This is a genomic window from Enterococcus sp. C74, from assembly GCF_040887125.1.
In the GTDB taxonomy this organism is placed as follows: Bacteria; Bacillota; Bacilli; order Lactobacillales; family Enterococcaceae; genus Enterococcus_B; species Enterococcus_B hirae.
On record NZ_JBFOFA010000014.1, the window covers coordinates 1 to 49,865 of the forward strand.

36 protein-coding genes and 1 pseudogene are annotated in these 49,865 nt (G+C 35.8%); 32 read left to right on the forward strand and 5 right to left on the reverse strand.

What is annotated here, in order from left to right; all coding sequences use genetic code 11:
• Positions 1-13: 13 nt before the first annotated feature.
• The gene (locus AB3H93_RS13155) at positions 14-778 is read right to left on the reverse strand and encodes a LytTR family transcriptional regulator DNA-binding domain-containing protein (RefSeq protein ID WP_368020678.1); all 765 of its coding nucleotides are present in this window, start codon (positions 776-778) and stop codon (positions 14-16) included.
• Between the two features lie 409 nt (positions 779-1,187).
• Between AB3H93_RS13155 and AB3H93_RS13160 the strand changes: the two genes are divergently transcribed.
• The 11 genes from AB3H93_RS13160 to AB3H93_RS13210 all read left to right on the forward strand — a co-directional run bounded on the left by AB3H93_RS13160 (position 1,188) and on the right by AB3H93_RS13210 (position 16,342).
• Entirely contained in the window at positions 1,188-1,871 is a 684-nt protein-coding gene (locus AB3H93_RS13160) for a hypothetical protein (protein ID WP_368020679.1), read from the forward strand.
• The gene (locus tag AB3H93_RS13165) at positions 1,864-3,585 is read left to right on the forward strand and encodes a sensor histidine kinase (protein ID WP_368020680.1); all 1,722 of its coding nucleotides are present in this window, start codon (positions 1,864-1,866) and stop codon (positions 3,583-3,585) included. The genes AB3H93_RS13160 and AB3H93_RS13165 overlap by 8 nt, the downstream gene beginning before the upstream one ends.
• Positions 3,582-5,099: a response regulator gene (locus AB3H93_RS13170; protein WP_368020681.1), complete on the forward strand. Its 1,518-nt coding sequence runs from the start codon at positions 3,582-3,584 to the stop codon at positions 5,097-5,099. Before AB3H93_RS13165 ends, AB3H93_RS13170 begins: the two co-directional genes overlap by 4 nt.
• 226 nt (positions 5,100-5,325) lie before the next feature.
• Positions 5,326-6,294, forward strand: coding sequence for a sugar ABC transporter permease (locus tag AB3H93_RS13175; RefSeq protein ID WP_010718906.1), 969 nt, complete (start codon positions 5,326-5,328; stop codon positions 6,292-6,294).
• A gap of 13 nt (positions 6,295-6,307) precedes the next feature.
• Positions 6,308-7,225, forward strand: coding sequence for a carbohydrate ABC transporter permease (locus AB3H93_RS13180; RefSeq protein ID WP_010737756.1), 918 nt, complete (start codon positions 6,308-6,310; stop codon positions 7,223-7,225).
• A 16-nt stretch (positions 7,226-7,241) separates the two neighbouring features.
• Complete coding sequence (locus tag AB3H93_RS13185) at positions 7,242-7,619, forward strand: hypothetical protein (RefSeq protein WP_368020682.1); 378 nt, start codon at positions 7,242-7,244, stop codon at positions 7,617-7,619.
• 40 nt (positions 7,620-7,659) lie between these two features.
• The gene (locus AB3H93_RS13190; RefSeq protein WP_368020693.1) at positions 7,660-8,568 is read left to right on the forward strand and encodes an ABC transporter substrate-binding protein; all 909 of its coding nucleotides are present in this window, start codon (positions 7,660-7,662) and stop codon (positions 8,566-8,568) included.
• A 72-nt stretch (positions 8,569-8,640) separates the two neighbouring features.
• Positions 8,641-11,715, forward strand: a complete 3,075-nt coding sequence (locus AB3H93_RS13195) for an alpha-mannosidase (RefSeq protein WP_368020683.1) — start codon at positions 8,641-8,643, stop codon at positions 11,713-11,715.
• Positions 11,708-13,945, forward strand: a complete 2,238-nt coding sequence (locus tag AB3H93_RS13200) for a glycoside hydrolase family 3 N-terminal domain-containing protein (RefSeq protein WP_368020684.1) — start codon at positions 11,708-11,710, stop codon at positions 13,943-13,945. The genes AB3H93_RS13195 and AB3H93_RS13200 overlap by 8 nt, the downstream gene beginning before the upstream one ends.
• Positions 13,914-15,266, forward strand: a complete 1,353-nt coding sequence (locus AB3H93_RS13205; protein ID WP_368020685.1) for an alpha-L-fucosidase — start codon at positions 13,914-13,916, stop codon at positions 15,264-15,266. Before AB3H93_RS13200 ends, AB3H93_RS13205 begins: the two co-directional genes overlap by 32 nt.
• 17 nt (positions 15,267-15,283) lie before the next feature.
• The gene (locus AB3H93_RS13210) at positions 15,284-16,342 is read left to right on the forward strand and encodes a family 20 glycosylhydrolase (protein ID WP_368020686.1); all 1,059 of its coding nucleotides are present in this window, start codon (positions 15,284-15,286) and stop codon (positions 16,340-16,342) included.
• 175 nt (positions 16,343-16,517) lie between these two features.
• On the opposite strand, the gene AB3H93_RS13215 is transcribed toward AB3H93_RS13210, so the two are convergent.
• The gene (locus AB3H93_RS13215; RefSeq protein ID WP_010718913.1) at positions 16,518-16,895 is read right to left on the reverse strand and encodes a YccF domain-containing protein; all 378 of its coding nucleotides are present in this window, start codon (positions 16,893-16,895) and stop codon (positions 16,518-16,520) included.
• A gap of 274 nt (positions 16,896-17,169) precedes the next feature.
• Between AB3H93_RS13215 and AB3H93_RS13220 the strand changes: the two genes are divergently transcribed.
• The 6 genes from AB3H93_RS13220 (at position 17,170) to AB3H93_RS13245 (ending at position 23,739) form a co-directional block, all read left to right on the forward strand.
• Complete coding sequence (locus AB3H93_RS13220; protein ID WP_207494017.1) at positions 17,170-17,700, forward strand: PadR family transcriptional regulator; 531 nt, start codon at positions 17,170-17,172, stop codon at positions 17,698-17,700.
• A gap of 162 nt (positions 17,701-17,862) precedes the next feature.
• Entirely contained in the window at positions 17,863-19,233 is a 1,371-nt protein-coding gene (locus AB3H93_RS13225) for an MFS transporter (RefSeq protein WP_368020687.1), read from the forward strand.
• Positions 19,234-19,875: 642 nt separating this feature from the next.
• Positions 19,876-20,628, forward strand: a complete 753-nt coding sequence (locus AB3H93_RS13230) for a restriction endonuclease (protein WP_053766763.1) — start codon at positions 19,876-19,878, stop codon at positions 20,626-20,628.
• A 228-nt stretch (positions 20,629-20,856) separates the two neighbouring features.
• The gene (locus AB3H93_RS13235) at positions 20,857-21,552 is read left to right on the forward strand and encodes a hypothetical protein (RefSeq protein ID WP_368020688.1); all 696 of its coding nucleotides are present in this window, start codon (positions 20,857-20,859) and stop codon (positions 21,550-21,552) included.
• 571 nt (positions 21,553-22,123) lie between these two features.
• On the forward strand, positions 22,124-22,315 hold the full coding sequence (locus AB3H93_RS13240; RefSeq protein ID WP_010718919.1) for a hypothetical protein: 192 nt from the start codon (positions 22,124-22,126) through the stop codon (positions 22,313-22,315).
• A 401-nt stretch (positions 22,316-22,716) separates the two neighbouring features.
• The gene (locus tag AB3H93_RS13245) at positions 22,717-23,739 is read left to right on the forward strand and encodes an HNH endonuclease (protein ID WP_368020689.1); all 1,023 of its coding nucleotides are present in this window, start codon (positions 22,717-22,719) and stop codon (positions 23,737-23,739) included.
• Between the two features lie 460 nt (positions 23,740-24,199).
• On the opposite strand, the gene AB3H93_RS13250 is transcribed toward AB3H93_RS13245, so the two are convergent.
• Complete coding sequence (locus AB3H93_RS13250; protein WP_081186522.1) at positions 24,200-24,346, reverse strand: putative holin-like toxin; 147 nt, start codon at positions 24,344-24,346, stop codon at positions 24,200-24,202.
• 2,129 nt (positions 24,347-26,475) lie between these two features.
• Between AB3H93_RS13250 and AB3H93_RS13255 the strand changes: the two genes are divergently transcribed.
• The 7 genes and pseudogenes from AB3H93_RS13255 to dnaJ all read left to right on the forward strand — a co-directional run bounded on the left by AB3H93_RS13255 (position 26,476) and on the right by dnaJ (position 35,354).
• Entirely contained in the window at positions 26,476-27,969 is a 1,494-nt protein-coding gene (locus AB3H93_RS13255; RefSeq protein ID WP_368020690.1) for a hypothetical protein, read from the forward strand.
• A gap of 236 nt (positions 27,970-28,205) precedes the next feature.
• Positions 28,206-28,367 (forward strand): annotated as a pseudogene (locus AB3H93_RS13260) (site-specific integrase); the annotation flags it as partial.
• 209 nt (positions 28,368-28,576) lie between these two features.
• Positions 28,577-29,743, forward strand: a complete 1,167-nt coding sequence (hemW, locus tag AB3H93_RS13265) for a radical SAM family heme chaperone HemW (protein WP_063627225.1) — start codon at positions 28,577-28,579, stop codon at positions 29,741-29,743.
• A gap of 246 nt (positions 29,744-29,989) precedes the next feature.
• Complete coding sequence (gene hrcA, locus AB3H93_RS13270; protein ID WP_010718939.1) at positions 29,990-31,033, forward strand: heat-inducible transcriptional repressor HrcA; 1,044 nt, start codon at positions 29,990-29,992, stop codon at positions 31,031-31,033.
• A 45-nt stretch (positions 31,034-31,078) separates the two neighbouring features.
• Positions 31,079-31,642: a nucleotide exchange factor GrpE gene (gene grpE / locus AB3H93_RS13275; protein ID WP_010718940.1), complete on the forward strand. Its 564-nt coding sequence runs from the start codon at positions 31,079-31,081 to the stop codon at positions 31,640-31,642.
• Positions 31,643-31,683: 41 nt separating this feature from the next.
• Entirely contained in the window at positions 31,684-33,525 is a 1,842-nt protein-coding gene (gene dnaK, locus AB3H93_RS13280; protein WP_368020691.1) for a molecular chaperone DnaK, read from the forward strand.
• A 662-nt stretch (positions 33,526-34,187) separates the two neighbouring features.
• Complete coding sequence (gene dnaJ, locus AB3H93_RS13285; protein ID WP_010718942.1) at positions 34,188-35,354, forward strand: molecular chaperone DnaJ; 1,167 nt, start codon at positions 34,188-34,190, stop codon at positions 35,352-35,354.
• Positions 35,355-35,639: 285 nt separating this feature from the next.
• Here dnaJ and AB3H93_RS13290 read toward each other — a convergent pair whose 3' ends face one another.
• Together AB3H93_RS13290 and AB3H93_RS13295 are read right to left on the reverse strand one after the other, a co-directional pair.
• Positions 35,640-36,377 carry an amino acid ABC transporter ATP-binding protein gene (locus AB3H93_RS13290; RefSeq protein WP_010718943.1) on the reverse strand — a complete coding sequence of 246 codons (738 nt, stop codon included), beginning with the start codon at positions 36,375-36,377 and terminating at the stop codon, positions 35,640-35,642.
• Position 36,378: 1 nt separating this feature from the next.
• Positions 36,379-37,875, reverse strand: coding sequence for an amino acid ABC transporter substrate-binding protein/permease (locus AB3H93_RS13295; protein WP_010737741.1), 1,497 nt, complete (start codon positions 37,873-37,875; stop codon positions 36,379-36,381).
• Positions 37,876-38,262: 387 nt separating this feature from the next.
• On the opposite strand from AB3H93_RS13295, the gene uvrB reads away from it, so the two are divergent.
• The 8 genes from uvrB to AB3H93_RS13335 form a co-directional block, all read left to right on the forward strand.
• Positions 38,263-40,257, forward strand: a complete 1,995-nt coding sequence (uvrB, locus tag AB3H93_RS13300) for an excinuclease ABC subunit UvrB (RefSeq protein WP_034698271.1) — start codon at positions 38,263-38,265, stop codon at positions 40,255-40,257.
• A 9-nt stretch (positions 40,258-40,266) separates the two neighbouring features.
• Positions 40,267-43,104: an excinuclease ABC subunit UvrA gene (gene uvrA, locus AB3H93_RS13305; protein ID WP_010737739.1), complete on the forward strand. Its 2,838-nt coding sequence runs from the start codon at positions 40,267-40,269 to the stop codon at positions 43,102-43,104.
• Positions 43,105-43,341: 237 nt separating this feature from the next.
• Positions 43,342-44,607, forward strand: coding sequence for a D-aspartate ligase (locus tag AB3H93_RS13310; RefSeq protein WP_010718947.1), 1,266 nt, complete (start codon positions 43,342-43,344; stop codon positions 44,605-44,607).
• Positions 44,608-44,610: 3 nt separating this feature from the next.
• Entirely contained in the window at positions 44,611-45,330 is a 720-nt protein-coding gene (locus AB3H93_RS13315) for an amino acid racemase (protein ID WP_010718948.1), read from the forward strand.
• A 153-nt stretch (positions 45,331-45,483) separates the two neighbouring features.
• Positions 45,484-46,368, forward strand: a complete 885-nt coding sequence (gene rapZ, locus AB3H93_RS13320) for an RNase adapter RapZ (RefSeq protein WP_010718949.1) — start codon at positions 45,484-45,486, stop codon at positions 46,366-46,368.
• Entirely contained in the window at positions 46,365-47,363 is a 999-nt protein-coding gene (gene yvcK / locus AB3H93_RS13325; protein ID WP_010718950.1) for a YvcK family protein, read from the forward strand. The genes rapZ and yvcK overlap by 4 nt, the downstream gene beginning before the upstream one ends.
• 34 nt (positions 47,364-47,397) lie before the next feature.
• The gene (gene whiA / locus AB3H93_RS13330) at positions 47,398-48,333 is read left to right on the forward strand and encodes a DNA-binding protein WhiA (protein ID WP_010718951.1); all 936 of its coding nucleotides are present in this window, start codon (positions 47,398-47,400) and stop codon (positions 48,331-48,333) included.
• A gap of 179 nt (positions 48,334-48,512) precedes the next feature.
• On the forward strand, positions 48,513-49,865 hold a 1,353-nt coding region (locus AB3H93_RS13335), incomplete at its 3' end, for a hypothetical protein (RefSeq protein ID WP_368020692.1).

Here is a 49,865-nt window from a genome sequence, read left to right on the forward strand (position 1 = left end):
TGTACGTATGGGACTAATGAACCAAATGATTTTCATTTTTCAGATGTTCCATAAAATCTACTAATTTTTTTATGCTTCGACGGCTAAGGATCAAGGTATCATCATTTTTAAACACAATTTCATTGTTTTTTTTATCTACTAATTTAATGTTAGCTGGATTGATGGAGTAACTCTTCAAATCATTGAAAAAATGAAAGTTTTGAAACGTCTGTTTTAGTTCTTCAATTTTCCCATGAATCAAAAAAAATTCTGTTTGACAGAAAAATTCAATAGTCGAACGAGAACCTGTGATCTTACTTAAGTAATTGACTTCTTTAGGGTCGATTAAATAGATTTTAGAAAGTGATTCGATTTTAATGAGTTTACTTTGTCCTTGTTGCAAATTCGAATGGTTGAACAATAATTCTTCCAAGCCATTTACAGCTTCCATGATGTCTTTTTTACTATAGTATTTATCTGTTCGAATATTTTGATTGATAATCTCCATCCCTTTAGTTGTGTCATTCGTCAAAAACAGGATGTAACAAGAATGATTTCTCTGACGAATTTTTTTGCTAAAATCAATCCCAGAATGAAAACGATTCAATTCAATATCAACAATAAAAATATCTGAGTCTTGGATAGGCATAAAATCAAGGTCAGCATAGAATTTTTCTAATTGAGAAGGCAAGGGGATGGTTAACGAAATTGCTGCTAAATTAGCACTACGATTATATTGTTTACGAAATTCTTCTTGATGGAATACATTATCTTCAATATAGTACACTTTCACACACATCACCTCCAACTTTCAATCGTTCTTAGTATAGCAAGAATCAATGTGTGGATAAAGAGAATAAAAGAATAAATTATTAGACTTTTTTTATTTAATATTTAAATAATTGAAAGAAAATATAGATGTTGAAGTAAAATTTGAACGAAAGAGTCAGAGAGAAAACGGTTATTTTGGAAGTCTAAAAATCATCTGGAAATAGTCTACAGACAAAAGCTGGGATACCTTTTTTAAAAGTTGAACCAATGCGTACGGTTTTGTTCGTAAAAAGAAAGAACATCCTATATTAGTTGGTCATATGAAGAAAAGAAAGAATGAGCAAAGAGAAAAATTAATTGAAATAGCCGTTACAAGAAAACGCTTTTATGTTAAGGTAGATACGTAAAATAGTACATTGGTTAGGGAGGGTATTCAAATGACAAGGGAAGAAAAAATATATGATGTAGCATCACAGATCATTTATGTAGTCATAAACAATCTTTTTTTTATTGTTGTAAATTTACCGCTGTTTAGTTACCTTTATTTGATGATTTATCAAGGAGTTACTTTATATCTAATCTTAATGGGTCTCTTTATGATTCTGTTTGCTATTTCATTGATCGCACTATTTGAATCGCTGTATCAGTTTATTATTAAGAAACAGGAAAGCAATCTCCGATTTTTTTGGCGGAGCATCGCTAAGGCATGTTCTTGGGATAGTTTACCTGTCTATTTGCTCATCAGTCTGATTGCTTCAATAGGATTTCTCTTTTTTATGGTTGAACTTTCTCCAATTTTTTCTATATTTGTCATTATTTATGCTATTTTAGCGGTCTACGGGATGTTGATCCTTCCTTTTGCTATCATGGAAACGATCCTTTTCCAAAACACCTTTTTAAAAACGTTGTTGAATGCGATGATTTTATCTTTTCAAAAATGGCAATTACAGCTTTTTACGATTGCCTATCTGTTATTTGTTCTTTTATTGTTTCCACGCTCGCCAGCTATCTTCTTTTTTGTCGGTTTTAGTGGCTACTGCTACTTGTTTTTAACTTTTTATGCACCATTTTTACAAACTCGGATAGCGAGTATTAAGGGATTGGATCCGAGAAATGACTAAAAGCATAACGAGGATTAAACATAACCTTTTGAAACACGCTTTTTATCGTTACATGTTGTGGATGAGCGTTAGTTTATTAGTGTTATTCTTTATTATTTATCTCATCACAGTTTCTTTCCATCAAAAAAGAGATGAAAATCTAAAGGAAATCAACTTAAATTTTTATACAGAAATTATGATGATGAAAAATGCAACAGATAATATGCTGGCGCTTTTGTATGCGGAACAACCTGATTTGGAAGATTTGAGGCAAATTACTAATTTATCACTCGCAGAATACTACGAATACAAAACGACTACTTACATGAAACATGCCGGTTCAAAGTATAATGGAACCCAAAATTTTGTTAATCAGTCCTTTAAAATGAATGATTATTTGTCAACTGTAGTTATTTATCATGCGCAGACGAAACGTAGCGTAGTCTTTCATAAAGATCAGACAACCACGATGAAAAAAGTGGATAAATTTCATCTAGCAGACCCAAACGATATCGAAAAGACAAAAAAGCAAATTTTTAAGATAAATAAGAATAGAAATCTGATTGGATTTCACAAAGAATTACATAAAGAAACAGATTTAAGTTACGCAGCAGATGTCTATTTTTATTATGATATTTCTCCATTATTTGAAAAGATTCATTATCAAGTGTTAAGAAACAACGGCAATATTCAAGTTTTCTACAAAAACAACCCTATTCCACCGGAGATAAAACCAAAATATGTTCTAGACCAACGTCAAGCAGAACATTACGTGGTTACAGCCACGACAAAGTATGCCAATGTTTTTACAGAATATTCTTTGATCTATACTGTCTACTCTTTTTTTGCCATCCTTGTGTTTTTAGGTTTTTTCCCATTTCTATTTCAGTATTTGCAAAAAATAGAGGGAAGACTCTCTCAACTAACTCAAAAAATTACCAAAGTAAAAACAGGGAATTTTGACCCTGAAAAGTTCGCTCAATCAGACGACTATAAAAGTGATGATGCGATTTCTTTGATCTCTTCTAGTATTGATGAATTAGCGTATCAGTTAAATGACCAGATTCATCAAGTTTATAAAAGTAAGATTAAACAAAAGGATTATCAGATCCAAAGTATTCGGTCTCAGATCAATCCACACTTTCTTTACAATACGTTAGAAGCAATTCGAATGAAAGCAGAACTAAATGAAGATCACGCAGTGGCAGGAATGCTCTTAAATGCTGCAACATTATACCGTAAATTGATCAAGGGGAAAGATGTCATTTGTTTAGCGGAAGAATTGGAATATTGTGATGCTTATCTTAGTCTTTTTGAAATACGTTTTGAAGATGCACTATTTTATGATATCGTTTGTGATCCAAGTCTTGAATCTTTGCTGATTGAGAAATTTACGATCCAACCAATCATCGAAAATTTTATTCATCACGGGATTGATTCGCAACGCCAGGATAACTTCATCGAGATCCATTGTTTTGAAAAGGATGATCGGTTGTACATTGAAGTAGTAAATAACGGAAAGCCAATTCCAAAAGTAGAAAAACAAAGAATCCAAAAACAACTTGCTCAAAACAGCCATGATCTGGAGATGACTGCCCCTACTGGCTTATTTGGGGTAGATTATCGAATCAAACAACGCTTTGGTCATCAGTATGGCGTAACATTTACTACGCAAGAAGATTATGTGAAATTTCAAATCACCATGCCTAAAAAAAGAGGAGGGGAGATCGTGTGAATGTTTTACTAGTTGATGATGAACCGTTAATCACAGAAGGAATTGAGAAACTGCTAAAAAAAACAACCGGTAACATAAAAAATTTCACGACATTTAAAACAACTTCCGGTATTGAAGCATTGAAAATCCTAAATGAGGTAGCTATTGATATTTTATTAACAGATATCAGAATGCCTGATATTGATGGATTGGCACTTGCTAAAAAGGCACGTTGTGTACAAAAACAAATAAAAATCATCTTTATCAGTAGTTATGATGATTTTAGTTATCTGAAACAAGCCATTCTCATTGGAAGCAGTGATTATCTTTTAAAACCAGTTGATCCTATTGAGTTAGCCACTACTTTTGGGAAGTTGACAAGAGAAATAAAAGAAGAAAAACTCTTTCAGCATTTGAAGAACAATCAACAGATTGATGTGTTTCGTGTCAATTTGTTGCGGAAATTGCTGCATCAAGAAATTTCGTCAACGGAATTAGCAAAATGGCAGGACATCCTTGAACCAATCACGGATTGGCAAAATTATACCATCACTTACCTAGAAGGTGCTTTTTATAATGATAAACTTTTTGAACGTGTTTCTGAGCAGTTATCGGTATTATTCGTCCAACCTTATAGCCTTTTATTGGAACCGAATAAACTTCTTTTGTTTTTTTCTCCTAAAGAAGAACAACATTATCGGTTAAGTATTCAATATTTATGTGAGACATTTGATTTATTCGCGGTCATCGGTAGTGGCTGCCATTCATTAATTGAGATCACGCATTCTTATCGAAGTATTGAACCATTTATGGAAAGTAAAAATATCTTGGAAAACCCATTAGTCATTGATCTATTTCCTAAAACTACATTGATCAACGAATACCAACTAACGCAGAAAATTTATTTTAAAAGTTTAGCTTATCTTGAAAACCAATCGATTGAAGCATTCCAACAATTAGCTATTGCCAATATTGATCAATGGAAAGACCATCCGATTCAGTCGTTAGTATGTCATTACTTGCTGATCGCACTTCACAAAGGGATTGCTACTCTGGAAAAACAAGAACAAGCTTATCAAGAGTTACAACCATTGATCTACGCATTAAAGACAGCAGACAAATCAGTTTTTAAGAAAAAGATAGGTACGATCTGTTCAAAACTGACTGAAATAAGTTGTACCACAAAAAGTCATTCTCCAGTGATTGACCAAATCTTATATCTAGTCAATCAGGATTTCACGAAACGCTACTCTTTAAAATCATTAGCTGAGCGATTTCATATGAATCCAGCCTATCTTGGACAGCTTTTTTTAAAAGAATTGAATATGAGTTTTAGTGAATATGATAAAAAAATTCGTATGAGAGAAGCCAATCAGCGAATCAAAGAGAGTACGGAAAGAATTACTGTGATCGCAAAAGCCTTAGGATATGATGATATCAGTTTATTTTATCGTCATTATAAAAAAGAATACGGAATAACCCCCAATAAAGCACGCAAGTTCGATAATGAAAGAGAGCCGTTGAATCTAAAATGAAAAATCATTCTTTTATCATTTTTTATGACTAAGAAAGGCGTAGCAAAACCAATAATGAAATCATGAATCATTTTTCGAGAAGAGTGATATTCCAGACTCTTCTTTTTTGTGTCTTTATTACATACAAAAAATATTGTCTATAATTTTGCCAATAAATCTATAAAATCGCAAATTGAGAAAGCGCTTTATTTGCTTTATGATAAACATAGATAAGGAGTTGAACAGGATGGAAGAAAAATTAGCAGCAACATTTGTCAAAAAGAAGCAGGAAAATCGTGTGTTAAAAACATTTAAAAAAAACCGACCTTTATTTTTCCTTTCTTTACCAGGAATCATTTGGTTTGCGATATTTTCCTATTTTCCACTTTTTGCGATTTTAGTGGCGTTTAAAGATTTTCGATTAAGTGGTAATTTTTTTGAAAGTTTTATGAAGAGTGATTGGGTCGCTTTTAAAAACTTTGAATTTATTTTTAAAAGTGGGAATGCTAGCCTGATTATTCGCAACACGGTTGGTTATAATGTGCTGTTCATTGTTATGGGAATCATCGTGCCATTGATCCTTGCATTATTGTTAAATGAAATTTTCAGTAAGCGACTATCAAAATTGTATCAAAGTGTCATGTTTATTCCTTACTTTCTTTCGATGGTCGTTGTCAGTTATATCGTATTTGCATTTTTGGACCCGACAAATGGGTTTATCAATCAGTTTTTGATAAGTATTGGGAAAGAGCCGATCCAATTTTATATGCAAGCAAAGTATTGGCCTTATATTTTAGTCGTTGTACAAATGTGGAAAACGATGGGCTACAATATGATTATTTTTTTAGCCGCAATATGCGGGTTTGATAAATCTTATTACGAAGCAGCTAATCTTGATGGAGCAACAAAATTCCAACAAATCTGGTATGTCACGATTCCTATGTTGAAACCGGTGATCATTATGTTGACGATTTTAGCAGTAGGGGGGATCTTTCGGACAGACTTCGGATTGTTTTATCAAGTGCCAAAAGATTCAGGGGCGCTTATTAATGTGACACAAACCATTGACACTTATATCTATCGCGGATTGTCGTCTATGGGAGATATCGGTTTATCGGCTGCTGGTGGACTGTTGCAGTCAGTAGTTGGCTTCTTTTTAGTGTTAGGAACCAACATGATCGTCAAAAAAATCGATAAAACACAAGGAATCTTTTAAGGGAGGAAAAAGAGTGGAAGCAAAAAAAACACTAGGTGAATCTTTGAACCGATTTGGACGAATCAGTAAAAAAAATAACCTTTTGATTAGTCTGGGTTTAGGGATATTGACCTTTTTAACTGCTGTTCCTTTTATTTTAGTTTGTATTATCGCCTTTACTGATTCAGAATCGATCCAACGAAACGGGTACCGGCTGCTACCTGAAAAATGGAGCCTAGCAGCGTTTCAAGCAATTTTTGAAGAAGGAGCGATTTTTTCCGCTTTCGGTACAACGATTTTCATTACGATCATTGGGACCGTCATCGGTGTGTTTTTAATGTCGACCTTTGCGTATACCCTTTCTCGAAAGACTTACGCTTATCGAGGGTTTTTATCAAGGTATTCTTTGATACCCATGTTGTTTAGCGGTGGGATGATTGGTAATTACATTGTGGTTGTGAATGTTTTAGGGTTGAGGAACTCTATCTGGGCATTGATTTTACCTTTGTGTATGTCCACATTTTCAATCATGGTTTTGAAAACGTTTTATCAAATGTCTGTCCCAGAAGCATTGATTGAATCAGCATATATCGATGGTGCCAGTGAGTGGTTGATTTATTTTAAAATCGTACTTCCGTTATCGTTACCAGGTATCGCAACCATTGCCTTATTTTTAACCTTAGGCTATTGGAATGATTGGTTTTCAGCATTACTTTATACCGATAATAATCAATTGGTACCGTTACAGTATTTGTTGATGAAGATGGAGAATAATATTGAATTTATTGCAAACAATGCTGGAAAAATGGGGATGACCCAAACCGGTGCTTTACCCACTGAAACGATCAAAATGGCGGTGGTAGTAGTAGCTACTTTACCGATCTTGATTGCATATCCTTTTTTTCAAAAATATTTTATTGGTGGTTTAACTGTTGGCGCAGTGAAAGAATAGTATAGGAGGAAAAATAATGAAAAAATTTGTATTGCTAGGAGCTGCATTATTAGCAGGAGGTCTTTTAACAGGATGTTCAAGTAACAAAACCAGTAATGCGAGTGAGTCTGGTACGGTGGATCTTACTTGGTACATAACGGGTATTCCACAAAAAGATGTGGCAAAAGTGAATGAGGCGGTCAATAAGTATACAAAGGACAAATATAATGTCACAGTGTCTCTTAATCAAATTGACTGGGGTGAATATGACCAAAAGATGAGCGCACTGGTCAATGCCGGAGAAAGCTTTGATCTCGCATTTACTGCTTCTTGGCTAGGAGGATTTAATTATTTAACCAATATATGGGGTACCAGCGCAAAAAGAAATCGCTGCTACGGAATATTTTGTCTTTAATAAAGAACTAGTTGATAAATATGATGTTCCGTACGAATCAATCAAAACCTATGATGAACTTGAACCATGGCTCAAAACGATCAAGGAAAAAGAAGGAATCAATCCTTGGTACATGTCTGAAGGTTACCGAAACCCTTATAAATTCGATGAATTATCAACATCCGTTGGGATCAACCTTGAAGGAGATGAAGGGAAGATCGTCAATTATTATTTTGAGAAACCATACGTTGAACGGGTTGAAAAAGTGAGAGATTTTATGAAAAAAGGCTATGTGAATAAAGATGCAGCACTGGCAAAACAAACCGATATTGTTGGGAAAGAATGGTTTGTTACTTCAACCGTGATGGGACCACTTGATACAGCAACAGTCAAAGACCAAGTGAAAAAAGATGTAGTGGTAACGCCTATGGTAGATTCAATTGTGACGAATGCTTCAGCAATGGGTGGCGGTACGGTGATCAGTGCGAACTCGAAACATCCAAAAGAAGCGATGAAGCTATTAGAAGCTGTGAATACCGACGAAAAATTGATGAACCTCTTATCCTATGGTATTGAAGGAACACATTATGAAAAAACTGGGGAGAAGACAATCAAATGGTTAGATGCTCATAGTAATTATACGATGCCATTTTATATGTTTGGGAATTACTTCAATCTTTATCACCAAGAAGGTGCGCCAACAGACGAATGGGAAGTGTTGAAATCTTATAATGAGCAAGCAGAAGCATCCCCAGCACTTGGATTCAACTTTGACACGAAAGCTGTGACAACGCAACTTGCTGCTTTGAATAACGTACAAGAAGAATTTAAAGCATTGATCAACACTGGCTCAGTTGAAACACAAGAGAATTTGAATAATATGAAGAAAAAAATGAATGCGGCTGGACTAGATGAAATTATCACGGAAATGCAAACACAATATGATAGTTGGAAAAAAGAACAAAAATAATACAGATAGTACAAGCCAGGAGCTCAATTTTTTTAGTTGTTTCCTGGCTTTTCACTAGAAAAGAGGAATAGTGTGAAAAAATTACTAGAATTTGAACGTGTGCAACGAATCATCATAGAGTTAAAAAAGAACATGATCAAAACTGCGATACCTGTTGAGAATTTAGTTTTTCATTCTGAAACGGGGACAAAAGAATTTGAAAGAGGTGCTTATTTTGGCGAAAAAAATCAGTACTATACAATTGCAGGAGAACTCTGTTTACCAAATGAATTTCAAAATCAAACAGTCGATTTAGCAATATTTTCTTCACTAACTGAATGGGATTCAACGACAAACCCTCAAATAAAAGTGTATTTTGATGATCAGCTGATCCAAGGGTTAGATGTTAACCATACGACTTTGCGGTTACCCAAAGAATATGCCTCAAGAGATCGGATTCCATTGCAAATCGAGGTTTTTTCAGGTCGGGAGGAAAAAAAATATCCTTTGACGGTTGAGCTAAGGCTGATCGATCCTTTGTCTTATGAACTCTATTACGATTTGTTCGTGATATTGGATAGTTGGCGATCGCTAAACGAGCATGACTCGAATTATATCTATTATGAAAGAGAATTAGGACAAGTAGTTGATCAATTGAATTTTTATAAACCTTATAGCTCAGAATATTATCAAGGATTAATGAAAGCAAAAGAACACTTAGAACGTGCATTTTATCAAGCAGGCTTAGTAAAAAATGCTCCTCGTGCCTTGGTTGTTGGTCATACACATATCGATTTGGCTTGGTTATGGACAGTGATGCAGGCGGTTGAAAAGGGAGAACGTAGTTTTTCGACTGTATTGAAATTAATGGAGGAATATGATGAACTGACTTTCATTCAGAGTCAACCACAAATGTATCAATTGATCAAAGATACCTATCCGCAACTATATGAGAAAATCAAAGAAAAAATTGTTGCAGGCAAGTGGATTCCAGAAGGGGCTATGTGGGTAGAAGCAGATTGTAATCTTGCTTCAGGTGAATCATTGGTCCGTCAATTTCTTTATGGGAAACAATTTATACGCGAAGAGTTTGGTCAAGAAAGTCAAATTTTATGGTTGCCAGATGTTTTTGGTTATTCTGCAGCTTTACCGCAAATTTTGAAAAAAACAAACACGCCCTATTTCATGACAACAAAACTTTCTTGGAATCAATTCAATCAGATCCCTTATGACAGCTTTTTTTGGCAAGGAATCGATGGTAGCCGAGCGCTAACTCATTTTATTACGACAATCAGTGACGGTTATAGCCCGACACCTTATTATACGACTTACAATGGACTACTCGATCCTTATACGGTGAAAGGAAGTTGGGAACGCTACTTAGATAAGGATGTCAATGACAGTATTCTGATCGCTTACGGTTATGGAGACGGTGGCGGAGGACCAACACGAGACATGTTGGAAACGTTGAAACGCATGAAAAAAGGTTTGCCAAGTATGCCCCAAGTCATTGAAAGCACAGCAATTGATTTTTTTGAAGAACTCTCAGAAAAAATGACCAAACATCAGGAAAAAGAGTGGCTCGGAGAACTGTATTTTGAATACCATCGAGGAACATACACTTCAATCGGGAAAAACAAGCGCAACAATCGATTTGGTGAAACGTTATTACAGACAGTTGAAAAATTATATAGTATCTTTGCCCGAGAAAAATATCCAGCTGAAATGTTGGAAAAATCATGGAAACAATTATTGTTAAATCAATTCCATGATATTCTTCCAGGAAGCGGAATCAAAGAAGTTTATGATCAGACAGATATTGATTATCACGAACTTTTCACTGAAATGAACCAATTAATTGACACAGTGTTGCCAAGTCACGATGCAGGACAGTTTCTTTATCTGTTCAACCCTAGCGGAGTAAGTGAACAAGTCATCGTTCCATTACCACTGGAATCAGGAGAATGTCTGGAACATCAAGGTCAGTCGATTGTCAGCCAAAAAACGTATGATGGACAATTCTTAGGACGATTCGATCATTTACCTGCTCTCGGTGGGAGTTATTACACTATTGTAAAATTAGATCGTGAAGTCACGACTAAAACGGAAACCACTCCTTTAACTAAGCAATACGAGACACAAGACTTTAGTCTTTTATTCGACGAACACTATCGTATGATCAGTGCATTCGATAAAAAGAACCAACGAGAAATCGCTGGTAAGAAAGCAGTGAACGAACTACTGGTTTACGAAGATCTGCCTTTAAATTATGATGCATGGGACATTGACTTTTACTATAAAAATAAACCAACAATCATTACCGATATTCAAGAAGCATTGATTGTTGATCAAGGTCCGATTCGGGATACGTTGAAAATCGTTAGAAAATTTTATGATTCGACCATTACGCAATACATCCATTTGATTCACGGAAAAGCACGAATCGATTTTGAAACGAAGGTTGATTGGCAGCAAAATCATAGTCTCCTTCGAGCGGAGTTTCCAGTGCCTGTTAATGCCTATCAAGCGACTTATGATATCCAGTTTGGCAATCTACAACGACCGGCGCATAAAAATACTTCGTGGGACAAAGCAAAGTTTGAAGTATGTGGACATAAATGGGTCGATCTATCCGATGATGGCTATGGGATTTCATTATTGACAGATTCAAAGTATGGCTTTGATGCTCAATACCAACATTTAGGAGTCTCATTGATCAAATCCGCCACAGATCCTTATGAAACAGCAGATCAAGGCAATCATCAGTTCACCTACTCGCTTTATTGCCATGCTCAAACGTGGAAGGAAGCGAAGACCCAAGAAGAAGCTCGTCAATTAAATATCCCTTGTTTGGCTGTTCGTCAAGAACAGAAAACTTTACCAGAAGGTTCGTGGGTGAACTGTCAAGAACGAAACATTTGTCTGGAAACCTTAAAGAAAGCTGAAACGGATGGATCCATCATTATGCGGGCTTATGAATTTGAAAATCGCCAAACAACAACGGTCTTAAAATTTTCTCAGCCAATTCAACATGTACAGATTTGCGATCTATTAGAAAATCCGATTGAAACAGTCGCTTTAGACAGTGAGCATGAGGTAACAGTGGTGTTCAAACCTTACGAGATCCATACCTTCAAAATCCAATTAAAGGAGCAGAACGATGGGTGATTTGCAAAAATTGTTGCAAAAAATGACACTAAAAGAAAAAGTTGGACAATTGAATCAACGATTGTATGGCTGGCAAGTCTACGAAAAAAAAGACGGAAAGCTTTTTTTGACGGACTATTTCAAAAATGAAGTGAAAAAATATGGCACGGTCGGTGTCATTTATGGGGTATTTCGTGCCGATCCTTGGTCTGAAAGAAATGAGCTGACTGGTTTAACAACCAGTGAGGCACAAGAAGTCAGTCAAATGATTCAACAATACATGAAAAAAGAAACCCGTTTAAAAATCCCGGTCTTATTATCCGAAGAATGTCCCCATGGGCATCAAGCCTTAGAAGCCACCACACTGCCAACGAATTTTTCAGTAGGATGTAGTTGGAATCCCGAACTTTATCAACAATTGCAGGAAATCGTGGCTGCTGAGTTACAAGAAAAAGGAGCTCATCTTGGACTAATTTCGACTTTAGATCTATTAAGAGATCCACGCTGGGGCAGAACAGAAGAATGTTTTAGTGAAGATCCGTATCTAACAGCAGCCTTTACCCAAGCAGCTGTAACTGGTTTACAAAAAGAACAAAAAATTAAAGCTGTGTTAAAACATTTGGCTGGTCAAGGAAACGTCATGGGAGGACATAATTCTGGTCCAGTGGCAATCGGAGAGCGTGAGTTAAGGGAAATCCATTTACCCGCCATTCGAGCAGGAATTAAAGCTGGCGCAAAAGGCTGTATGGCAGCGTATAACGATATTGATGGTGTATTTTGTCACACGAATCCCCATTTGTTACAAGAAATTTTACGAGAAGAATACGGGTTCTCTGGAATCATCATGGCCGATGGTTGTGCATTAGATCGAGTGGCAGAAACTTGTGGCGATCCATCAATGGCTGCAGCCAAAGCCATCTCTAGTGGAGTTGATCTTAGCTTATGGGACGAGGTGTTTCCTTATCTAGAACAAGCAGTGGCTATTGGGCTGGTAAATGAAGAAGTGATTGATCGTTCTGTTTTAAGAATTCTTGAGTTGAAAAGCGAATTAGGTCTTTTCTCTAGCCAAAGTTCACCGAAAGTTTCTTTTACTTCGGCACAAAAAGAAACGTTGTGTACAGCTTTGGCAGAAGACAGTCTAGTATTGTTGAAAAATGACAATATATTACCTTTGAAAAAAGAGAAATTAAATCAAATTGGAGTTGTAGGACCTCATGCGAATAATATCTATCATCTATTAGGTGATTACACGCCTTTTAAAAAAATAGCATCATGTTGCAATCTATTGCAGGGGATCGAAGAGCACACGGCAAATTCAACTACCCAATTGGCTTTTGCTCAAGGCTGTCAGATCACAACTGATCTACCTCAAGGACTAGACGAAGCAAATCAAGTAGCTGAAAATGCAGATGTCATTGTCGTGACTTTAGGTGGGTCCAGTGCCAGAGATTTTTCAACGGCTTTTGCTAAAAATGGCGCTGCATTACAGGGATCACAAGAAATGACTAGTGGGGAAAATATTGACCTAGCCTCGATCGAACTACCGGAATGCCAAATTAAACTAGTCAAGGAATTAGCAAAACATGGAAAACCAGTCATTGCCGTTTTGATTGAAGGCCGACCTCATAGTATCTCAGCGATTGAACCACATGTTTCAGCGATTCTTTTCGCTGGCTATCCAGGACAATACGGAGGAAAAGCGATCGCAAATGTTCTTTTTGGGAAAAATCCGAATGGTAGATTAGCGTTTACGATTCCCGTGCATTCAGGTCAATTACCCGTTTATTATAACTATCGAAATACTCAATTTAAAGAAACGTATACCGATTATCCTGAAAAGCCAATCTATCGTTTTGGCTATGGCTTAAGCTATACATCGTTTGAATTGACCGATGTACTCTTTACCGATCATCAAGATCATTCGATTAAGGTTTCTTGTCGATTGAAAAACACAGGTAATCATAGTGGAGCAGAGACGATTCAAATTTACGGGAAAAAACAACAAGGTTTTATTCCCCCACGAGAAAAAGAATTGCTCGCATTTAAAAAAGTACATCTAACCCCATTGGAAGAACAAATAGTTGAAATGATCCTAACAAAAGAACAGTTATACTATTTAGATGAAACGTTTAAAGAAGTATTGCCAAGAGAAGTTCATTTGACAGTTGAAACAGTTACCTTTAAACAAAGTATTCAATTATTTAGAAAGGTTGATGATCATGAAAAAAGCACATGGTGTATCCGCAGTTGAACAGGAAAACGAAGACCGTAAGCTGCGAAAAGACATTGTCGAAAACCATCAAAGCGAAACAGATCATTACCAAGAGTTACCCGCTAATATCCAAAAAAAACTCGATTGGTTTCAAGATCAAAAACTGGGCGTGATCTTTCATTGGGGGCTGTATAGTATTCCCGGTATTGTAGAGTCTTGGCAATTGTCACAAGAAGACAGCTGGGCAAGAAAAATACCTTGGCGCACGAACATGGTCGAATTACGAGAAGATTATTGGGGGTTGATCCATAGTTTCAATCCTTATAAGTTTGAACCAACTAAGTGGGCAAAGCTGTGCCGACAAGCTGGTTTTCGCTACATGATTTTTACAACAAAACATCATGACGGCTTTACAATGTATGATACAAAGTATTCGGATTATAAAGTAACTGCAGCGACATGTCCCTACCATAAAGCGCCTCAAGCAGACATTTTTAAGGCAGTTGTCACCGCTTTTAGAAAGGAAGGACTAGCGACAGGTGCTTATTATTCAAAACCAGATTGGCATAGCTCTTATTATTGGTTGCCAGAAAGAGAAGCGACTGGACGATATGCAAATTATGACCCCAAAGAGTTGCCTGAAATCTGGCAGAAATATGATCGGTTTGTTACGAATCAACTCATTGAAATTAGCCAAAATTATGGCCAACTTGATATCTTATGGTTAGATGGAGGCTGGGTGAATCAGGGCAATGAACAACTCGATATGGAAAGAATAGCGAGTGAAGTCAGGCATTCTCAGCCAGATCTCTTAATTGTCGATCGAACCATTGGCGGGGCCTATGAGAACTATGTGACACCAGAAAGAAAAATACCTGAAAAACCACCAGTCAAAGTATGGGAAAGCAATATCCCATTAACCAAAAATTGGGGTTATTGGCCAAATGATGAATATAAAGAAGTAGCAGAAGTTATTCTATCATTCGTCCAGATCGTTGCAAAAGGAGGAAATCTACTACTAGGAATCGGACCTAAACCAAATGGAGAGTTACCTACAGAAGCGGTAGCGATTTTAGAAAGACTAGGCGATTGGTTGGAAAAATATGGCGAAGGAATCTATGAGACAAGAGCAGTACCGTTTGATTCCCCTGAAGGCTGGTATGTGACCCAGAAAAATGGCGATTATTACTTTTTTTATAAAGAAAACGCTTCATCTTTATTGCTGTCTGAGGTAGGATTGGATTATAGAAACTTTACCATTCAAGAACTGTCTGAAAAAAAACAGACAAAGAGATCTGAAACTTTAGTACCAGGAAAAACGATGGAGGGCATTGGTTGTTGGCAACTAATGGCAGAATAAGGAGTGGATGCTAATTGATGAATGAATCAAACAAGCCATTATCTGTTACAAAAGCACCTTCTTTAAAAGAGCGTGGCGTGATTTTAGATATTGGTCGTAAATTTTATTCAATGGATTTTCTGAAAAAACTTGTAGACTACATGGCTTCATTGAAAATGAATGCTTTGCAACTTCACTTTTCTGATAATGAAGGATTTCGGTTGGAATGCGAAACAATTCCAGAAATCACATCAGAGAAATTTTTGACGAAACAGGAAATGACGGATTTGATTGATTATGCGGAGCAAAAGGGGATTTCTGTGATTCCAGAGTTTGATAGTCCTGGTCATTTGCAACGGTTGTTGGCAATCTATCCACAATGGCAAATGGAGCGAAAAGGCGAGGATTCTTTGATTTTCCCCACTAATCGAGCCCTTGATATCACCAAAAAAGATGCGGTTACCATGATCAAAAAGATGATAAAAGAATATGCAGAGTTATTTCATCGTTCCGATTATTTCCATTTAGGTGCAGATGAATACATTGAATTTTCAGAGTTGGATAAATATCCTGCATTAAAAGCACAAGCAATCGTGGAATACCACGATCCAACCCGTCAGTATGATGTTTTCATCGACTACATCAATGAGTTAGCAGATTATGTCGAAACATTAGGTAAAAAAGCTAGAATTTGGAATGATGGTGTCTATAAAAAAGGACTGCTCATGAAAAGTAAATTAAAACCTTCTATTCAAATTACGTATTGGACGAAACATCAAGCAACAATGGCGACTGCGGGGGAATTTCTCACTCGTGACCATCAATTGATCAATGTCAACGATCAATTTTTCTATTTTGTTTTAGGAGAAGGTGCCAGTTATAAATATCCTACAGCTCAAAAGATTCAAGACCACTGGACGATTAATCAATTTCCTGAGAACCAACGATTAACAAACGAACAAATGAAAAAAGTACAAGGTGCCTATTTTGCTATCTGGAGTGACTACCCTGATGCTTTGACTGAAGAGGAAGTCTTAACGATGATTAAAGAACCATTAGCTGCACAACAGCAAATCATCTGGCACGAAACAATATGAACAATCAGTGATCAAAGAGGTGAATCTATAGTTGATGTTGTCTTCAATAATTGATCCTGGTGTTTCTTAAAAGTTGTCCAAACAAAAAAGCCGAAGATTTCAAAAATTGTTTCTTTTTTGACATTCTTCGGCTTTTTTAGATCTAGAAATTGTTACCAGGTTCTTAACTATCTGATCAATAATAAGATCTGGTTAGAACGATTCTCGTACCAAAAGGCATCAACGCTAATTTAGCTAATTTAAACGACTGTTTACCAAATGGAATACCAATGATCGTAATATAGAGTATAAGACCACTAATCACATGGGCAATCGCTAATGGGAGTCCACTGATAATCAACCAGATGATATTGATAATTAAAGAAGTCCCACTATCGCTATAAATCACTTCTTTACCAAATGGGAAAAAGCTAAGAGTTGCCAGCTTAAAACATTGTAACCCGATTGGAATACCAATGATCGTTATACACCAAATGACTCCTGCTAAAAACCAACCAATCCCACCGATACAGCCTCCAAAAATAAACCAAATCAAGTTTCCTAACATTCTCATTTTAACACCTACTAAATTTTTTCCCATTATACCATGTAATGGTTCTTAGAGTTCCTTTATTAAAGTTATTTAATTATGTGTTTTTTGTTTTGAATAAATGTTTTTTAATATTAATTATATATAAAAATAGTTATTTAATGGTGAACTAAGAACAGAAAGAATGTGAATGGCAAAGTGGGTTTGCTTAATTACCTTAATAAAGAAAAGTGATTGGCTTATGCATCTTTTAGATATATCATTCTTGTATCTAAAAGATAGATAAGGAGGAAGAAACATGATGAATGAACTGTTTGTTCTAGGAGAATTGATGGAATCACCACAAAATGGTTATCACTTAAGAAATGCAATGCAGGCTTCTTTAGGCAAAAATCGCAAAGTCAGTTTTGGTGTTTTATACCCATTGTTAGACAAGTTGGCAAAAAATGGCTTAATCACTATTACTGTTAATGAAGAAGGCCGTACACAAAAGACTGCCAGTATTACTGATAAAGGACGTCAACGATTTTTTGAATTAATGAAACAAGACGTTCCCAGTGGCGCTCATACAGAAGAAATTTATTTAATCAAACTCGATTCGATGCAACATCTCTCATTAGACGAACAAAAAGAATTGTTAACGGTCTACATACGTGAAAAACAAATCACGGTTGACGAAATCAAGGGCTATTTAAAAAAACTAGACGAAGTAAAAAAAATTGATCATTGGTATGCGACTAAAAAGTTAGAATTATTACTTGGAAAAGCCCAGTTAGCAATCCAGTGGGCAGAAGATTTTCTATCAGAACTGCCTTATGTGGAAGAATAAGCATGATCATGGTGTAGAACAAAACGTGACAGTTCTTAACATCAGGTCGATTTTAAAACGTCATAAAAAAGCAACGATACTGTAACTTTTTATTAGTTACAGTCTCTTTTATACAAAAAAATATATATCTAAAAGATATATTAAGGATGATGGAGGAAGAACATGTCTCAACAAATCAAAATTGCCTTAGTAATGGCAATGAGTTTATTTATGGAAATATTAGATGGTACGATTGTTACAACAGCTTTACCCAAAATGGCGACCACTTTTTCAACAAGTATGTCACAAATCTCACTTTTAATCAGTGCGTATTTAGTCACAGTGGCGATTTTTATCCCAATGAGTGGCTGGTTAGCCAATTATTTTGGTAAGAAAAAAATCTGGCTTCTGGCTGTTTTCCTATTCACCATTAGTTCATTAGGGAGCGCCCTTGCGCCTAGTTTTGGGGTTCTTTTAGGAATGCGAATGTTACAAGGTTTCTCTGGAGCGTTGATGACACCTACTGCACGATTGATCGTTTTTGAAAAAACGCCAGTCGATCAACTATTAAAAATGACGAGTTATCTTGTTTGGCCAGCATTAATCGCACCTGCGATCGCTCCTATAATGGGTGGAGCAATCATTACCTATTTAACTTGGCATTGGATTTTTTTGATCAATTTGCCAATCGGTATGTCGATCTTGATCCTAGGATATTCATTGATTCCGTCAGACCATGACCTGATCAAAAATAAATTTGATTGGCTCGGTTTTGTGGAAATGGCAACGGCATCCACCTTACTTGTAGTCGGTGCAGAATTATCTTCACGAGACGGTCTTTCATTTGAGATAGCAGGAATTTTGTGTATCGTGAGTGGAATAATATTTCTTTTGTTCACATATCAACATTTAAATAAAGTCGAACACCCCTTATTTTCATTAAAGGCTCTTTCAAAGACTTCTTTTAGAATTGGCCAAACCAGTGGGGCAATCCTATGGTTATCTGTCGGAGCGATGCCATACTTGTTGACGATCTATTTACAAAATATTTTTCATTGGTCAGCAGTCGTTGCAGGAAGTTATGTTATTTTCATTTTTATTGGAAATATTGGGATCAAACCCTTCACGACATCGATTATTCGCTCACTTAACTACAAAGGGGCATTGATTGCGTCATTCCTAATGATTTTGAGTAGTTCTTTCTGTTTAGTTTTCATTGAATCAACCACGTTTCCAGCGATTATTATGTTACTAGCTTTTGCTTCAGGAATCGGACGCTCGCTCGCACTCACAGCGTTTATGGGATTAAGTTTATCAGAAATTCCACCACAAGAACGCAATAGCGCCAATACATTGAATACAGTTGTCCAATCTTTAGCTCAAGGGTTAGGCGTATCATTTATTACATTGGTGATCCATTTATTGGAAATCCAATTGTCGATCCCACTGGCTTATAGCTTAGGTTTTGCGGTTTTAGGAGCGCTAATGCTTCTGCCAATCATTGAAATCCTAAAAATTCCAAAAACAATGGGTATAGCAACAATTAAAAAGTAAATCTAAAATAGTAGACAGGTAGACTTATTGAAGAAAGATTTGAACTAAGGGTACTTTACAATCAAAAAACTATTCAAAAATTAGCCCTTCGCTGACTTGATTGAGCGAGGGGCTAGTTTATGTAGCGTTTTATCGAAAAGCCACATTGGTAGTAAGTTGAATAACGACACTTCGATTCAAACAAACGCCAACTCTATTACCAATAAGCAAATCAAGGATCATAGATTAGCGAGTCAGTACAAGCAATTGTTTTAAGTAATTGGCTAAAAACTCTGAATGACTATTCTGATTTTTTGATCAACACAAGAACAAGTAACAATTCGATCTTTCCAAATAGGAAAAATCCTTTGTGTGACTCGGACACAAGTTAGCTTTCCTTAAAATATAATCGAGCCTTTTTGATAAAGTTTCTTTGAGCATAGGAGAGGAATGATACCCAGTAAACGATAGTTCAAATCAATGATAATCAGCGAGAATGCCTAAAAAAATCTGTAATCTTCACAATAGTTCTAGTAAGCGAAGTATCAACGGATTGATTCTTTTAATAAAAATTATTTAAAAATTTTTATTATATAACAAATTAATACTCTTGTTATTGATTTACAATGTAATTGTCAGAACGATAAGCGAGAGGAGAAAATAATGGTTTTTAAATTCTTACAAAAATTCAAAGAAGCCAATCAACTGGAAAGCAACGCCCAAGAAGTGGTTTCCAAACAATACTTAGAAATAAGAAAAACGTCTTTTGTGCAAAAGAAAGATGAGAAGATCGTAATCGACTTTTTAAGTGACATGGATAAAGATTTCGGTAGTAGCCAAGATGATCGAGTGAGGCAAGGAGAACATTTTGAGCAATTTTTAGCAGCAGCTTTCCGATTAGCAGGATACGGGGTTGAGATAACGAAAAAAAGTTATGTCAAAGATCATCGTAAGTATGTGGGAGATGGGGGTGTCGATTTAATTTTGACGAAAGAAAAAAAGCGGATCGCGGTACAAGCAAAATCCAATCGCTTAAACGCAAAACCCACGCCGACACTGATTGGACGTAAAGATATCACTAATTTTTCAGGAATTTCAAATAAAAATTGGGATAAAAAAATGTTTATCACCACTTCATTTTTTTATCAACAGGTCTATGAAGAAATTGAACAAAATGAAAAAGCAAAAGAAATCGAGTGGTATGATCGCTACGGGTTATTACAATTATTAAATCAAATCATACCAGATACGATGCTAAAATTTCAGCTTTTAAATTCTTTGCCAATGGGTATAAAAATATGCCCCAAATGTAGCGAAGGAATCATAATTAATTGTCGGAATGGAAAAACCGGCCATCTATTTAAAGCATGTTCCTTACATTGTGGTCATACAGAAAAGTTCAACACAACGGAATGATTGCATTAGTCAGCGATTCTTTTTCCAAAATCTCTACATATACTAATACAGTGATACTTCGATTGAATGGTAGTCAATACTACGGACGCTAAGACAGGGTTTATAGTTTAAAAAATCAACAAAAAATATGTGATGAAGCCATACTTGGGAATAATTCCCCGTCAATTTTTCAATAGAAAGAATAAACAGTTCAAACAAGTGATTAAGAAAGGACTCTAGAATGGATAAATGACAAAAATACTCAAAGTAAAGCAAATTGAAGCAATGAAATTTTATACGGATATCTATCGAGAAGCAAGTTCATTCAGAACCATGTGGGTAATCAAACCCTTTTATCTGTTTTTATATGTTCTTAGCCTATGGATTAATACGTTATTTATTCTAGTTATTTTGGGTAATAGTTTTTTATATTTAACTGGAAATCCTCATGCTTATAATAATATTGAAACAATCTTTTACCAATTCATCGTGGCGACTGCGTTTCTGTTATTCTGTTACTATAAAAGATATCGAACAAAGCATGGTCGTCCTAAAAAATACCATAATTATTTATATAAACGAAAAGCCGAAAGAATGCTCGACGAACGAAGTATCAATCAATTGATTTTTGATGTGGAATACTTGATCAAAAAGAAAGAAAACCACGGAACCAGTATGTTAAGTATTTACCAAAACTTTATCGTAGCTTTGTGTTTTCCTATCACGATCTATCTCATCCAAAATTTTTTTGAGAAAGGCAGTATAAATTTTAGTACTTTTCTAATCAGTCTTTTTCCACTGACATTCATTTTTGGGATTTTTAAATCGAATAATTTATTTATATTAGTAAAAAGCCTTTATGTTGAAGATTATTATATGCTTGTTCATGTAAAAAAAGAATTAGAATATATGAAGACAATCAAAATAGATCGGAACAATGAATAACGGTACTCATGAGTCTCATGTAATCAATAGAAAAATAAACAGCACCTAATCCTTTCTAAAATAGTAAAACCATCATTTTAGAAATAGGTTATATTCAATTTAAAGCTCAAACTCATCTTCGCATTGATATAGAGTGGAATACGACTAAGGCTAGAGTGCGCGGAATAAATTCATAAAGAGAGGGATATTAGATGAAGTATATCACTAAAAGTTGGTCATTTATTTCTATTTTAATCTTATTAATCATTTTTGAATTAGTTAACACATATCTTATTTGTCAGTTTCCTATTTATTTACGAATAGGCATACTTATGCTCATTGGGTGGGGATATGAAATAATCATAAGACGTTTTTTAAAACATTAACTATAAAAAACTATGGTAGAACATCATGAAAAAATACTATAAGATTATCTCTGATTTACGTTGAGCAACTTTAGAATCAGCGCTTAATACAGCATTTTCAAGAAAATAAGATAGAATTAAAAAAGGTTAGGCTGGTTTCCTACGAGAACTAGCTATAATGATGCTGGAATAGCTATAGCCGGAATAATATAGAGGAGTGAGTTTTCTTGTATAAAAACTGGAAAAAGTATACGAAAAACCATCCATACGCTAGTATTATCATTGTGGCGTTAGTAGCCAGTTTAATAGGTATTTTTATCGAATATTTACTGAATCGAGACTTTCTAAGAAGCGGCTTTGGGGTAACGTTGATTTTGATTATCGGGCAGATAGTTGTTGTAAAGAAAAATAAGAAATAATTTACTGAAATAAAGTGTCGGGGTAAGGAGAGTTTAAGTAATACAAGATTTAAAATTTTAAATAATAAATATTCAAGTCATATCTGAAATTTGATATGACTTTTTTGCTTTTAGATTTTTTGAACAGTATAAAGAAAATGATTAATTTTGCAGAAGAAAAATTATCTGTGGATACAAATATCTTGTTTTTTTAAAATGATTTTTTATTTATAACGTTTAGTTAATAGTATATATCTACAAAGTAATCTTTCAGAAATATGGCTAGTAAAAGTAAACGTAGACGATGTATAATAAAGATGTTTTAATATGTTATAGATATCTTGAACAATAAGATATTTTTTATTAAACTTTTGAATTTTTTTGATCATAATTATATTGATGCCATTAGGAGATACATTGTTATGGGAACAACACTAATTACTAAAAAAGATTTACTTAAAAAATTAGATATAACTACAGAAGTATTAAATTATTTAGTTAGACATGGTATGCCAAAAGATGAAGAAATGTTTGATTTTGCCAAAGTGATTTCATGGAGAGAAGAATGGTCAAAAAAAATATTGGGTAATATAGAAGTGGGTGAAGTTTTTACTAATAAAGAAATTGCAGAGAAATTTAAATGTTCTATGCAAGGCGGAATGAGAAGATCCCATAAAACTAATACTCTTGTACTCTTTAGTGATCAAACAGGAGGAAATGTTTATAAAGATAAATGGTTAAATGGCATTTTACAATACACAGGTATGGGTTTGAATGGTGACCAACTATTAGATAAAGCTCAAAATAAAGTTTTAGCTAATTCAAAATCTAATTTTGTAAAGCTTCATCTATTTGAAACCTTTAAACCAAAAGAACACACATATTTAGGAGAAGTATATTTAGCAGGAAAAATATATACTGATAATGAGCAAGATAATAGCGGTAAAATGAGGAAAGTATATAAATTTCCTTTAGCTTTAATAAATCAAAAGCAATTGATAGAAGATAAAGAGATATACAGTCATGAAGAGAATCAAATTAGTTATGTTCGTAATTTGTCTAATATTAAAATAGAAGAGGAGGCAAGAAAAATTAGCAGTTATAACAAAAAAATGGCTGTTAAATATGGTAATAAAGAAGAGTTTTTATTTTCAAAAACAAAAGTATATAAACGAAATGTTTTCATATCCGAATACGTTAAGCGACTTGCAAAAGGCATCTGCCAACTATGTCAAGAAAAAGCACCATTTATAAAAGACGGTGTACCTTATTTGCATTGTCATCACATAGAGTATTTATCAGAAGGGGGGAAAGATGTAATTGAAAATTGTATTGCATTATGTCCAAACTGTCACGCTAGAATTCATGAACTTGAGTTGCCAGATGATAAAGATAAACTAATTAAGATTGTTGCGGAGAGAGAGTATAAACTGAATCACATATAAAGAAAAATTAGCAACTTCGTTAAACCTTCTATACTTTTATAGGTACTGTATTATGCGAGCGTTCGCTATAAAAAGACTGGGTTGTATCAATATTTGTTCGAAGTTCTTTTTCATGGTCTTCTGGTAAATAGGCGTCTTCTAGAATCATATTAGAAAATGCGTGAGATTTTCCAAGATAGGGAATATCTTCATAGTAACGGAGGAGCTCATACATTTTTGTAAAGTTCTAGGTTCGAGTATTAGGATCGGAAAGTCATTGTCAAATAAAGTAACTTTTACGCTTTATGGATATTTAAATATAAAATAATGAAACAATTGAACAAAAGAGAAAGGGTATGCTATAATAAACATGAAAAAAGGAACTGCGTCAACAGTTCCCTTTTGACAGCACCGCTAAAGACGGTGGCAAGTTATATAGTTATCTCAAAAAGGAGTAACCAATCTCTCGCTAAAGTGACGGTTACTTCTTTTTGTCGTTTTTGTGGGCTAAGGTTAGAATGCCAAAAATCAGTGTTGCGATCAAAGATCCAAAACTGATCATTAGCCCTAACGCTGCTTCCACAGACAAAAGGCGTCTCCTTTCTCTAAAGTTCGAGATTATGTGCATAAGCACCACCTCACTTTCAGATTAGATAGCCACCGTCATTAAACTTTACTGTCATAACTGATTATAGCATATAGGATTTGTTATTATTACCTTAAAAATAAAAAACAACTGTTCTTTTGTTTTGGAAATTGAATAGAAGAATAAGCGTATGCTATAATGAAGATGAAAAAAGGAACTGCGCGAACAGCTCCCTTTTGACAGCACCGTTTAAGACGGTGGCTCAGTTTAATTATAGTTACAAAAAATAACCGTTAAACTGCCTAAGTTTAAATTGCGGTTATTTTTTGTCGTTTTTGTGATTGCTGATTGTCAGAACTAACGTTGCAAAAGCTATTACAAACATTAGCGCTTCAAAAACAGACAAGCTTATCCTTTCTAGGGAGCAAGTTACAAATCAACATAGGCCTCACCCCATTTCTATTGGGATTAGCCACCACATAAACTGTGCTGTCTCTACTATATATAGCATATAGACCTAGTTATTTTCTTGAAATTTCAAGTATAATTAGGTCTATTTTTTTGCTTAAAAATAAGAAACCAAGAGGGATTGTGAACTGAAAAAAGATCAAGAAAAAGGAGAAAAACAAAAACTTTTTATCCATGAAAACGTAAGTATATTAGAATCGATGGAAGTTAAAGTTATTTAGTCAAATAAGAAAAATTAAAGTTGCTTTATAACATAAGAAAGAAACAAAATAAAATAAGATTAAGGGGAACAAAAATCAATGAAACAACCAATCCCGCAGAACAAAAGGTTTCTGCGTATATCCATATCCCGTTTTGTGAGCATATCTGTTCATTACTGTAACTGGCTGACTAAAATTAGTTCTTTTATTTAAAAAATTCAAACAGTTATGACTTTAAAAACGTTTTTTATGACGAGGTAAACTAATAACATCGTTATTAGTTTACAGTTGTATCGTCATATAAGACAAATAAAATAATTGGGAGGATACATATTTTTAAATGAAAATTAGTATTACTTACATCTGATTTGGTTGTCTCTATTACTCCATCAATCTCGATAGGATCAAATGTATTTGCTAATGAAAATACAAAAATTTCGTTGAATCAATCAATAGACAGAACTATTACTGAATAAAAGCTTACTGAAGGATTCAGGCGATTATTTAATTTAAATATTGACGATTTAATCACTATTTTGAAACAATAAGGAATTGATCCATATACAATTTTTACTGCTAGCGAAATAGCATTACAAAGAAGAAAAGAGCTAATTAGGGCTAGGGTAAATAAAGTATTTAATTTCAATAACGAAACAAAAGATATTTATTTGAACTCTTATATTGCGACTACTGCAAAAACTGTTGGGCTTGCAGTGATTGTACATTATGTAGGTTTAGGATAGCTCAAGCTATTACTGGTTCTATCGGAACTACGATTCATACAAGTAAAAGAATGATTATTCGTGTAAATAAACAACCAGGATGAAAAGGGGTTCGAATATTGATTGTTGAGTAATCATAAGTGTACGCAGCTAATAAAGTAAAGAAATCTTGATTGGCTGGTGTTTTATATGAATTATTTATCTAAAATATGGCTATTTTTTCATTATTTGATATTACTAGTGATTTTTGAATTGATTAACATATTTATTATTTATCGTTTTCCTATTTATGTGAGAATTGTAATACTTGTTCTCAATGCTTGGGGATATGAAATAATCGTAAGCCATTAAAAAAAACATCGTTATAATCATAAGCAATAAAGAAATTGTTACATAAAATCATGAAAAAAAGACAACAGAATTATCGCTGATTGGTTAAACAATTGTTGGCCAAAAAACAAAAGAAATGATGAAGTACATAGTTAATGGGATAAGCAGTAAATAATAAAAATTAGTTAATGTGGATAAAAATGGTTTGAACAAGGTCATATCTTAAACGTAGATATGACTGTGACTATTAAAATGTGTTAAAGATAATGTCTCACATCCAAATGAAACTTTTTATGGCATTAAATTGTCGTTGTGGTACTCTACATTTGCGACGACTAGAAAGCATTTTCTTTGTTTGGCATAGATTTTATAGTTGTTGTGTTTTTTGTCTAGCTTTTTACTTTCCATAGGATAAGTAAAAAGCATTAAATGAAAAGGAGATGGATACTATATGAAAATAGGTAAACTGATTACTGCTGCTCTTGGTGTGGCGAGCATAGCAAATGAAGCACGTAGTTTAGGACACCAAAATCAAGGAAGGGAATTAAAACGAAATCCGTATGTAGAAAACTTGGGTAGAATTAATTTTTTACCTGATGACATTCATCCACACGAATTTCAACACTCGAAACACAACAATGGGATGAACGCTGACCAAACCTCAAGACTACTAGACGAAATGCAAAGAGATGATCCAAGACACCCCTATTCAGCTCAAATATCTAAAAAAAAATCTAAAAAATCTAAAAAAAATGGTGAAATTCATCCACACAAAGTTCGACACTCGAAACACAATAATGTGATGAACACTGACCAAACCTCAAGACTATTAGACGAAATGCAAGTCGATGATCCAAACCCCTATTCAGCTCAAAAATCTAAACAATCAAAAGAAATTGATGTAGAATTTTCAAAGCATCTCGAGGATCAAAAAGCTCATGACGGAGCAATTTATCAACTAGTGGAAAAAGAGTCAGAATTTATCAAACTCTTAAACGGATATATTACTGAAAAACCTGCAGAAATTAATCTATTAAAATCATACCGTGAGCAGTCTGAAGAATTATGCAAAGAATTACGTCTTGTGAGGAATGATTTAAAAACTTTTGTGAATAAGACAGAACAGAAGTTGGAATCGCTTGAAAAATATTTAAAAAATGATGGAATAGAGAATAGAACAGAAGTAGAAGAATATGAGTTTCGTTACATAATGGACTTAGACAATCTAAAAAACAAAAAAAGGGAGGCCAATAGTTTTTTAGCGAATTGTAGAAAGCTAACAAGATTCCTAAAAAATGAGATAAACTACCTGAGAACCCCTGAAGTGCATTCTCTTGAAACAGAAAGTCCTACTATTTTTTCACAAGAGTCTACAAAATCAAAAGGAACCCATTTGGGTAGCGCTTATAAAACAACGATAAGTATGCCTGAAATAACGAATAAACCTACAACAGCGCTACCTACTCTTTCTCCACAAGAAGAATCTATAGCAATAAGATTTGAAGATCTTTCAAACAATTTCAACATGGCAACTAAAAATATAAAATATTTACGTGAACAAATTAATGAGTTCCATTTACAGTTACGCTCGAATAAGAAAATGTCTCCTAGTGATATTCAGCAGACAGAAAAAAATCTTAATATTTTTGAGAATATCATCCTTCCAACATTAAAGTGTGAAAAAACGAATATTCAATATGCAATAATTAATGAGAAAAATTGTATAGAGTTGCTTGTAAAAAAAGGAAAATTAAGCCCCTCGTTAGCAACAAAGTATACTGATGAATACAATAAACTCATTAATAACTTTGAACAATCTAATAACAGAAGAAATAAAAGAGGCCAGTCAATGAAACCTACTCTTTCAGAAAAACTAGCAAATACTGCTATAAAAAATAACAAAGAATTTTCAAGAACTAAACGAGAGTCAACTTTTGAAAGGTAGTCTATAAAAAAGTGTGTAAACCCCCAGAGGTTGTATCAAGTGATGCAGAGAAATTTTTTAAATGGATAAACCTAAAGAAACGAATGTTTAAAAGAATTAGATTTAAAACGTACATACAACATAAAAGACAGAATGAAATAGCTAATAAGTTCAGCAATTGAGGAGATGCTTGTTGAATTACCATGTGCCTGGTCTTTTTTGATTAGTCACTGTATAAACATTATTGTCTTTACCATTACACTCATATCTCTTTATTGGCAGAAGCAGGCGTTCCGATTAAAGCGATCATGGAGCGAGTGGGTCACTCCAACATGAAAACAACTTTAGAAATTTATAACCAAGTAACCAATACAACCAAAGAAAAACTAGTCCAAGAAGTCGATTCTTGGATTTTTTAGTGGATTTGTTTGGAAAATACGGTTAGTATGCGTATATGAGAGGTTGTGAAAGCGATGGTTTGCTTCAAGAATTAAGAGCGAAAAATCGAAAATAGCTTTCCATATTTTTGAATTTTTTGAACTTAATTCCGTAGAAGCAATCGCTTGAACACCGTTTAAAGAAGGTCGAAAACAGGTACGACTTTTCGACGTAAGGAGAATTTAGTTTAATGAATGAAACAACCAATCCCGCAGAACAAAAGGTTTCTGCGTATATCCATATCCCGTTTTGTGAGCATATCTGTTATTACTGTGACTTTAATAAAGTATTTTTAGAAGGTCAACCCGTAGATGAATATGTCGAGATGCTTCTAAAAGAAATGGAAATCACACTTGAACAACATCCTGTAAAAGAATTAGAAACACTGTATGTTGGTGGTGGGACACCTACGTCTTTGACTGCAGTGCAATTGGATCGTTTGTTAGCAGGTGCTAGGGAAATATTGCCTTTTAAAGAAGGAAAAGAATTTACAGTTGAAGCGAATCCTGGAGATCTAACGAAAGAAAAGCTTCAGGTCATGAAAAATTACGGAGTGAATCGTTTATCAATGGGGGTGCAAACTTTTGATAATCGGTTGCTGAAAAAAATTGGGCGGAAACATACCGCAGAGGATGTTTACCAAACAATGCGTTTTTTAGAAGAAGAAAACTTTACGAATGTGAGTATTGATCTGATTTATGCGTTACCTGGACAAACGTTAGAGGGCTATCGAGAAACATTGAATCAAGCACTTGCACTTGATTTGCCCCATTATTCATTGTATTCATTGATTTTAGAAAATAAAACGATGTTTATGAATTGGGTGCGTCAAGGGCGTTTGGAACTGCCTGATCAAGAAACCGAAACGCGAATGTTTGAAGAAACCATACAAGCAATGGAAAAAAAGGGACGTCACCAATACGAGATCAGTAATTTTGGGTTGAAGGGGCATGAATCAAAACACAATTTGATGTATTGGAACAATGATCATTATTTCGGCTTTGGCGCAGGTGCAAGTGGATATCTTGGGAATAAACGATACCGTAATAAGGGACCGATCCAACATTATTTACGTCCATTAAGAGCAGGAGAACTCCCTGTTTTGGAAACTGAAGTACTTTTAAGAGAAAATCAAATCGAGGAAGAAATGTTTCTTGGGTTAAGGAAAAAGGTAGGAATTTCCAAACAACATTTTTACGAACGTTATCAGCAAACAATCGAATCGCTTTATTCAAAGGTTTTGACAGATTTAGAAAAAGAAGGATTATTGGTCAATGAATCCGATCGAATTTATTTAACGCCAAAAGGAACTTTTCTAGGAAATGAAGTATTTGAACGTTTCTTGCTTGAAAAATAGTTGTGAGAGGTCAATAAAACCTTTAAATTTCTTTATAGATCGATTAAATAATGGAAGGTATTAAGAAACCCATTTATCTTTAGTGTTGATCTATCAATGTATTTATCAGAGAACACCACTTTTAGCACTCGTTAAATGAGAGTGCTAAAAGTGGTGTTCTTTTTCTTGACACACTATGCGCTTCTTGCTATATTAGTAAGTGGGTTAGCACTTAGAAGATATGAGTGCTAATGAGAGGTGAAGAAGATGTTAACACAAAGACAAAGTGAGATTTTACGTCTGATCATCCAAAACTATACGAGTAGCGGTATACCCGTCGGCTCCAAAACCTTAATGGAAGATGGAGTCAAGGCAAGCTCAGCAACGATCCGTAATGACATGAAAGCCTTAGAAGATGCTGGGTTGTTACTTAAAACTCATTCTTCATCAGGAAGGATTCCTTCAGCATTAGGTTATCGGCATTATGTGGATCATTTGCTAAAACCTGCTCGTGTAACCAATGATGATCTGCAGCAGATTCGGCTGTCTTTAAGCAAAGAATTTCATGAAATTAACGAGATTATTCAACAATCTGCTGAGATTTTATCCGAGCTGACTAGTTACACAACCTTCTCGTTAGGCCCAGAAATTAAAGACCGCCGTTTGACTGGTTTTCGTATCGTTCCTTTAAATAGTCGTCAAGTGATTGCGATTGTAGTAACCGATAAAGGAAATGTAGAAAGCCAAGTTTTTACACTTCCTGAAAATCTAGGAAGCCAAGATTTAGAAAAAATTGTTCGCATTGTCAATGAACGATTGGTGGGAGATCCATTGATGACTGTCTATCATAAATTGCGGACAGAGATTCCAATGATTTTGCATAGATATTTTCAGACAACTGAAGGGATATCAAATCTTTTTGATACGATACTCGGACATGCGTTTGAAGACAAAATTTATGTAAGTGGACAAATGAATCTACTAGATTATGAACTCCACCAAGATCTGGAGCAGTTCAAATCGATGTTTTCGTTTATGACAGATACTTATGAATTAACCCAAATGATCGTCCCAACGGATAGTAACATCCACATCAAAATTGGATCTGAATTAGGAAATGAGCTTTTACAAAATATGAGCATGATCCAAGCAAGTTACGAGATTGCTGGACACGGTCGAGGTACAATAGCCTTGTTAGGACCAACCAGTATGCCTTATTCAAAAATGCTGGGTCTGGTAGATGTCTATCGTCAAGAATTAGCGAACAAGCTTGCTGATTATTATCGATCAATTGATTTGACTGGATCTTAGCATGAAAACGAATCACTGACTGATTAACGAAAAGGAGTGTGTCTTGTGAAAGAAAAAAAAGAAGAGTTAGAAAAAGACGTAGCGGATATTCAAGAAGATACGGAAATCGATACAGAAGCGACGGAAGACTCAGGTGTCTCTGACGTAGAAGCTGAAGAATTTGAGCGTTTAAATTTAAAGGCTGAAATGGAAGAGTTGGAAGATAAATATTTACGTGCTCGAGCTGAGATTGCAAATATTGCAAATCGAAGTAAAAATGAGCGTGAACAATTACAAAAATATCGTTCACAAGATCTTGCTAAAAAATTATTACCTTCAATTGATAACTTAGAGCGTGCTTTGGCTACAGATGTGGCTGATGATCAGGGTGCAAGTTTGAAAAAAGGTGTCGAAATGGTACTAGAAAGCTTGAAACAAGCACTTAAAGAAGAAGGAATCGAAAAAATCCCAGCAAAAGGAGAGGCTTTTGATCCGAACCTCCATCAAGCTGTACAAACCGTGCCAGCGACTGAGGAACTTCCAGCTGACACAATCGTCGAAGTACTACAAGAAGGTTACAAATTACATGACCGCGTATTAAGACCAACAATGGTTATTGTTGCGCAATAATGTCATGATATAAAATTAACTAAGATAAGGAGACGTTAATTATGAGTAAAATTATCGGTATTGACTTAGGTACAACCAATTCAGCAGTAGCTGTTTTAGAAGGAAACGAAGCAAAAATTATTGCAAATCCAGAAGGTAACCGTACAACTCCTTCTGTTGTCTCATTTAAAAATGGGGAAATTCAAGTGGGTGAAGTTGCTAAACGTCAAGCAGTAACGAATCCAAATACGATTTCATCGATCAAACGCCATATCGGTGAACCAGGCTATAAAGTAGAAGTAGAAGGGAAATCATATACACCACAAGAAATCTCTGCAATGATCCTTCAATATATCAAAGGATTCGCTGAAGACTATCTAGGTGAAAAAGTTGAAAAAGCAGTTATTACTGTGCCTGCTTACTTCAATGATGCACAACGTCAAGCAACAAAAGATGCTGGTAAAATTGCTGGCTTAGAAGTTGAACGTATTGTAAATGAACCAACTGCTGCAGCGCTTGCTTATGGCTTGGATAAAACAGATCGTGATGAAAAAATCCTAGTATTTGACCTTGGTGGTGGTACGTTCGACGTATCTATCCTTGAATTAGGTGATGGCGTATTTGACGTACTATCAACAGCTGGAGATAACCATCTAGGTGGGGATGACTTCGATAACAAAATCATTGATCACATGGTAGCTGAGTTCAAAAAAGAAAACGGCATTGATTTATCACAAGATAAAATGGCATTGCAACGTTTGAAAGATGCTGCAGAAAAAGCGAAAAAAGATTTATCTGGAGTATCAAGCACACAAATCAGCTTACCGTTCATCACAGCTGGCGAAGCAGGCCCTCTTCACTTAGAAATGACATTGACTCGTGCGAAATTTGATGAATTAACCGCTGATTTAGTAGAGCGTACAAAAATTCCAGTACGACAAGCCTTGAAAGATGCTGGTTTATCACAATCTGAAATTGATGAAGTTATCTTAGTTGGTGGTTCAACACGTATTCCTGCAGTTGTTGAAGCGGTAAGAAAAGAAACTGGAAAAGAACCAAACAAATCTGTAAACCCAGATGAAGTAGTAGCGATGGGTGCTGCTATCCAAGGTGGGGTTATCACAGGTGATGTCAAAGACGTTGTGTTACTTGATGTTACTCCGTTATCATTAGGTATTGAAACAATGGGTGGCGTCTTTACTAAATTAATTGATCGAAACACAACGATCCCTACAAGTAAATCACAAGTGTTCTCAACGGCTGCAGATAATCAACCTGCTGTAGATATCCATGTCTTGCAAGGTGAACGTCCGATGGCTGCTGACAACAAAACGTTAGGAAGATTCCAATTAACAGATATTCCTGCAGCACCACGTGGTGTGCCACAAATCGAAGTTACTTTTGACATTGATAAAAATGGTATCGTGAATGTTTCTGCTAAAGACCTAGGTACACAAAAAGAACAAAAAATCACGATTAAATCTTCTTCAGGTCTAACTGATGATGAAATCGAACGCATGGTAAAAGATGCAGAAGCGAATGCAGAAGCAGATAAAGCACGTAAAGAAGAAGTGGATTTACGTAACGATATTGATGCTTTACTATTCTCAGTTGACAAAACACTCAAAGAATTAGAAGGTAAAGTTGACGCAGAAGAAGTGAAAAAAGCGGAAGAAGCTCGCGATGAATTGAAAGCTGCTGTTGAAGCAAACAATATCGAAGAAATGAAAACAAAACGTGATGCATTGAATGAAATCGTGCAAAATTTGACAGTTAAATTGTATGAACAAGCTGCGCAACAACAAGCACAAGAAAATCCAGAAGCAGCGCAAACAGGTGCAGATGATGTAGTAGACGCTGACTTTGAAGAAGTCGACGGAGACGACGGAGACGACAAAAAATAATCTCATTAAATAATCGTTAGCTGTTTAGTAGAAATGACAAGTTTCAGTAGAGAAGGTTTTCCCCTTCTCTAGCTGGGACTGTTATCATACAATACAACCTTTTGAATACGTTGTTAAACAATATTAAGCAGGATCTAAAAGACGAGTGAATCGAAGTTTATACAACAATTTACTTTACCATTCGTTTTTAGTGCCAATGCTTGAAAGAAGGTTTAGCAAAAGAGATCAGCTCTAAGAAATAATCCGAAGAATGCGAAAATAGATTCTCATATTTTCGAGATTCTTCGGATTATTTTCCGATAGTGCTACATTTAGAGTGGCCTAAAAGGTTAGTAGGCGTTCACTTTCAAGAATGATGCGCAAAATAGAGACCTTATTGTTTGGAGATTTGATGTGCATGATTATGCCTGTTGAATAACAGAAGTCATAAGAACAATGGGAGAATTTCTTGGACAATAGCTGTTGCTTTGAGGTAGTTCGATCTGGTCATAAGATAAGATTTGAGGAACATTCTTTCTTCAATTTGGAAAACTTGACTTAGGTATGAGACTTAAACTAGCTTCCTTTTTTAAATACTTGAAAGTAGCAGTTTTTGTTTTCGTAAAAGTATGATATGATAACAAGCGACGTGGAAATGATGAGAACCAATAGGAGGAAAGCCTATGGCAACAAAACGTGATTATTATGAAGTCTTAGGGCTCTCAAAAGGAGCTTCTGAAGATGAAATTAAAAAAGCTTATCGAAAGCTATCAAAAAAATATCATCCAGATATCAATAAAGAAGCTGATGCAGAAGAAAAATTCAAAGAAGTATCAGAAGCTTATGAAATTTTAAGCGACCCGCAAAAACGGGCAGCTTATGATCAATATGGACACGCAGGTACCGATCCAAACTATGGCGCTGGTGGAGCCGGTGGCGGCTTTGGTGGTTTTGGCGGCTTTTCAGGTGGCGGTTTTGGTGGCTTCGAAGATATCTTTGATTCATTCTTTGGCGGCGGCGGTCGTACGGTAGACCCTAATGCGCCAAGACAGGGTGCGGATTTACAGTATACGATCGATCTTTCTTTTGAAGAAGCGATTTTTGGCGTAGAAAAAGAAATCAAGTATAACCGAGAAGAAATTTGTCATACTTGCCATGGAAATGGTGCGAAACCTGGAACACAACCAACAACTTGTCATAAGTGTCATGGATCAGGGACAATCAATGTGGAACGTCAAACGCCACTTGGCCGTGTGATGAGTCGTCAAACTTGTGACGTTTGTCATGGTACTGGTAAAGAAATCAAAGATCCTTGTCCAACTTGTCATGGTTCTGGTCACGAAAAGAAAGCACATTCTGTTAAGGTGAATGTACCAGCAGGTGTAGAAGAAGGACAACAAATGCGTCTGGCAGGTCAAGGTGAAGCTGGAGAAAACGGCGGACCATTTGGTGATCTATATGTTGTATTCCGTGTGGAAGAAAGTGATATTTTCGATCGTGATGGTTCAGAGATCTATTACGAATTGCCATTGAGTTTTGTACAAGCTGCTTTAGGTGATGAAGTAAAAGTGCCAACCGTTCATGGAGATGTCAAACTTAAAATTCCGGCAGGTACGCAAACAGGAACGAATTTCCGTTTACGTGGCAAAGGAGCGCCTAAACTTCGTGGAGGAGCTACTGGGGATCAACATGTGAAAGTGAAGTTGATCACGCCGAAGAACTTAAATGAACAGCAACGTGAAGCATTGCGTGCTTTTGCTGAAGCTGGCGGCATCAAAGTAGAAGAACAACAAGAAGATGGCTTCTTTGATAAAGTAAAAGATGCCTTTGGCGGTAAGAAAAGAAAATAAAAGAAAAGCAAATCAATAAATTCAGCTAGCATCTCTGGCAGTTAGACCAACATCTAATTGCTGGAGAATCACCAGCCTCTTATTGATTTGCTTTTTTTATTTAGACAGGAGAAAGTGGCAAACAAATAATTAAAGCAGGGACGAAAGAAGAGGACGAAAAGGAAGTAAGCGTTATTTCTGGTCAATTTTGTAAATGCCTTTAAAATAAAGACCTTTAAAATAAAGACCGTTGCAAGGGATAGGCATCCTTTTGCAACGGTCTTTAACAATTTCATCATCTTAAGGTTAAATATCTAGTACTTTATCTAGGAAATCTTTTGTTCGTTCATTTTGTGGATTTTCAAAGATTTGTTGTGGTGTGCCATCTTCTAGGAAATTCCCTCCATCAATAAACATGACACGATTGGCAACTTCTTTAGCAAAGCCCATTTCGTGTGTAACGATAACCATCGTCATCCCTTGCTTAGCTAATTTTTTCATGACGTTCAAGACATCTCCGACCATTTCCGGGTCTAGTGCAGAAGTTGGTTCGTCGAAGAGCATGATATCAGGATTCATCGCTAGAGCACGAGCGATAGCGACCCGTTGCTTTTGTCCACCAGAAAGCATTTCTGGATACATGTCTTTTTTATCTTCAAGGCCGACGGTTTGTAGCAATTTGATTGCTTTCTTTTCAGCGGCTTCTTTTGATTCTTTTTTCAAATCCATTGGTGCTAATGTAATGTTTTCTAGCACTGAAAGATGTGGGAATAAATTAAAATGTTGGAATACCATTCCGATGTGTTGTCTTACCAAATTGATATCGGTGTTTTTGTCCATTAAGTGGGCCCCATCAATGATGATTTCGCCGTCTGAAGGCTCTTCTAAACGGTTTAAACAACGTAGGAAGGTACTTTTTCCTGAACCGGAAGGACCGATGATACAAACAACGTCACCTTCGTTGATTGAAACATTGATATCATTTAAAACGGTATTTTCACCGTATTTTTTTACAAGATGTTCAACTAGAATTTTCTCAGCCATCTTATTTCACCTTCTTTTCTAAAACTTTTGCTAATTTTGTCAGAATAGTAATGAGGATCAAATACATGATAGCAATAATTAGATAGACGTACGTACTTTGTGTCGTACGTGCAACGATAATTTTACCAGTTTGCAGTAACTCTACCACACCGATCGCTGAGATGATTGTTGTATCTTTCAATGAAATAACGAATTGGTTCACGAAAGATGGCAACATGATCTTGATTGCTTGTGGTAAGATGATTTTTTGCATGGTTCGATTATATGAAAGTCCTAAACTGCGAGAAGCTTCCATTTGACCAACTGGCACAGCTTTGATCCCACCACGAACGATTTCTGCGATATAAGCGCTGGCGTTCAAAGTTAGTGTGATAATCCCGGCAATGAAGTCGGGAATAGTAAATCCGACGATACCTGGTAATCCAAAGAAGATGAAGAATGCAAGAACCATCATTGGAATACCGCGGATGACATCGACATAAATACTTGCAATTGTTCGTAGGGCTCTGATTGGCGCTACGCTGAATAAACCAAAGATAACACCAACAACTAATGCCAAGGCGAATGAAATTAAAGTTAATAAGATCGTTTGCCATAAACCTTTTAGTAAAACTTTGTAGTTGTTTTGTAATAGACCAGTTAGTGTAGATTCATCTTTGCTGGCTTTAGTAGGCGTATTATCTGTTGAGATATATTTGTTGATGATTTTATCGTATTCGCCAGTTCGTTTTAATTCTTTTAGACCTTCGTTGAACATTTGTAATAGTTCAGGATTTTGGCCTTTTTTCACAGCAAAAGCGTATTTACCACCAGATTCTTTAGCAATCGGTGTTTCTAATTGTTGATTGTTTTTAATTGCATAGCCGATAACAGGGTAGTCGTCCATCATGGCGTCAATTGCGCCAACTCTCAATCCGTCATATAACTGATCTGCAGAATCGAAGTACTTGATGGTATAGCCGTACTGGTCTTCGTGGGCATTTAAGAAGTCAGCACTTTCAGTTCCAACTTTGGCACCTACTGTTTTTCCTTTTAGGTCTTCATAGGACTTGATTGAATTGTCTCCTTTTTTGACAGCGATTTGAATCCCGCTTTCAAAATAAGGATCTGAGAAATCATAGCTTTTTTTTCGTTCATCGGTCACAGTCATTCCTGCGATCATTCCATCTGCTTGACCAGATTCTAACGCTTGTAGCGCAGCAGAGAAACCACGATAATCCATACGTAGGTTAAATCCTTGCAGTTTGGAGATTGCCTCCATTAATCCAACATCAATTCCCTCGTATTTGCCTTCAGCGTTTTGAAACTCGAAAGGTGCAAAAGCTGAATCGCTGGCAATGACATACGTCTCTTTCTTAGGTTCTATTTTTTGCATCGTCTCGCTCGTACTTGAGTCAGCAGTAGTTTTATCGTCAGCTTGTACAGGATTGCTAAGCGCAAATGTGACAAGTCCTGTCATTATGAAAATAATCGTATGAAGCAAATGCTTTTTTTTCATAATTAACCTCCTAAAATTTCAATAACTTTTCATATTTTCCTATTATATGCGAAAACTAATAATAGATACAAGCTGAGTTGCTGAAAAAAATAAAAAAAATGTCATTTTGTAACAATCTATGTTATAAAATGTAACATAATAAATGTAGAGAGGAATCTGACGTAAGATAAATAATTACTTAAGGGACATTATTGATATATAATTTTGCTGCCTAATTTACTACATAATACATGTATGAATTTATATAATATAGTAGAAAAGAAAAAACTCAAAAGTAGCGAAAGTATGTTCGGTGTGGTATAATAAATCAACAAGGAATGCCTTTGCTTTCCTTTTCTTTTTTGTGGTCGTAAAATGAAGAGGAAAGAATGAAAAGGAGGATGAAATATGATAGAAAGAGATACCTCCCGACACTTTGAGTTGGTGTCAAAATATCAACCAGCAGGAGATCAACCCGAAGCCATTACACAGTTAGTTGATGGGGTAGTTGGTGGAAAGAAAGCTCAGATACTTTTAGGAGCAACCGGTACAGGGAAGACGTACACCGTTTCGAATTTGATTGAAAAAGTGAATAAGCCAACATTGATTATTGCCCACAATAAAACATTAGCTGGACAATTATATGGGGAGTTCAAAGAATTTTTCCCCAATAATGCAGTTGAATATTTTGTATCTTATTACGATTATTATCAACCTGAAGCTTATGTCCCTTCAAGTGATACTTACATTGAAAAGGATTCTAGTGTCAATGATGAAATTGATAAATTACGACATTCGGCAACCAGTTCGTTATTAGAACGAAATGACGTGATCGTGATTGCTTCTGTTTCTTGCATCTTTGGTTTGGGTTCACCTTTTGAGTATCAAAAACAAGTCGTTTCAATTAGACAAGGAGCTGAGCTTGATCGTAATCAATTGATTCGTGATTTAGTTAGTATCCAATTTGAGCGCAACGATATTGATTTTCAACGTGGTCGTTTTCGAGTACGTGGGGACGTTGTGGAGATTTTCCCAGCCAGTCGGGATGAACGTGCGTTGCGTGTTGAATTTTTTGGTGATGAGGTCGAAAGGATTCGTGAAGTCAATGCGTTGACTGGTGAGGTCTTGGGAGAAACTGAGCATGTGGCGATATTTCCAGCGACTCACTTTGTTACAAATGATGAACACATGGAACATGCGGTTGCAAACATCAAAGCAGAACTGGAACAACGTTTGACAGTTTTGCGGAATGAGAATAAATTGTTAGAGGCTCAACGGCTAGAACAACGAACGAACTATGATATTGAAATGATGTTAGAGATGGGTTATACATCTGGAATCGAAAATTATTCGCGACACATGGATGGTCGAAAAGAAGGTGAGCCACCATACACATTACTTGATTTCTTTCCCGAAGATTCATTAATGATTATTGATGAATCGCATGTGACAATGCCGCAAATTCGGGGAATGTACAATGGTGACCGCGCAAGAAAACAGATGTTAGTCGATTATGGTTTTCGTTTACCATCGGCATTAGACAATCGTCCGTTACGATTAGAAGAGTTTGAAAAGCACGTGAATCAAATCGTTTATGTATCTGCTACGCCTGGTCCATATGAGTATGAACAAACGGATACAGTGATTCAACAGATCATCCGACCAACTGGGCTACTAGATCCAATCATCGAAGTGCGGCCGATCATGGGGCAAATTGATGATCTGGTAGGAGAAATCAATGAACGAGTTGAAAAAGATCAGCGCGTGTTTGTAACTACATTGACAAAGAAAATGTCTGAAGATTTGACTGATTATTTTAAAGAATTAGGAATCAAAGTCAAATATCTGCATAGTGATATCAAAACATTAGAGCGTACCGAAATCATTCGTGATCTTCGTTTAGGTGAATTCGATGTACTTGTAGGAATCAACTTGTTACGTGAAGGACTTGATGTACCGGAAGTTTCGCTAGTAGCGATTTTGGATGCAGATAAAGAAGGCTTTTTACGGAGCGAACGTTCTTTAGTACAGACGATTGGACGTGCAGCACGGAATGCAGAAGGAAAAGTGATTATGTATGCGGACAAAGTGACTGATTCGATGCGCAAGGCTATCGATGAAACTGCTAGACGACGTAGTATCCAAGAACAATATAATCAAGAGCATGGTATCGTGCCGAAAACGATCATCAAAGAGATCCGTGATTTGATTTCCATCACGAAAGAATCCGAAGATGATGCAAAAGAAACGGTTCAAGTATCCTATGAAGAAATGACTAGAGAAGAAAAAGCTACATTATTAATGAAATTAGAAAAAGAAATGAAAGATGCTGCTAAAGCATTAGATTTCGAGACAGCCGCAAATGTACGGGATATGATTCTTGAACTAAAGGCGTCAGAGTAGGGGGATTATATGGCAAATGATAAAATAATTATCCATGGTGCAAGAGCCCACAATTTAAAAAACATCAATGTGACAATTCCGCGAGATAAATTTGTGGTGGTCACTGGATTATCTGGTTCTGGGAAAAGTTCGTTAGCATTCGATACATTATATGCAGAAGGACAAAGAAGATATGTCGAAAGTCTTTCTGCTTATGCACGCCAATTTTTAGGGCAAATGGATAAACCGGATGTTGATAGTATTGATGGGCTAAGTCCAGCAATTTCAATTGATCAAAAAACAACTAGTAAAAACCCTCGTTCAACAGTAGGAACTGTCACAGAAATCAATGATTATCTCCGATTGCTGTTTGCACGTGTGGGGCATCCTATCTGTCCGAATGATCACATTGAGATCACCAGCCAATCTATTGATCAAATGGCTGATAAAGTTTTAGAATTACCTGAACGAACTAAAATTCAAGTTCTTGCGCCGATCATTGTCAAGAAAAAAGGCCAACATAAAAAAGTTTTTGAACGTATTCAAAAAGAAGGATACGTACGTGTTCGAGTGGATGGAGAAATCTATGACTTAAGTGAAGTACCAGAATTAGAAAAAAATAAAAAGCATGATATCGCAATTGTCATAGACCGTGTCATCATAAAAGAAGGAATCCGTTCACGTTTGTTTGATTCAATCGAAGCTGCCTTGCGTTTAGCAGAAGGCTATGTTTTGATTGATGTCATCGGAGAAGAGGAAATGCTGTTTAGCGAGCATTACGCTTGTCCTTATTGTGGCTTTACTGTTGGTGAATTGGAACCAAGACTGTTTTCTTTCAATGCGCCATTTGGTGCTTGTCCTGATTGTGATGGTCTTGGTGTCAAATTAGAAGTGGACCAAGATTTAGTGATACCTGATCGTACGAAGACGTTGAGTCAAGGAGCGATCGTCCCTTGGAATCCAATCAGTTCACAATACTATCCACAGATGCTGGCTCAAGCCTGTGAAAGTTATGGGATTGATATGGAGACGCCTTTTGAAGAGTTGCCACTTGAACATCAAGAAATCGTGCTCAATGGGACAGACGAGCTGTTCCATTTCCACTATGAGAATGATTTCGGTGGTGTTCGTGATGTTGAAACAACTTTTGAAGGGGTATTGAAAAACATTAAGCGTCGGTACCATGATACAAACAGTGATTTCACAAGAGAGCAAATGAGACAATATATGACTGAATTGACTTGTCAAACTTGTCATGGGTATCGTTTGAATCCTCAAGCTTTATCCGTTCAAATCAATGGGACGAATATTGGACAAACGAACGAGTTGTCTATCCAAAAAGCGGTCAACTTCTTTTCAAATTTGACCCTTTCAGACCAAGAAAAAGTAATAGCTAAACCGATTTTAAAAGAAGTGAATGATCGACTTTCATTTTTAGAAAATGTTGGTCTCGATTATTTAACGCTGAGTCGTGCATCAGGAACTCTTTCAGGAGGAGAAGCACAGCGGATCCGTTTGGCCACTCAAATTGGCTCGAATCTCTCAGGGGTTCTTTATATTTTAGATGAGCCTTCTATCGGACTCCACCAACGAGATAACGATCGGTTGATCGGTTCATTGAAGAAAATGCGTGATCTAGGGAATACATTAGTCGTGGTCGAGCATGATGAAGATACGATGCGTGCGGCAGATTATTTGATTGATGTAGGCCCTGGTGCCGGGCATCAAGGAGGAGAAATCGTTTCAGCTGGCACGCCTGCGGAAGTGGCTGCTGATGAAGATTCTTTGACTGGACAATATCTATCCGGTAAAAAGAGTATCCCAGTTCCAACTGAACGCCGAAAAGGGAATGGACAAGCTATCAAAATCACTGGGGCAACGGAAAATAATTTGAAAAATATTTCAGTGGAATTTCCTTTAGGTGAATTTGTTGCGGTGACTGGTGTGTCCGGTTCAGGTAAGAGTACATTGGTCAATAGTATCCTAAAACGAGCTCTTGCACAAAAAATCAATCGTAATTCAGCAAAACCTGGTAAATTCAAATCAATTTCCGGTTATGAAAGTATTGAAAAAATCATTGATATCGATCAAAGTCCGATTGGGCGCACACCACGAAGCAATCCTGCGACATATACTAGTGTATTTGATGATATTAGAGATTTATTTGCACAAACAAATGAAGCTAAAATGCGTGGGTATAAAAAAGGCCGTTTTAGTTTCAACGTTAAAGGTGGACGTTGTGAAGCCTGCCGAGGCGATGGAATTATTAAGATTGAAATGCACTTTCTACCTGATGTTTACGTTCCTTGTGAAGTTTGTCATGGGAAGCGATATAATTCTGAAACGCTAGAAGTTCATTATAAAGGAAAAAGTATTGCAGATATTTTAGAAATGACGGTTGAAGATGCCGTTGAATTTTTCCAACCAATCCCTAAGATTCATCGAAAACTTCAAACCATTGTCGATGTTGGTCTAGGCTACGTTACGATGGGGCAACCAGCTACAACATTATCTGGTGGGGAAGCACAGCGGATGAAACTCGCTAGTGAATTACACAAAATAGCGAATGGTAAGAACTTTTATATTTTGGATGAACCAACGACTGGTTTGCATACAGATGATATTGCCCGGCTACTTGATGTCTTGCAACGTTTAGTAGATGCAGGGAATACGGTATTAGTGATCGAGCATAACCTTGATGTTATTAAAACCGCTGATCATATTATTGATCTTGGACCAGAAGGCGGGGAAGGTGGCGGTACGATTTTAGCCACTGGTACACCTGAAGAAATCATTGAGGTGAAAGAGAGTTATACTGGTCGATACTTAAAAAAAATCATGAATGGTGAAAACCAACTGGATAGTTAAAAAAAAATTAAAATCAAGTATCTATTCTTGTTTTATTGACCAGTATAGACTAAAATACGAAACATGGTAGTTCTTTCTACACTAATTGGTATAGATAAAAACTTCCTATAAGTTCAATCCGTTCAAAAAAGAATTGAGCAATCGGAGGAGATTCCTTTGATTGCTTTTTTCTTTATGGTATGATATTCCTTGTGTAGTTGAAAAAGAAAACTAGAGATTATGAGTAAGTGAGAGATAATGATGAACAGTAATGTAAACGAAGAATTTATTCCTATTTTATTGGGTAGCGACATGAATGTCTATGGAATGGCACGTTCATTTCATGAAGCGTATGGCAAAGTTTGCCAGGCGTATGCATCAAATCAGTTGGCACCAACTCGCTATAGCAAAATCGTCAAAGTTGACGTAATTCCTGGCTTTGATAAAGATCCGGTCTTTATTGAGTCCATGTTACGTTTAGCAAGAGAGAAATATTCAGATCAAACGAAGAAGTATCTCTTGATCGCATGTGGAGATGGCTATGCAGAACTGATTTCACAGCATAAAGAAGAACTCTCAAAGTATTTTATTTGTCCTTACATCGATTATTCGTTATTTAAACGTCTGATTAATAAGGTTAGTTTTTATGAAGTTTGCGAGGAATACCAGTTACCTTATCCCAAAACGTTGATTGTTAGAAAAGAAATGTTAGTTGATGGGCATTTGAATCAAGAGTTACCATTTGACTTTCCAGTGGCATTAAAGCCGGCAAACAGCGTGGAATACTTATCTGTCCAATTTGAAGGTCGAAAAAAAGCGTTTATTATCGATAATCGTGAAGAATTTGACTTGATCTTAGGTCGTATTTACGAAGCAGGTTATACAAGTGAAATGATCGTCCAAGATTTCATTCCTGGGGATGATAGTAATATGCGTGTGTTAAATGCTTATGTCGATGAAAACCATCAAGTAAGAATGATGTGTTTAGGTCACCCATTACTAGAAGATCCAACACCAGCTTCGATTGGTAATTATGTGGTGATCATGCCAGATTATAATGAAAAGATCTATCAAACGATTAAACGATTTTTAGAAGATATTTCCTATACTGGTTTTGCGAATTTTGATATGAAATACGATCCAAGAGATGGTGAATACAAACTTTTTGAAATCAACCTTCGTCAGGGAAGAAGCAGTTTCTTTGTCACTCTTAATGGCTTGAATTTAGCAAAATTTGTGACAGAAGACCGTGTATTTGAAGTTCCATTCACAGGGACTACCTATGGGACGAGCCAATCGGATCAAGCAAAATTATGGATGGGTGTACCTAACAAGGTCTTTTTAACTTATGCAAAAGCAAATGAAGACAAAAAAGTTGCAGAAAAAATGATTAAAGAAAATCGTTATGGAACGACTGTTTTTTATGAGAAAGATCGTTCGCTCAAACGCTGGTTATTGATGAAGTATATGTTTAGAAATTACATTCCTCGATTTAAAAAATACTTTCATGTGAAAGAAGGTTGATTCATGGAAAACTTTTTTAGTATTTTGGGCGGAATGGGAACGATGGCCACAGAGAGTTTTGTCCGTCTAATCAATCATCGAACCAAAGCCTCAAAAGATCAGGAATATTTGAATTATGTATTATTTAATCATGCGACAGTTCCTGATCGAACGGCTTATATTTTAGATAGGGAACAAGAAAGCCCAATGCCTTACCTACTAGATGATGTTGAAAAACAAAATTTACTCAAACCAAATTTTATCGTTTTAACGTGTAATACAGCTCATTATTTCTTTGATGAACTTCAAGCAGCCACTGAGATTCCGATTCTTCATATGCCACGAGAAGCGGCAAATGAGCTTGTCAGACAAAATACAACTGGTAAAGTAGCCATCCTGGGTACGGAAGGTAGCATGAAAGCTGGAATTTATGAAAAGGAAGTGAGACAGCTAGGCTTTGAGGCTGTCATTCCTGATGCTCAACTTCAGGCGAAAATCAACCATTTGATTTATCATGATATCAAAGAATCAGATTATTTAAACAAAGAACTATACTACGAAATTTTGGCAGAAGCGGTGGCGCGATTTGATTGCGAAAAAATTATTTTAGGCTGTACAGAATTATCGTTGATGCAAGAGTATGTAGGGGAAAATGAATATCCCGTCATTGATGCACAGTCAATCTTAGCTGATCAAACGATCGCCCGTGCCTTACAACACCGACAAGCTACCATATCAAGTTGAAAACTTTTATGAGCAAAGATTAGGGGCGGATACCTACAGTGGTATTTGTCCCTATTTTTATCGACAACTTCATTTTTAAGAATGTTTAACTGGTAATGATACGCCCGGAAGTGATATAATTTTAGGAAGAGATATGAGAGGGGGCCGTTTGATATGGCTGATAATTTACAACTAGTAATCATCACAGGGATGAGTGGCGCTGGGAAGACGGTCGCTATTCAAAGTTTTGAAGATATGGGGTATTTCTGTATTGATAATATGCCACCAAATCTAATTCCAAAGTTTTGGGAATTGATCAAAGAATCGGGTAAAGTGACGAAAATGGCATTAGTGGTAGACTTGCGTTCACGCTCGTTTTTTGAAGAAATCCAAAATATGTTAGTCGAAATTGAGAATACGGATTTTATCGATACGTCGATTTTATTTTTAGATGCATCCGATGAAGAATTAGTCGCACGATACAAGGAAACAAGACGTACCCATCCAATGGCAATGAACGGTTTAGTCACGGAAGGAATTCGTAAAGAACGTGCGATATTGAATGATCTAAAGATGCAGGCCTCGGTCATTATAGACACGACGACTTTAACACCACGTCAGTTAAGGGAAAAAATCAATCAAACGTTTAAGACCAAAGGCGATCAAGGCTTTCGAATCGAATTTGTTTCCTTTGGATTCAAATATGGCTTGCCAATTGATTCAGATATCGTGATGGATGTACGCTTTTTACCAAATCCCCACTATATTCCTGAATTAAGACCTTTGACAGGAAAAGATCAACCAGTTTATGACTATGTGATGTCATTTGATGAAACTGAGCTGTTTTATAATAAGTTTTTAGATTTATTACAGACGGTTTTACCAGGATATATCAAAGAAGGTAAAAGCAGCTTGACGATTGCTATTGGCTGTACCGGAGGGCAACACCGTTCAGTTGCGTTAACAGAACGTTTATCAGGTGCTTTGAAAGAAAATTATAAAGTCAATGTGACTCACCGTGACAAAGATAAACGGAAAGAGACGGTGAATCGCTCGTGAAGATGAAAACTTACCGTATAAGAAAGCCCAAAATCGTTGTCGTTGGGGGTGGCACAGGCTTACCGGTTATTTTAAAAAGCTTGCGTAACCAAGGGGCTGATATTACAGCGATCGTAACTGTCGCAGATGACGGGGGCAGTAGCGGTGCAATCAGAGAATCAATTGCGATGGCGCCCCCTGGCGATTTGAGGAATGTGTTGGTTTCATTGTCGGATATGCCACAATTTTATGAAGATATCTTTCAGTATCGTTTTAAAAAAGAAGATCAATTTTTAGCCAATCATACGATTGGTAATTTGATCATTGCCGCTGTTGCAGAAATGAGAGGAAGTACATACGAAGCAGTACAACTCCTATCTAAGATGATGCATGTGGACGGTCATATCTATCCTTCTTCTGAAACACCATTAACACTCCATGCAGTTTTTAAAGATGGTACTACTGCGGTGGGGGAATCAAAAATTGCGGTCGATCGAAAAACGATTGATCATGTCTATGTGCGAAATACCACGGATGATAGCGAAGCCAAACCAGCACGAAAAGTTGTTTCTGCCATTATGGAGGCAGATATGGTCGTTTTAGGACCGGGTAGTTTGTTTACTAGCATTTTACCTAATTTGGTCATCCAAGAAATTGGAGAAGCAGTAGCTAAAACAGAAGCCGAAGTGGTGTATATTTGTAATATCATGACACAAAAAGGTGAAACAGAACATTTTACAGATGCTGATCATATTCGGGTGTTGCATGAACATTTGAAACGACCATTTATTGATACTGTTTTAGTTAACACAGAAAAAGTACCAGCAGGTTATATGGATCCCGAAATTTACGATGAATACCTCGTACAAGTAACCCATGATTTTCATGGATTACGTAATGAAGGTTGTCGAGTGATTTCGACTGACTTTTTAGAATTAAAAAATGGAGGTGTCTTCCATGATGGTGAAAAAGTTGTGGAAGAGCTATTTCGTTTGGTTTTTGGTTCCAAATATTAAACGGTAGGTTACTAAAAGAAAGGAGGAGAATAGGGTGTCATTTGCGGCAGATGTCAAAAAAGAACTTACTGGACTTGAAGTTCACCGCGAACATGCAAAGGCGGAATTAGCTGCACTTTTGCGAATGAATGGATCTTTAGGGATTGTGAATCAACAATTTATCCTAAACGTTCAAACAGAAAATGCAGCTATCGCTAGACGGATCTATTCTCTTTTAAAAGATCATTATAATGTCCGAAGCGAGTTACTCGTTCGAAAAAAAATGAAATTGAAAAAGAATAATGTCTATATCGTTCGTTTGAAACAAGGAACGAAAAATGTACTGATGGATCTAGATATCATGGACGGAATGATGTTCAATGGGCATGTATCTGATGAAATTTTAGGAAATGCACAAAAAATGCGATCCTATCTAAGAGGAGCATTCATGGCGTCTGGTTCAGTCAATAATCCTGAAACTAGTCGTTACCATTTAGAAATTTTCTCCATTTATGAACAACATAATCAAGACATTTGTGATATGTTAAATTATTATGGTCTTCATGCTCGAACATTGGAACGTCGAAACGGCTATATTTCATATTTAAAAGGCGCAGAGAAAATTGCTGACTTTTTAACCTTAATTGGTGCGACGAATTCGATGTTGCGCTTTGAAGATGTCCGTATCGTACGTGATATGCGAAACTCAGTCAACCGACTTGTCAATTGTGAGACAGCTAATCTGAATAAAACGATTGATGCTGCAGCAAAACAAATCGAAAATATTGAATTGATTGAAAGTAGAGTTGGATTAACTGCACTACCAGAAAAATTGCAAGAAATTGCAGAATTGAGATTAAAGCACCCAGAAGTCAGTTTAAAAGAGCTAGGAGAAATGATTCCATCAGGAGCGATCTCTAAATCCGGAATCAATCATCGAATCAGAAAGATTAATGAATTTGCAGAAAAGTTGCGCGAAGAAGCAAGTTAAGTGAAAAAATTTTTAATTTTTTAATTAATGAAGATTTTGGGACAAGTATTTGTCTCAGAATCTTTTTTTATTATATTTCCAAAAAAAGTTCTAATCAGTGTCCTTTAATATGTTAAAAAGTAAGTAGCAAGTCCCATTGATAACGGTTATTGCTACTAAAAACAAAGGAGAATAGTGTCATGAAATATCTGAATAAAATACTGAGAGCCAAGGTTGTTCAAGGTTATGAACAAGGAAAAACAGATGAAGAAATTGCAGATAGCTTGAAGATATCCCGTAAAACAGTGGTTGAAATCAAATTGCTTGAAATCGCATGTAAACTAAGTCAAGGATTTACGGAACTTGAAATAGCTGAACGATTTCACAAGCCCGTTGAGGAAATTCACAGAAACAAACACAACTATATTCTAAGACGTTTTTCGGATTCCTCTAGTAATAATTCCATTTCTGAGATTCCACCTTCCTCTAGGATTGACTCCATTTCTCAGCAGATAGGTGGTACGAAGGCGTATGTTCTTGAAAAAATAATTATTCAAAAGCTGAAAAAAATGGAAAATATCGAGGATATTACTAAGAGTGTTTCTATTTCATTAGGAGAAACTAAAAAGATAATAGAAAATTATGCAATACGAAAAATCTGTGAGGAAGGATACACACTGGAAGAATTGAATAAAATGTTGTATCTTAATTTGGCTGAGAATCCACGAGTCCATAATATCTACCTTGAAGTTAAAAAGGAAAACGAATCAGGAGAAAAAGGAGTAGAAAGTAGGAGACAAAATGAAATAATTAATTTTTACAAAGAAAATAGAAAAGACAAGTTAGAAGAAATAACATCAAATGAATTAAATAAATATCTAATTAATTATATTGCTATCCAAAGAAAGAAAGGTAAAAATATTGAGGAAATTGCACAAGAGTTGAATAGAAGTCATAAAACAATTCGAATGATAATAGCGCAATTTATTATCAGTGAATCGAGTAAGGGAACCCCTAAACAACACATTTCTACCTATCTTTGGTTAACAACAGCTCAAATGAAAAAAAATGTATACAACTATCTTACAGTAGAATTAAAGGCTAATACAATGCAACATATTGCTTGGTTAAACAGTTCTACGTTCGATCAGATTCAATTAATGTATATCGAAGGCGCACTTGAAATGAAAAAATCCATTCATAAGATGCGCCCCAATAAAGATAGTTCAAAAAAATTAGCGTTTCTAAAACGCCACAATAAGGAGGAAATGAAGAAAATACGAGTAGAGTTCATTCAAGGACTTGAAAATAAAATAAGTCATGAAGAACTTATCGAGCAACTAAAGATTAGTAGACCAACTGCTTATAGGATACTTAATTTAGAAATCGCACGTAGCATATACCAAGGTTTTTCGGTACCTCAGATAGCTGAAAGACTACATAAAAGTTCAAGTAGTATAATGGGAAAAAAACATGCATTTATCCAAAATAGTTTTAAAAGGCATAGTGATATCCCTCTCATTGCTGAGAATATTGGTTGTTCAGAAGATTAT

Bases quoted from the DNA above. Each gene is read 5' to 3' on its own strand.
- AB3H93_RS13165 (WP_368020680.1), top strand. From the start codon at position 1,864: ATGACTAAAAGCATAACGAGGATTAAACATAACCTTTTGAAACACGCT.
- AB3H93_RS13215 (WP_010718913.1), bottom strand. From the start codon at position 16,895: ATGAGAATGTTAGGAAACTTGATTTGGTTTATTTTTGGAGGCTGTATC.
- AB3H93_RS13230 (WP_053766763.1), top strand. From the start codon at position 19,876: ATGGTTTTTAAATTCTTACAAAAATTCAAAGAAGCCAATCAACTGGAA.
- AB3H93_RS13210 (WP_368020686.1), top strand. From the start codon at position 15,284: ATGAATGAATCAAACAAGCCATTATCTGTTACAAAAGCACCTTCTTTA.
- AB3H93_RS13200 (WP_368020684.1), top strand. From the start codon at position 11,708: ATGGGTGATTTGCAAAAATTGTTGCAAAAAATGACACTAAAAGAAAAA.
- uvrA (WP_010737739.1), top strand. From the start codon at position 40,267: ATGGCAAATGATAAAATAATTATCCATGGTGCAAGAGCCCACAATTTA.
- AB3H93_RS13225 (WP_368020687.1), top strand. From the start codon at position 17,863: ATGTCTCAACAAATCAAAATTGCCTTAGTAATGGCAATGAGTTTATTT.
- AB3H93_RS13315 (WP_010718948.1), top strand. From the start codon at position 44,611: ATGGAAAACTTTTTTAGTATTTTGGGCGGAATGGGAACGATGGCCACA.
- AB3H93_RS13175 (WP_010718906.1), top strand. From the start codon at position 5,326: ATGGAAGAAAAATTAGCAGCAACATTTGTCAAAAAGAAGCAGGAAAAT.
- AB3H93_RS13255 (WP_368020690.1), top strand. From the start codon at position 26,476: ATGAAAATAGGTAAACTGATTACTGCTGCTCTTGGTGTGGCGAGCATA.
- rapZ (WP_010718949.1), top strand. From the start codon at position 45,484: ATGGCTGATAATTTACAACTAGTAATCATCACAGGGATGAGTGGCGCT.
- AB3H93_RS13160 (WP_368020679.1), top strand. From the start codon at position 1,188: ATGACAAGGGAAGAAAAAATATATGATGTAGCATCACAGATCATTTAT.
- AB3H93_RS13235 (WP_368020688.1), top strand. From the start codon at position 20,857: ATGACAAAAATACTCAAAGTAAAGCAAATTGAAGCAATGAAATTTTAT.
- hrcA (WP_010718939.1), top strand. From the start codon at position 29,990: ATGTTAACACAAAGACAAAGTGAGATTTTACGTCTGATCATCCAAAAC.
- AB3H93_RS13155 (WP_368020678.1), bottom strand. From the start codon at position 778: ATGTGTGTGAAAGTGTACTATATTGAAGATAATGTATTCCATCAAGAA.
- AB3H93_RS13185 (WP_368020682.1), top strand. From the start codon at position 7,242: ATGAAAAAATTTGTATTGCTAGGAGCTGCATTATTAGCAGGAGGTCTT.
- dnaJ (WP_010718942.1), top strand. From the start codon at position 34,188: ATGGCAACAAAACGTGATTATTATGAAGTCTTAGGGCTCTCAAAAGGA.
- AB3H93_RS13205 (WP_368020685.1), top strand. From the start codon at position 13,914: ATGAAAAAAGCACATGGTGTATCCGCAGTTGAACAGGAAAACGAAGAC.
- AB3H93_RS13295 (WP_010737741.1), bottom strand. From the start codon at position 37,875: ATGAAAAAAAAGCATTTGCTTCATACGATTATTTTCATAATGACAGGA.
- AB3H93_RS13250 (WP_081186522.1), bottom strand. From the start codon at position 24,346: ATGCACATAATCTCGAACTTTAGAGAAAGGAGACGCCTTTTGTCTGTG.
- AB3H93_RS13290 (WP_010718943.1), bottom strand. From the start codon at position 36,377: ATGGCTGAGAAAATTCTAGTTGAACATCTTGTAAAAAAATACGGTGAA.
- hemW (WP_063627225.1), top strand. From the start codon at position 28,577: ATGAATGAAACAACCAATCCCGCAGAACAAAAGGTTTCTGCGTATATC.
- uvrB (WP_034698271.1), top strand. From the start codon at position 38,263: ATGATAGAAAGAGATACCTCCCGACACTTTGAGTTGGTGTCAAAATAT.
- AB3H93_RS13220 (WP_207494017.1), top strand. From the start codon at position 17,170: ATGATGAATGAACTGTTTGTTCTAGGAGAATTGATGGAATCACCACAA.
- AB3H93_RS13245 (WP_368020689.1), top strand. From the start codon at position 22,717: ATGGGAACAACACTAATTACTAAAAAAGATTTACTTAAAAAATTAGAT.
- AB3H93_RS13310 (WP_010718947.1), top strand. From the start codon at position 43,342: ATGATGAACAGTAATGTAAACGAAGAATTTATTCCTATTTTATTGGGT.
- dnaK (WP_368020691.1), top strand. From the start codon at position 31,684: ATGAGTAAAATTATCGGTATTGACTTAGGTACAACCAATTCAGCAGTA.